Genomic DNA, 56,849 nt, shown 5'->3' with positions numbered 1-56,849 from the left:
TTGAAATAGAAGATTTATTAGAAATGAGTACGATACAAAAGGCTGATATGATGCATGATAGTGCAACAATTAGCGAGCGAATAGAAGATAGTCTGCTTTATATGTATCTGACAAAAAACAGTTTTATTCATGGGCAAAGCAGCATGGACTTTCATAAAACGTTGTTCCCATATTTTAAAAAAGAACAATTAGAGAATAGAGTTACATTGTTACGCGATATTGAGGACACTTTGTTACGTCATATTCATATTATTCCTTTATACCGAAACAAACAACAAGTAACTTCTCACGAAAAAGTACAAAATATAATGATTAATTCACAAGGGTGGATTGATTTTTATGAAATATGGTTTACATGTTGATAAATAAGGGTTTTTACGCATTTTACATGATGTGTAAGAGCCTTTTTTTCGTGTGTGAAACAGGTTTGTTTTACACATTTTTACGCTACTTATGATAAAAGTCTATTTACAGCGTAACAGTGTTATGTTACATTATTGTCAGGAAGGAGTGTTATACAGTTGAGTACAGATTTAATTTCAAAAAAAGATTTATTAGAACTAACTGGTATTTCATACGGACAGTTATATAGGTGGAAAAGAAAAAATTTAATACCGGAAGATTGGTTTGTACGAAAGTCAACATTCACGGGTCAAGAGACATTTTTTCCGAAAGAAAAGATATTAGAGCGTATTGATAAAATCCAAACGATGAAAGAAGATTTATCACTTGATGAACTAGCAAATATGTTTTCACCGAGTGTTAGAGAAATTCTTTTAACAAAAGAAGACGTCTTACGTAAAGGAATTGCATCAGAGCCAGTTTTACAATTCTTCATAGAACAAACGAATAAAACAACAGAGTTTCAATTTGTAGATATTCTTTATGTGTATATGTTAGAAGAGTTACTACAATCGGGAGAGATTAGTTTAGAAGAAGGAAAAATGGTCTTGCAAGTTTTACGTGAAAATTATGAAGCGATTAAGCATAAAACTTGTGACTTAATCATCGTCCGAAAGTTAGGGATTTCTACATGTTTCTTAGTTTCAAATGTGGACGATTTAATTTTTGAAAAAGGTACTAAAATTGTTTTACGCGAAGCGATTATGAAATATACCGAAGCATTAAAAACGAAACTGTTGTAGTGGAGGAGAAAGTATGCGTACAGATAATTTGATTATAAATGGTTACGGTTCATCGAATGGCGGCGAGTTTCATAAAGTGCAATTAAATGGAAAAGGGACTGTTAATGGAAATATTGAATGTGACCAATTTGAATGTAACGGATATGGTGCTGTTACTGGAAATTTGAAAAGTAGTAGTGCAAGAATTAGTGGATCAGGTAAAGTTGATGGTACAGTTATTGCGGAAACGATGCGAATTGATGGGAAAGCAACAATTACGCAAGATGTGAAGGCAAACAGTTTAAAAATTGCAGGAAAAGGTACAGTAGGCGGAAATGTAACTGGAGAAGAGTTTAAAATCAACGGTCAAGCAACGATTGATGGGAATTGTGAAGTGGATACTTTTTCTTCAGAAGGACAATTTACAATTGGTGGATTATTAAGCGCCGATGAAATAAATATTAATATTCACGGTACATGTCGAGCAAAAGAAATTGGTGGTCAAACGATTAAAGTAAAACATAGACTAAGTACTTTTAGTAAACTGTTTAAATCAGTATTTGGTATGCAGTTAGAGGCTGAACTATTAGAAGGTGACAATATTGATATTGATTATGCTCACATAAAAACGGTAAGAGGAAACAATGTGACAGTAGGAGCGAACTGTGAGATTGAACTCATTGAATATACGGGTGTTCTTACTGTCGATAAAAGCGCAAATGTAAAAGAAATTAAGCAGGTTTAATGGGAGGGAGAAAGTAATATGGAACATCAACATAGTCTTACTGTCAATGGCTCTGGTAGTTCAGCAGGTGGGGATTATAACAAAGTGAAGATTCGCGGTGAAGGAACGATTTCTAATGATATGAGCTGTAATGAATTTAAAACGTACGGCACGAGTGAAGTGCGCGGTAATATGAAGGTGAAAAATTATGTCGTGTATGGAGATAGTGAAGTACAAGGAAATGTAGATGCGGAATATGTAAAAGTATACGGAAATACACAAATGAATAGTGATGCCCATATTGAAAAAACGAAAGTAAGAGGTATGATAGAAGTTAAAGGGAAGTTTACTGGTGATTTCGTAGATGTGAAAGGCGCTTTAAATGTGAAAGGAGATATTGAAGTTGAAGAACTATCACTAACTGGTGGCCTTGAAAGTGATGGATTACTTAATGCTGAAAATATTGAAATTTCACTTCGTTATGAAGGCAGCAAAGTGAGAGAAATCGGCGGTAAAAAGATTACCGTTCGTAAAAAAGCGAGATTTATTCCATTTACAAGTCATGCTGGAAGCCTCCAAACGTCTATCATTGAAGGAGATGAAATTTATTTAGAGCATACGATTGCTGAAGTAGTACGAGGAAATAACGTTACCATTGGTCCAGGATGTGAAATTAGTGTTGTAGAATATCATACTAGTTTTAATCAAAAAGGTAATGCAGTTGTAAAAGAACATAAACAAATATAAGTAGTACGAGGGAGAGCAAGGTTATGGTTGAGAAGAATAATAAGCTCGGCTTTGTTGTGGCGGGCTTATTGCTAGGTATTTTAATGGCATCAATGGACAATACCATTGTCGTAACAGCGATGGGAACGATTGTTGGTGACTTAGGAGGCCTTGAAAACTTTGTATGGGTCGTTTCTGCCTATATGGTCGCAGAAATGGCAGGTATGCCGATATTCGGAAAACTATCAGATATGTATGGTAGAAAGAGATTCTTTATTTTCGGTTTAATCGTCTTTATGATTGGTTCGGCACTTTGTGGTACTGCTGAAAATATTACACAGTTAGGTATTTATCGTGCCATTCAAGGTATTGGTGGCGGGGCATTAGTGCCGATCGCGTTTACTATCGTTTTTGATATTTTCCCTCCTGAAAAGCGCGGGAAAATGGGTGGATTATTCGGAGCAGTATTTGGTTTATCAAGTATTTTTGGCCCGCTGCTTGGTGCGTATATTACAGATTACATAAGCTGGCACTGGGTATTTTACATTAACTTACCGCTTGGCGTTTTAGCACTTATTTTTATTACATTCTTTTATAAAGAATCACGAGTTCATAGAAAGCAAAAAATTGATTGGTTTGGCGCAATTACTTTAGTTGGTGCAGTAGTTTCGCTAATGTTTGCTTTAGAACTAGGTGGACAAAAGTATGATTGGGATTCTAACTTTATTTTAAGTTTATTTGGCGGATTCGCTATTTTAATTATTGCATTTATTTTTATTGAACGTAAAGTAGAAGAACCGATCATTTCATTTGAAATGTTTAAACAACGTTTATTCGGAATGAGTACCATTATTGCATTATGTTACGGTGCTGCGTTCATGTCAGCAACTGTATACATACCGTTATTCATTCAAGGTGTATACGGTGGTAGCGCAACAAACTCAGGATTATTACTTTTACCGATGATGTTAGGATCAGTCGTAACAGCGCAGTTAGGTGGATTTTTAACGACGAAGCTTAGCTACCGAAACATTATGATTATTTCTGCTGTTATTATGCTAATTGGACTATTCTTATTAAGCACATTAACGCCAGAAACAAGTCGTATATTATTAACGGTTTATATGATTATTATTGGATTTGGAGTAGGTTTCTCATTCTCTGTACTAAGTATGGCAGCTATTCACAACTTCGGTATGGAACAGCGCGGATCTGCAACTTCAACGAGTAATTTCATTCGTTCATTAGGAATGACACTTGGTATTACAATCTTCGGAATGATTCAAAGAACAGGTTTTCAAGATCAATTAGAAGAAGCTTTTAAAGGTATGAGCGGAGGAATGAATACAAACGCTTTAGGAGATTCAAGAGCTATTCTATCAGAATCGGCAAGATCTCAAATCCCGCCGCACATATTAGATAAAATTATTGACGCTCTTTCTAGCTCCATTGTTCAAACATTTATGTGGGCATTAGTACCAGCAGGTCTAGCATTCATATTTATTTTCTTTATGGGAAATGAGCGTATGGTAATTAAGAAACAGCAAACGAATAAAAAGAGTGAAACATCAAAAGCGTAATGAAAAAGCTCCTTTCCAATTGGAAAGGAGCTTTTTCGTATGTACGGATTTAGATTAGCCTTCGATAATTTCGTATTCTTCGTCTGCTAATAATAAAATTTGTGTTTTCTTACCTTTGTTTTGAACTTCGATTACATCGTATGCACCTAAGTCTCTTAGTTTGTTTTGAGAAGCGTTAACCATAACTTCCATAGAATCAATTAAGATATCTTCTTCAATGTATGATTCAGGCAATGCCATATCTTCTGTTTCTAATACACATGCATATAGATTTTGTAAGTTTTCAGTAGTTGGGTTTTGTTCCTCAACATCAATGATGTTCTTTACTGTATCCATATTTTCTTCTTTTGCTTGGTACACTTTAATTTTAGCCATTGTTTTATTCTCCTTTATAACGTAATCGTAGAGGCTACACCTTATTATAACGTTTTTTTCATGAAAGATGAAATTGTTATATGTATTTATAGGGAAATTTATGTGCTATTACTCATTATTGGCGTAATTTCATTATTAATGTGATAAGTAAGTACCTATATTCCTGAGTTAAAGTTATATTGTCCAAGCTTTTTTATACTCCGTTCATAGTATATGTATTAGATAAAACATATAGGGAAGGGATGGAGTGTAAGTGGGTTGTGAGCCGAAACGAAATTATCAATGCTGCCAAAATAGTATTTGTGAATTTTTGCGAAGTCTAGAGCCTTTTACAAAAGTTGAGAGTATTGTAATCGCCGGAAACGAAATTGTTGTATCTTATTTTCTTTCATTTAATAAGAGGAATGGTATCGTATCCTTCGTACAAGAGGACAATGAGGTTATTTTTGTAGATTGCTCTAGGATTGATGCAATTCGAATAGGAAAAGTTTGTAGTTGTAAAACGAAAGTTAAATTTATTGAAGAGGATTTTAGTTTACTTGGGAATGTTTGTCCGCAATGTTTAACAGAGGGTAGTACACTCTTTTTTGACTTTCATAATCCAGAATTGAATTTATCACTACAAGCAAAAACAATTGATGCACCTAGTTGTACTGAATTTATAGATGAACTGGGGAATGTCGTAAAGCAAATTACTATAATAGGTGAAGCGATAGTTTCTAAAGATTTTGTTCAAGTGCCGGAACTATTAAACTTTCGACTAGTTTTATCTGATACGGCTGCGAATCCTTTAAAGTTTGGAATACTGTTCATAAATTTCCCTGATTTTACGTTTATTATTCTTTTCGCATCGAGTGGATACCTCAACATTTCGAACTGTTTGAAAATCGAGAGTGGAACTGGTAATGCTGAGATAGAAGAGATGAAAAAGATGATAATGAATGACAATAATACGTACAAGTCAGTTGTTAAATTGACTAAAGTATATAAAAATGGAGAAACAGAATCATATATTTATAAGAATGAGTTATAACAAATGTATTTAAATGAACCCTCAAACCATTGTTGAGGGTTGTTACATAATAAAAGATTATAGATTGTAAATTACTATTAAGTATATTTACTGTTAACCTTTATACTGGGCAGTCATTTACTATTCATTAGATGTTATAATAATTTTATATTTATGAATAATTTATAATTATATGGAGTTTAGTAGCCGTTTGCTTATATGTAGAATAAAAGGACTTATGAAAGAAGTAGAAGTACATTGAGTCTAACGAAAGAAGGAATTTGAATGATATATGAAGCGAGTATACATACGAGAGAAAAATTAGTTACTATGTTCGAGGATTTCAATAACGTTGTTTTACTTTCTTATTTACAAGGACATATGGGTACTGCTTGGGTAAATGATCTTGAAAACCCAACAGTAGCGCAAGTTACGGTAGGGATTTTCACATTTTATGCTGGGGATCCAAATAGGAAAGAAACAGAAGAATTACTACGTAACATTCCTGATAGAATGTTAGTAATCGTAAATAGTGAAGAGTGGAAAAAGCGTTTAGAAACATTTTACGAAAGAAAAATAGATAAGTTTTTACGCTATAAATTCAAACGTAATGCGGAAGTTTTTAATCGTTCAAAATTACAATCTTTTATATCAGCGCTTCCAAAAGGATACGAGTTACGAAGAATAGATGAACATATCGTAAATATCCCTACACTACATAAGGTCTCTGAAGATTTTACAAGTCAATTTCAATCAGTAGAAGATTATTTAAAACGAGGTATAGGGTATAGTATTTTGTACCAAGGTGAAGTTGTATGCGGTGCATCATCGTATAGCATTTATGATAATGGGATTGAAATTGAAGTGGCGACTGATCACAATCATAGAAGAAAACGGTTGGCGACTATAGTTAGTGCAGCGCTAATCTTGGCCTGCTTAGAAAAAGAGATATATCCAAACTGGGATGCTGCGAATACTACGTCTGCTAAACTGGCAGAAAAACTAGGATATGTTTTTGATAAGGCATATGATACGTATTTTGTGGATAATAGATGAAATCATTTTTAAATAAAAGAGCAGCTAGCAAAAGCTAACTGCTCCTCTCCAAAGCAGAATGGAGAAATACAATCATGTTACTTACATTATTGACAGAACAGTAATTTTTAATCCAATAACTATAAAAGTTTAGATAAAATATCTTTGATTAAACCTGAGGCACCGATAAAGAGTACTGATAAAAAAACGATTGAGAATATACTTTTTTTAGGTTTTTTAAATTCTAGGTAAATGTTAAAAATAGCACCAATTGCAACTACAATAAAGATAACGAGTCTTATTACATCTATCATGAATAACGCTCCTTTTAATTACTTAATTGTATTATATAGGAATTCACCTTCAGATTAGTTTATTGGAATACGAATTAAGGTAATTTTAAACAAAATAATCTTTTATACAAAAGTAAGGTTAGTGGAAAAAGGAAACGTATGTAGTAATTGTATAACTTGTAGAAGCTGATGGTGACCAAATAAAGTACGGTTATTATTTGAGTGGTCTAGTAATTTATATTTTTGTATACGCTCTCTTTAGGCATACTTACAACTTAAATAATAAAACATGCTTATCATAATGATCTAAACACCAATTATATTTTTTTAGAATAATTGGATGAACTACTTCTTTCGTAGTATCAACCTCAGTATAGCCATATTTCTTATAAAAGTTTTGTAATTCCTCAAAAGGAAGACAGTATACATGTTGTACTTGTAATTTCTTCGCAGTTTCTACTAAAAATGAAACAAGTTCCCCAGCTAATTGTAGGCCTCTAAATTTAGTGAGAATAAAAATCCCGCCCATTTCCATCGTATCTTCATCTATTTGGACTAATCGGCCAACACCTGCATACTCGTTGTTGTAAGTAATAATTGCAACTTTATCCCTTTTTAAATCACTTCTTACAAAACCTATTGAGTCATATTGATTATTAATCCATTCTAAATCATTAGATGTGGCTAGTTGAATACTCATATACGCCCTCCTTCAGAATACTAGCTCTATCTTCAGTATATAGAACGTAAGATGCTATATCAAAAAAAACTAGCTATAGCACATTTGTTTAAGTTATTAGTTGAAGGTGTGGGTTTGTTGGTATTGAAATGATAGCTTCATCAAACAGAGGATAATAACCTTGTGAATTTAGTGTTACATAGTCAAAATGAAAATTAGTTCATGCGTTCGGTAACGCATTATTGTTTAAGCGTATAGAGTTTATAGGGTTAGTAGCTACTGTATTAATTGAAACTATTAAGGAAAAGTGGTAATCATCAGTCTGAGTGATAAAAATCCTCCAGAAAAAGAAAAGGGATATAAATATAAGAGCACTTCGAAAAGTGCCCTTCAGTAACGACTACTCATTCTAAAAAGAAAGGATGCAATATATCATATGAAGTTAAGTGTATTTAATTATGGGCCTTTATATAAAAGTTTTATTTTGTTTTAAATAAATAGGCGGTTGTTTCCTCAACTACCTTTCAGTAAAACAAAGCACTTTTTCTGAAATAAATTATGGATGGTTCCTCAAAAAGGCTATAGGATATACTCATATTTTTATAACTAAAGTGACGAGCTTAGGTTATAAGAAAGGAAAAATTATATTGTATGAAATCTATTCTAGAATAGTCACAAACAAAGCTGTCTTCCTATTAGAAGGCAGCTTTTTGTTATTAGAAAAAAGAATTAGAAATAAAATAAAAATTCAAGTTACTTGTCCAAACAATATTTTTTAAAATACATAAAATGCTAGTAGTTAGCCAATATTGTCATATTGCTAATTTTTTAGACTACAAGGGGTGATTTTATGTGTGATTGTGAAGTTTGTAGAAGAAAGAAAAACCGAGATCCATTAAATCGGGAGTTTGAGCCGAAAAAACGAGTTTCTGAGCCAATAAAACAGGATTCCGAAACATTAAATTCTTATTCATTTAGTAAAAATTCGAATTTTTTAGAAGAAGCTATACAAGCAGATGAAATCGATCAAGTTTCTGAGGAATATATTGAAATAGTTGATTCAGCAGATGTACAAGTTACTACTACAGATACAAAAGCTGCGCTATCTATTCAAGCGGCATTACAAGCAGCTATTGTGGTTGTAGTAAGTATTTCTATAGCAGATAGTGAAAAGGCAGATAAAATAACACAAGAATTATTTCAAAAATCATCTATTAAACAAATTAATAGACAAAAAACATTTATTAAAAATTCCAGAAACGTAACTGTAACAACTACTGATACAGATATTGCAGTGAATGTTCAAATTCTCCTTCAAATTTTATTAGCTTTATTAGTTAAACTAAATATTTTATAATGTTTCTAATCTGTTTATATTTAGCTATAGGGGTTCACTCTAAGCAAATATTTTTTGTTGTAATATGTGGTACAAGCTTGGAATTCTTATTATGACTGAATTAATATTCAAGATTAATGGGAAAGTAAGTGTGGAAAACTGCAAAATAGTAAAATTTAAATACATTATTTAACAATAAATGAAACTTATGTTTATGTGAAGGAAAGCTGTCTTCTTATTAGAAGACAGCTTTTTGATTTTATTAGTAAAAATAAGTAGAAATAGAAGATTGAGTTAATTGTCCAAGCAATTTTTATTAAATTACATATAATGCTGGTAGTTATTTGAAATTTTTATAGAAAATTGATTGGAGTGAATATTGTAAATGGATGATTTAAACAAATTTTCTTCCTTTAAGTTTGATAAGGATCAAAAGAATATAATCATAGACCTTTTACTCTCAGATATTTTTAATAGGCATGGGATAAATGAAGAAAGGTTAAAAAATTTATCGCCAGAAAAAAAACAGCAAATTAAAAGTATTGTTTCTGAAATACAATCACAGGTTAATAATTATTTAGATTGAAAGGGGGTGAACTTATGGACAAAGCATGCCATACAGATGAAAATAAAAAGTGGAGTGCATTAGATTCTTCAAATCCTCATCCATCTTTTAAAAATGCCAATGTTTCAGAAGCAGCTGCACAAGAAAGCAAAACTTACCAAATTTCTGAAGAATCTATTACAATTGTTGATTCAGCAGATGTAGAAGTTACTACTACAGATACAAAAGCTGCGTTATCTATTCAAGCAGCATTACAAGCGGCTATCGTGGTTATAATAAGTATTTCTATAGCAGATAGTGAAAAAGCTGACCGTGTAGCACAAGAATTGTTTCAAAAATCATCTATTAAACAAGTTAATAAACAAGAAACTGTCATTAGAAATTCTAGAAATGTTACAGTTACGACTACGGATACAGACATAGCAGTAAATGTTCAAATTCTTCTCCAAATTTTATTAGCTTTACTAGTAAAATTAAATATTCTATAAAATATTTGACCTGTTTTTTAAATATGGTGCTTCTTAGGGATAAGTATTCACTTTTTTAATTATAGTACAGGCTAAAATATTAATCATAATTGGACTAATATTTAACATTGCATGAATAATAAGGTTAACAAACAATGTGATGGAAAATAAAGTTTGGTTATTTTTTTAAAAATTAAAAAGCCGTTTCCTTTATTGGATTTGGCTTTTTAATTTTAAACAGTATAAATTTGAAAAGACCACATTAAATTAAAAAATTTAAATATAATAATGAAAAATCCCTAAAATTATTCGTGGTATAGAAAAAATAACAATAAACAATTGGTTAAATTGGAATGATTTTTATTAACAGTTCAACATTTGAAGAATAGTGCATACAATATAAAGTCTTTTCCTTTCTTCATTTAAGTTTTACGTATATAATTTAAAAGTACTATTTTTATTTTATATTTTTTATATTTATAACAGAATAGAGGTTTAAAAATGGGTGTTAAAATCATTACGGATAGTGCGGCGGATTTACCGGTAGAATTGCTGCAAGCATATGATATTGATTTAATTCCACTCCGTGTTTATGATGAAGCAGAAACAGAGTATTTAGATGGAGTTACATTAGAGTCAGTTACATTATTGCAAAACATGAGAGAAGGCGCTGTTTATAGAACGTCATTGCCTTCACTTGAAACTTTCCAAGAAAAATTTGTTTCTTATGCAAAAGAAGGTAATCCTTGTATATATTTAGCTTTTTCATCTGAACTGTCTGGTACATATCAATCGTCAGTTGTTATTAAAGAAGAAGTGAAAGAAACATATGCTGATTTAGATTTAGAAATTATTGATACGAAATGTGCTTCGCTTGGTCAAGGGCTTGTCGTATTAGAAGCTGCTAAAATGGCGAAAGACGGCGCATCAAAAGAAGATATTTTAAAACGTGTTGATTTTCTAATGAACCATATAGAACATATCTTCACAGTAGCTGACTTGCAGTACTTAGTGAGAGGTGGGCGTTTAAGTAAAGTAGCTGGTTTTATCGGTGGTTTACTAAACATTAAACCGATCTTAAACGTGCAAGAAGGAAAACTTGTACCACTTGAAAAGGTAAGAGGGAAAAAGAAAGTACTAAGCCGAATTGTAGATATTATGGAAGAGCGTGGAAAAGACCTTAAAGGTCAAACAATCGCTATGACTCACGGTGATGATTTAGAAACTGCCGAAGCATTAAAGGCATTAATTACTGAAAGATTCGGCTGTGAAGTATTTATCGTAAATACAATTGGAGCTGCAATCGGAGCGCATACAGGACCTGGTGCGTTAACATTGTTCTTCTTAAATGAAGTAGAGTAAAGGATTGATCTTTTGATCAATCCTTTTTTTCTTATTAATCAGTAATAATCGGTCGATAAGGTATCGGTGAAGATAAAATCATCGAAGTTTTTACTGTACCAAATGGTATAACGATATCAATTAATTCCTCTAATTCTTTCATTGAGTGAACCGCTACTCTTAAGTAATAGCTACTTTCACCTGTCACCCGGTGACATTCAAGTATTCTATATTCTGTGTATATTTTCTCCTCAAATTTTTTGCATGGAATCTTTAAATTTTCGATTCTTAAAAATGCTTGAATTGATTTTCCAACTGCATCTAATGATATCCGTGCGGTATATTTTTCAATTATTCAAGTAACTATATTGTTTATCTGTTTATGTTATGTACGTTTCAGTAGCAGAAGAAAAGTGTATAAATAAAACTGCGTCTATAGAAATCTAAATATTAAAAGATATTAAAATTTTCTCGTTTCATATATAATTGTGTAGGGAGAAATATCTGTAACTATTTGTAAAAATAGGAGGCGGCTATAAAAATGCATGAAATTGCTAGGTGGGATTTAGATCGATTGTATCCAATTGAGGATATTGTAACTCCAATATTGAGGTTGAAAGAACAATATTATGCGACAAAAGATGTAGAGATTCTTTCAAAACTTATACAATCTATTGAAAAAGCAGAATACTATTTGTATTGCCGATCTGCTGAAGAAAGTATTTCATCTGACCTTACTATATCGACTATGACAGTAAAAGATTTGAAAAAAGAAGTACAGCAAGTAATACAGAAAAGTGAAATGGAAACTTCCAATAATATTAATACTAATTTAATAAAAGATGAACTTGGTGCATGGGAAAATATGTACATACAATTAAGAAATAAGATAGAAATAGAGCACAATAATAAGCAAATATCATTTGGACAAGCAAATAATATTGCAATGAATAGTGATAATGAAAAGGAAAGAGTAGAAGTATTCGAGTTATTAACAAATGCCTTACATAAGGAAAAAGAAATTTTTGCTACTGTATTAAATCAAATAGGGAGATTACGTAATACAAAGAGTAATGAATTAGAAGATAGAGAGATTTTAACGCAATCTCTACATGCTAATGGTATTACTGAAACTGTATTATTACAAATGTGGAATGCGACAGAAGAAAATCTTGATAAATTAGTAAGTGTTTTAAACGTGTATAAGAAGGGGGAAGCTTCGATTACATGGCATGAACTTATGACCGTAAAGGAAAATAATGAGATTCATATCCCTTTTTCAGTAGCAGTTCAAAACATATACGATGCGTTTGAAAATATAGATAAAGAATTAGCAGAATTTGCATGGAATACAATAGAGAGTGGATGGGTGGATGCGGAACCGAGAGATAATAAACCACCTGGTGGATTTTGTGCTCCTTTTTTCAGTGAAAAAGAATCACGAATCTCTATGCGTTATGACGGAAGTATCGATAGTGTAAGAGTACTTGCGCACGAACTAGGACATGCTTGGCATTTTTATAATATGAGTTTTGAGCAATCTACTTCTTTTTTAGATGATTATTTGCCAATGAGTACGGCTGAATCGGCGTCTATTTGCTTTGAAACGGTACTCTTAAACTATCTAATTCAAACAACAGATAGTATAGATATGAAAAAGTCATTGCTTAGTTGGAAAATAAGAAACTGTTTTAATTATGTAATGGCAATTCGAGCATCATTTGAATTTGAGAAGAATTTTTATGAAAAGTGTAAAGAAGGTCCATTAAGTGCTGATGAAATCGAGAAATTATCTATTGTATCGCAAGAACAAGCATACGGGAATGCATTATTAGAATATCAGCCATTTGTTTGGATGAAATATGTTCAGTTTTATATAGCAGATGTTCCTTTTTATAATTATCCATACACATTTGGGTATTTAGCTAGTTTTAGTTTATTAGAAATAGCTAATGAAAGTAAAAGTACTTTTCATTTGAAATATAAAAAGTTTTTACGAGAAACAGGAAAAGCTCCGGTGGAAGAACTGATGAAAAAACATTTTGAAATCGATATAACAAGTTATGCATTCTGGGATAAAGCTTTTAGACAAATTTCGAAAGATGTTGATGACTATTTGAGGCTTAATTAGAGTGAAAAAGGGGACGACATACATGAACAGAATTGGGATTATCGGAGCAATGCAAATCGAAATAGACTTACTTTTAGAAAAACTAGCTATACAAGAAGAACAGACGATTGCGGGAATGCCTTTTTACATTGGCGAATTCATGGGAACAAAAGTAATTATTACACGTTCTGGTGTAGGGAAAGTAAATGCAGCCGCATGTACGCAAACATTAATTCATAAATTTCATGTAGATGCTATCATCAATACAGGTGTTGCTGGAGGGTTACACCGAGATGTAAAAGTTGGTGATATCGTTATTTCAACGAATGTTACCCACCATGATGTAAGTAAAACTCAAATGAAAAACTTATTCCCGTTCCAAGAAGAATTTGTCGCAAGTATGGAATTAGTTGAGTTAGCACGTACAGCATGCAATAGTAGTAGTTTACATATGGAGGTTCATGAAGGAAGAATCGTCAGTGGTGAATGTTTTGTTGAAGATTCAAAACTAAAAGCGAGATTAATAGACGAATATGCGCCGCAGTGTACTGAAATGGAAGGTGCAGCAATTGGCCATGTTGCTTACATAAATGAAGTACCATTTCTCGTTATAAGATGTATTTCTGACAGCGCAGATGATGAAGCACAAATTTCTTATGACGACTTCGCGAAAACTGCCGCAAATTATTGTTCAGAAATTATCGTTGAGATGCTGAAAAATATATCGAGTAAAACTTATAGTTCAAAAGGGGAGAATGACATGTTACAAGCATTAATTTTTGATATGGACGGAACGTTATTTCAAACTGATAAAATTTTAGAATTATCGTTAGATGATACTTTTGATTACCTAAGATCACTACAATTATGGGATACGGTAACACCTATTGAAAAATACCGTAAAATTATGGGTGTGCCTTTGCCGAAAGTCTGGGAAGCTTTATTACCGAATCATTCTATTGAAGTAAGAGAACAAACAGATGCATATTTTTTAGAAAGATTAATTGAAAACATTAAGAGCGGAAAAGGTGCTTTATATCCGAACGTAAAAGAAGTTTTTACATACATAAAAGAAAATGATTGTTCAATATATATTGCTAGTAATGGTTTAACTGAATATTTACGAGCAATCGTATCTTATTATGATTTAGACCAATGGGTTACTGAAACATTTAGTATTGAACAAATAAACTCACTTAATAAAAGCGACTTAGTAAAAAATATTTTAAACAAATATGATATAAAAGAAGCAGCTGTAGTTGGGGACCGGTTATCTGATATAAACGCAGCTAAAGATAATGGCTTGATTGCGATTGGATGCAATTTTGATTTTGCACAAGAAGATGAACTTGCTCAGGCGGATATAGTAATAGATGATTTATTGGAGTTGAAGGGGATATTGCATGAAGTAAAGAATACGCACACTACGAATTAAATAAAATAACAACCATAAAAATGCTCAGAATAAATAATTCTTGAGCATTTTTACGTATTTTTATATTAAGGGGGAATTTACTTGAAAGATATACATATTCAACAAATTGAAGATTTAATGAAATACGAGCACGATTATCTTGTTCAAGAAAGCAAAGAAGAAGGATTTAATTTCTTAATAAAACTAATAAGTGAATATGAAAATACAATAAACATATTTAATAAAACTGGAGAATGTTTATATGGTATTTTTCAAGGGGAAAAGTTAATTGGAATAGGAGGGTTAAATGAGGACCCATATACAGAAAACAATAGGATTGGTAGGATAAGGAGATTTTATATTGCAAAAGAATACCGAAGGAAAGGATTAGGGAGGTTACTGTTAGTGCGAATTTTAGGCGAAGCGAAAAAATATTTTAATATTGTTGTCTTACATACAGATACAGAACAGGGTGACAAATTTTATACTTCGAGTGGATTTGTGAAAGGGATAAAATATGTGGGAGCAAGCCATTATTTGAACTTACATAAAAGGATGTAGTGAATTAATATTTATCTCTCTAACAGAACTTTTGTTCGTTTTTGTATAGATTGATGGTATAATTTATTCGAATCTATTATTAGAATGGGGAATTACATAATGGGAGAGAATAAAATTATTAATGATTTTAATGAATATTCAATTTGGTTAAATACATTGAAAGGTATGAAAGAGGAATTGTGGGTGGCTCCAATATCAGAAGGGAAATGGACTATTAGCGAGATCATATCACATATTATGAACTGGGATGACTATCTTTTATGTGAGACATTATCATCAGTGAGAAATGGACAGGGAATGGAGTTCCCTGATTTTGATACATATAATAAACTAGCATCTAATTATGCTAAATCAGGTATATCTAAGGTGAAACTTCTTGAAGAAGCAAAAGCTAAAAGAGAATTACTCGTAAAAGAACTTAGATTACTACCAGATGAAAATCTAAAGACACCTTTAACAGCCAATGGGGTATCACACTGTCCTCATACTGGAACGCCGTATTCTCTTATATATATTATTAAAGAATTTATAGATCATGATAATCATCATAAAAGACAGGTTATTCATTTTTTAAATGAAAATGTAGTTGCTAACTGATAAATAAAAGATCCCGCAAATGATATTTGTGGGATCTTTCTTACATTATAATTTAACATTCATTTGTTTCAATAATCCCTTCGGATTACCTTTCACATAATAAAAATGCGGATTGTTTTCATCATCGTAAAGCATAATATAAGGTTTTTGATTAAGCGGGAGGAGAATAAGTACTTCATCAATTGTTGTATGTAACCATTGATTTGTAATAGAAATTGGTTTAGATAATGGGATTTTTATCATGTGACCATCTTTTGGAACGACGTTTAAGTTTTTGAACGGGCCAGTAATGGATTTAGCGTATTGAACAGCTTCTTTTTGAATAGCTGGATCTAAAGATTGTTTTTGAACGACCATTTCTTTTTGACAATCAAACACTTCAATTTGTTGATTTGTATTTGCGAACACATTTGTTGATAATAAGAAACAAAGAAGAGTAATGACCCCGATTTTTTTAATCATAATACAACACCTCGTTTTTACTATACCCTTAAAACGTTCAAATATTTTTCTGTCACATTGATGTAACAAAGAAGTTGTATAATACAATTGGTTTTTGTTTAATAGCAATGGAGGATAATGTATGAGAGTATTAATAGCAGATGATGAACAAGATATGTTAAGGATTTTAAAGGCTTATTTCGAGAAAGAAGGCTTCGAAGTTTTATTAGCAAAAGATGGAGAAGAAGCACTTCAAATATTTTATGATGGAAAAGTTGATTTAGCTGTTTTAGATTGGATGATGCCGAAACATAGTGGTATTACTGTCTGTCAGGAAATAAAAAAGAATTCAAGCGTAAAAGTGTTAATGCTTACAGCGAAAAGTGAAAGTGAAGATGAATTAGCAGCACTTCAAAGTGGCGCAGATGAATATGTAAAAAAACCATTTCATCCAGGCGTATTAATAACTAGAGCGAAAAAACTTATACAGCATGATGATGTCATTCAAGTTCAAGATTTGAAAATAGATTTCACTAAAAATAAAGTTTATAAAAATGACAAAGAGTTAGATATTACAAAAACAGAGTTAGAATTGATAAAGTGTTTTTTAAATCATAAAGGTATGATTTTAACTCGAAAAAAATTGTTAGATATCGTATGGGGATTTGACTATTTCGGAGAAGAGCGAACTGTTGATACACATGTAAGAAGATTACGTAAAAAAGTAGGAGAAAATATTATAAAGACGCATCGTGGTTTAGGATATAGTTTGGAGGAGCAGAGTGAATAAACTTGGAAAAAAGCTATTTCTCAGCATTTCTTTAACTGTTATTCTTATTTTTACAATCTCTTTATTATTAATTAACTATCTTTTACCGAAATATAATATTTACAAAACGCGAGAAAGTTTAGAAGGTATTACAGCACAAATACAGTCCATACCGAGCAAACAACTGGATGAAGCAATTACTAGCATTGAAAATAAAGGAAATGTTACGATTGCGTATACATCAATTAACAATTCGGAAGATCGAATTAATGATGAGTTACGTATGCAACTTACAAGGAAAAGGGTTGCCCTTAATAAACTTTGGATTACAAAAGAAGAAGTAATGAAAGTAAAGAACTTCGGGCAAGCGAATAAAATATATGATCAAGAAAAGATTAAATCTAGTTTTTTTGTGAAATACATTGCGAAAGACGATATGTTAATTTTAGTAGGAGTTTCGATCGCACATTCTAATGAAATAATAAAAGCGTTAAATTCATTTTATTTTTACATTTTTGGCATTACGATTTTTCTTATTATCGTACTTGTATGGATACTTTCAACGACAATCACCAGACCATTGAAAGAATTAAGTAATGTTGCAGAAGATATTTCAAATTTGAAATTTGAACGAGCGAAAGTGAAAACAAATGATGAAATAGGGGACTTAGCTAATAGTATTAATATCATGAGTGAAAAACTAAATGAAGCGCATGAAGATTTAACAGATCGAAATGAACATTTAAAACGATTTATGGGTGATGTGACGCATGAATTAAAGACTCCAATCGCATTAGTGAAAGCATATTCTATGGGAATAAAAGATGGTTTAGATGATGGTACATACATAGATACAATCATTAAACAAACTGATCACATTTCAAACCTAATTGAAGAGTTATTACGATTTTCTAAACTAGAAAGAGATGTTTTACAAAAAGAAGAATTCGATATTAAATCACTAGTCCAAAGTATATTAGATAAGCATAAGATTGAACTGGAATCGAAAGAAATCAATTTGCAAGTGAACTATAATGTTAGCGATGCAGTTGTTAATGCTGATGTAAATAAAATGAAAATGGTCTTTCAAAATTTAATATCTAATGCGATAAAATATACAGCAAATCAAAATATAAAAATTACTTTAGAAGATAGAAATGAAAATATATATTTTCAAATTCAAAATGGTATGAATGCTGAACAAATGAAAGATATCGATAAAATTTGGGAACCTTTTTACGTCTTAGAATCTTCTCGTAGTAAAGACCATTCTGGTACAGGACTAGGTTTAGCGATAGTGAAAAGTATTTTAGAAAGACATGGTTTTGATTATGGAGTCTCTACAATAGAGGGAGATATAAGATTTTATATTAATATGAAGAATGACTAATTCGAAACTATAAAAAGCATCGTCTATTATTAGGCGATGTTTTTTTTGATTATATGAGAGTAGTAAATCAGAATGTATAACCTCGAAAGCTCGTTTGAAGAGTGTTCTACAAATTTTTCAAGTTGTTGCATGAAATATAAACTGAATTTTCTGTTATTTTGTTGTATAGTAAAAGGAGACATATATGGGGAGGAAAAAGTATGGGGAAAAAGAAAATAGCAATTACATTATCAACAATCTTATCTTTATCAGTCACATCAGGAGTTTCTAGTATGACTGCGTATGCAGACAAGAAAGAAACAAACTACATAAATGAGAATGGCGTGAAGTTAAATGGGAAAGGTGCAGAAGGACTACAATCAAATACGAAGATTGAATTAGAAAATGGGATGACAAAGCCGATCTACTCGCTTGATGAAGCAATTATCGAAAATTTATTTGTAGAGACGGAAGTTGATAGTGATCGAGATGGAAAAAAGGATCGTGTATCAGTAAAAGTTATGCGTCCAAAAACTGATTCGAATGTGAAAGTTCCCGTTATATATGAAATGAGTCCATATCGATCTGGCTTAAAAGATGTTCCTGTATATAATGTAGATGAAGAATTGTATGCGTATGAAGGGAAACCGTATGGAGCTGTTAATCTTGGTTCATATGGAAATTATTATGTGCCAAGAGGCTATGCAGTCATTTTAGGTGAAAGTATAGGAACTGGAAAGTCAGACGGATGTCCAACTACTGGGGATGAGCAAGAAATATTAGGGACGAAATCTGTCATTGATTGGGTAAATGGGCGTGCGAAAGCATATACAGAAAATGGTGATGAAGTTAAGGCTGATTGGTCAACAGGAAATGTAGGTATGACAGGCGTTTCTTATAATGGTACGTTACCAAATGCAGTTGCGACGACTGGCGTGGAAGGGTTAAAAACAATTATTCCAATCGCAGCGATTAGTAGTTGGTATGATTATTATCGTGCAAACGGTGCAGTCATTGCGCCTGGTGGATACCAAGGAGAAGATACAGATAATATGGCAGAAGCAGTACTAACAAGAGAAAATCCTGAAGTTTGCGGACAAGTAATAAAAGAGCTAACAACTGGACAGGACCGGAAAACTGGTAATTATAATGATTTTTGGGATAAACGTAATTATGTAAAAGATGCTAAAAACGTAAAAGCGAGTGTATTTGTTGTTCATGGTTTAAATGATTGGAATGTAAAGACGAAGCAGTTTGCGCAGTGGTGGGAAGCACTTGGAGAAAATGATGTCCCTCGTAAAATGTGGTTACATCAAGGTGGACACGGTGGAACATCAACAAATGATTGGCAAAGAACACAAAATAAATGGTTCGATTACTGGTTGTATGGAATTGAAAATGGGATTATGAATGAACCGATGGTGGATGTACAACGTGAAAATAAAACTTGGGATAAAATAAAAAATTGGCCGGATCCAGCAGCTGTAACGTCAAAAGTTCGTATGTATTTAAGTAACAAAGCAGTTAATTTGCCATTAAGTATGGGCTCTGCAAATAAAGTTTTCTCATTCGTGGATGATGCAAAAATGAAATCAAATCAATTAATAGAAAACCCAGAATTAGAAGTAGCCAATCGATTAGTGTATACAATGCCTGTACTTCAAAAAGATACGCGTATAAGCGGTACACCAAAGATTTCAATTACAGGAAATATTGATCGATCTGTATCAAATTTAACTGCTTTACTTGTTGACTATGGTGGAGAAAAGCCGGAAATTGTAACGAGAGGCTGGATGGATCCACAAAACTTAAAGAGGATAGAAAATTCAACAGCGATTCAACCGGGCAAAGATTATACATTCACATGGGATATGCAGCCTGATGATCATGTATTTAAAGCGGGGCATCAAATAGGGGTCATTTTAATCGCTAGTGACTATGATTATACGATTAGACCGAAAGCGGGCACGAAGCTTACAGTAAAATTAAGTGAAGTAACATTGCCGATTGTGAAATAAATAGTTATGAATAAAGAGCTTACTGCATAGTAAGCTCTTTAAACTTTGAAATGGGGAGTTTAATGTGAATGTTTATTAGTAGATACAAAAATACTTACAACAAATAAAAAAATAGCATTCATGATCAATAGACCACTAAAGGTAAGCCCAGCAAAACCTCCAGCGAATCCATCTCCTACTTTTTCACCAATTACGTGCAAGGTGGCGAAGAAAACAACGGGAGAAGAAAGTATGAAAATACCACTGGCTATTTTCCATATTCGTTGATATTTCTTTGCTATAAAGAAAATGAGTGTATTAAAAGTGATAAGAAGAAAAATAAATCCAATTAATGAATTCATCATATCCTCCTTTCAATATAATTCTGAATTTTCATATGTTCATTTTGAATGGAATATTATACAATATAATTATATTGTATGGAAAGCGAGTGATATATTATGACAGTCAGCTCTTTCGAATTTTTATTAAAAATAAAGGTACAGGAAGATTAATTGAATGAAAATCTTCCGTACGTATAAAACGGAGGAGAAAATAAATGTTTAGTTTTTATAGTACACTTTGCACGGAACTTTATGATTTCACTAAGCCTGTCGGTTATTCTTTAAATGGTGATATTGAGTATTACGAAGAACGTTTAAAAAATGGTAGAGGAAGAATTCTTGAAGCGGCAGTAGGATCAGGGCGTGTTATCATCCCACTTCTTGAAGCTGGTTTTAAAGTGGATGGGATTGACTATTCACCTGAAATGCTAGAATCGTGCCGCGTGCGATGTAAAGAGAGAAACTTACATCCTAATTTATATCAAGGAAGCTTACAACAATTTTCACTGCCACATAAATACGAGGCAATAATCATTCCAACTGGATCTTTTTGTTTAATTGAAAATCGTACAGATTCTATAAACGCATTGAAATGTTTTTATGAACATCTTAATCCAGGCGGGCGATTAATCGTAGATATTATGCTTCCGCATGACTGGAAAACAGGAGAGATTCATACATCGACTTTTTCTTTGCCGAGTGGAGACGGAATTACATTAGAAAATAAATCAATTGAAATAGATTGGCTGAACCAAGTTACTCTATCATATTTAAAATATGAAAAATGGAGTAAAGGGCAGTTAGTACAAACAGAACTACAACGCTTTGCGATACGCTGGTATGGAATAGAAGAGTTTAAACTTCTGCTAGAAAGTATAGGTTTCTCTAACATTACTTACTCCGCTGACTATGTTTATGAAAAAGAACCGTCAAATGCAAGTCAAATGTTTACTTTTGAAGCTGTGCGAAACGAAAAATAAAGAACTATGTATGAAAATAAGGCAATCGATATAATATCGGCTGCCTTATTTCAATTGTATATTACTTACACGGTATTACGTTCCGGTTGTCCAAGCATTCTTCTACTAACTACATATACTACTTATATTAAAGGCAGTTACTATTTCAAATAGAAATGTTATTTTTCTATAAATGATATTTTAGAGAAGTAGGGGATAAATTTGGAAAACGTAGAACAAGACAGAATTGAAAATCAAGTGTATTCCAATCGTGTAGTAAGATCAGAATTTGATGCGAATTGGGAAACATGTATATCAAAAAGTGGCTATGTAATTTATGTAGCAACAAGTAATAATGCTGAAGTAATAGTACTTCTTGCAGATGGTTCAAGTAAACTATTAATTTTTGAAAAAGGCGGTAAAGTAGTAGTAGGCGGTGGTGGTACAAGTCATTACAGTAAGCCGCATATTGCAAGAAATATTTAAGGTAGTACATGTATTTGAGTAGAAGCTGGAAAACGGTTATTCATTTATGTTTAGAGTATGATAGACTAACCGTTTTTATTTGTTTATATTATTTTAGAAGAACTCGATTGATTACAAATACATCGGTATGACCAGCAAAAATTAGGAGGAAATTGTACGGATAAGAATTCGAAATATAATGTAAGTTTGGAAGAAACATATAAGCGATTTTAAAAAGTATTTCCTATTTCGGGAAATGCTTTTTCTATGTTATAGTATAATAGTGTTTCGAAACGATGTTATTTTAATATACTTCAAATCTTGTTGTGTATTATTTTTATATTAAATTAGTTGTGCAAGTATTTTTTTATATAAGGAGTAACAATTAGAGAAATGAAAAATATAGACTTTATACTAGAAAGTGATGAGGCATTAAAACCGTCGGAACGATTAGTACTATTATTATTAGAGAAGCATAGAATGTTATATACGAACGATCTATTAGCATTATCTAATTTATCATATAAAACATTAACAGATTCATTAACAGCGCTTGTTTTAAAATCATATGTGTTAAAGGAAACAGGTAAGGGAAGAAGACAGAATTGTTATAGATTGGTATGATAAGGTTGCTGATTTTAGAGAGTTCACATTAATGTTTTTCAAATGTAAGGAGAAATTTTATTTTTGTTTTCAAATGAAAAAACGAATCACAATGCATACTTAAATATTTGGATTTCATTTTTGTTAATGCTGATTTTATAATTATTGAAAATAGAAAAATAAAAAAACTACTTAAAAAAGAAATAAAAAAACAATCCGTTTTAAAAATGGATTGTTTTTTTATTGGAATAATATTATTTGATATGTTGAAAGTATGAATGATTATTCTACTTCACTTGTGTACTTTTCAGGTAATAATTCCATTACGTTACATTTTACAAGTTCACCATTATATGAAAGTATAACGTTCGTATTTATTCCGTAATCACTTATTAATTCTCGACACATACCACATGGAGCAACAACCCAACATTTTTCTATATCTTCATGAGGGTGTGGGTGAGCAACTGCGACAATGGTATCAAATTCATGATCACCTTCTGAAATAGATTTTCCGATCGCCATAGCTTCACCGCATACTGTTATTCTTCCAACATTCGCTTCAACATGCACTGCTGCATAAATATTACCTGTTTTAGTTCTTACAGCTGATCCGATATGATGACGACCATATTTATAGTTTTTTTCGATTACTTTTTCAGCAGCTGTAATTAAATCATAGTCTTCACTATTTAAAGGCATTACTTTTAACATAATTTCTCCTCCGTATTAAACATGATTAGTGTTATTTTAACGAAAAAATTCAATATTTAAAATAACAGATAATTATTGGAGAGATAATATTATTATGTAAACTGTAGTTTTAACAGGAAAATATCATAATCAATAGAACATATAGAAGAAGGGGAAACTTAAATATTTTGAAAGATGGGAGAACAGCATATTATATTGCATTAGAAAAAGAACATGATCACCTTTTACATTATTTAAAACAGGAAGTGAACGTATGATAAATAAATGGAGTGTGGGCATATTTTTATTTAACGAGGTAGAAGTGTTAGACTTTGCTGGGCCATTTGAAGTTTTTTCTGTAACCGAAGAGGATGAAGAAAAACCATTTACTGTGTATACAGTTAGCCAAAATGGAGAAATGATTACAGCAAGAAACGGATTAAAGGTAAAGCCAGATTATAGTATTGAAGATTTACCGCCAGTTGATATTTTAATCATTCCAGGTGGTAAAGGTGTTCGGGAAAATGAAGTGCAAAATGATATTATAATAAATTGGGTTCGTCAGCAAATGAAAGAAGTAAAGCTAATGACTTCAGTTTGTACGGGTGCGCTATTACTTGCGAAAGCCGGTTTACTGGAAGGCTTAAAAGCAACAACGCATTGGGCTAGTATTCAAACCTTCAAAAAAGATTTTCCGAATGTAGAAGTAATGGAGAATGTGAAATTTGTAGATGAAGGACACATTATTACATCTGCAGGTATTTCAGCTGGTTTTAACATGTCATTTCATATTGTAAAAAATTTGTTAGGTGTGGAGATTGCTGAGGAAACAGCTAAAAGTATGGAATATGATATTGATTTACAAAATTAAAAAGCCCAGGCCGGGCTTTTTTATATTGATTGAATATAGCTAATCTCCTCATCACTCAAAATAGGGCGAACAGACGCATTTGCATTTTCTTGTGCTTGTTTTTCTGTTTTTGCACCTGGGATTACAACACTCACTGCTGGATGAGTGAGTATATAGCGAAGTGCAAGTTGCCCTAAGGTCTGATTTTTATTTGAGAGCAACCGAAGTTTCTCTACCTTTTGTAAGTCTTCTTGAAACCAATTTTCATTTGGCCAATCTTTGCGTAAATCTCCATTTGGAAAAGTTGTTTTATTTGTGAATTTTCCAGTTAAAATACCCATTTTTAACGGCCCACGAATAACAGCTCCTAGATTTTTTTCTTGTAAGAATGGCAAAATATCATTTTCTGGTTTTCGATTCAATATATTGTAATCAAGTTGTACGATGTCAATTTCATTGTTTTTATTGAAATGTCGAATGTATTGTAAATCATGTGTCGAAACACCGACTGCTCTTACTTTTCCATCACGTTTTAATACTTCAAATGCACGTAAAAATGCTTCTGTTTCTCTACGGTTATGCCACCAAATATGACAAAAATAAAGATCAATGTAATCTGTTTGAAGACGTTGTAAACTTGTTTCAAATACGGCGATGATTTTTTCGGGAGTATCATATACAGGTTCTCCATTCGGATCGTAGTGATGTCCGATTAAACCGCCTTTCGTTGATAGGATAATATCATTACGATATCCTTTAATTGCGGTAGACACTAACTTTTCACTATGTCCTAAACCATACACATCTGCAGTATCAATAAAATTCACACCACACTCAATTGCTTTTTTTATAGCGGTTATAGATTGTTTATCGTTAACAGGTCCCCATTCATCACCACCGATTGCCCATGCCCCAAAACCTATTTCAGAGACAGTTATTCCAGTTTTACCTAATGTACGGTAATGCATATTTTTCCTCCTTGTAAGCATGTTATAACATCGATATGTAGGGAAGGTATTTTGTGTGTAAAAAAACTCTTCTACAATAATAGAAAAAGAATAACAGAAACTACTATTTTATGGCAGCATACATAAAAAATTTCAAAGTAAATATGGAAATGTCGTCGAATGCTATCTTTAATTGGTTGATTTGTAAGATATTTTTGTGAAGGAGCTTATTTTATAAGAATAGAATTATAGTTAGTAAGGGATTATGCCGAGGGTAGTGAAAATATATGTGTTAGGGGGATTTCATAATGAGGAAACTCAAGCGAATAAATGTTCCTAATATAGAAGAGCAACTATCACAGCCTAATGAGAAGCGAGCAATTAATAAGAAAAAACTAAGACGATTTATATTCATGTTTATATTTATTGCGGCGGCTACTTTGTACCTTCAATTTATTTTAACGAAACAACAAGAAATAATCGTAGAAAAAAAAGATACAATAACGAATCAAAAAAAACAATTGGTCTCTTTAAAGAAAGACCAGGATTCTTTAAAGACTAACATAGAAAATTTAACAGACGATGAGGAAGAAATTTTGAAGTTTGCGAGAAAAGAATATCAATTTTCAAAGTCAAATGAAACTATATTTGTGTTGCCGAAGTAGTGTAATAGAACAGTTAGCGATTGCTAGCTGTTTTTTTATGTATGAATGGCATGGTACAAGTAACAATCACATATTGTAAAAATGAAGAGTTTGAGCTGTTTTTATACTTATGGAATATACACTGAAATAAATGTTGTTAAAATTCTGTCAATTGTATTATAATAAAAGGTAAGCGGATACATTTCTTAATCAACGTTGAGTTTATCACTCATACGACTATTAAGAAAACCGTTATCCCGTATTAGAAAGGAAGATAGCTGTGTACGCTTCAAATACAATTTATATCGTAGGGGATGCGAAAGCACCTCAAAATAATCCTATTACCGAAAAGTTCAAAAGTTATTTTGTAGCGTTTGTACTTGTTAAGGAGACAGGGGAAATTGTAGATGCAGATTGCTCAGCGACAATTGCATTAACATCTCAATTCGTTAAATATTTGTTTCTACATAAAAATATTAATGATCCACTATTGGTAACAGAAATAAAAAATAGATACTTCGGTTCGTCTCAAAAGGCACTACTTGTAGCGTTAAAAGATGCGCAGAAAAAATATAATCAAATTGCTGCTTTGTCTACCTATTCCTAGACAAAATCCAGCCATAAGAATCTTCTTATGGCTGGATTTTTTTTATTTCACATTAATCTCCTATATGAAAAGTAAGCGAAAGAGGAGATTAATTGTTCGTAAAAAACTAATTTATTTTGTGGATTAAGGTTCCACTTTGTCAGACAATGAAAGGATGAACAATATGAAAATTACGGATGTAAAAGTAAAGCGTAGACGTGTAAATCTTCATACACCGTTTAAAACGGCGCTTCGTACCGTAACTGAAATAGAAAGTATAGATGTATATATTCATACAGACGAAGGAGTTATTGGCAAGGGGGCTGCAGCCGCAACACCAGTTATTACAGGTGATTTCGCTAACGGGATTGAAGAAGCAATTTTAGGACCGATGCGTTCCTGTTTAATTGGTCAAGATATCATTCAATTTCAGCAGTTACTGCAGCACATTCAAATGAGTTGTATTGGAAACCCAAGTGCGAAAGCCGCGGTAGATATTGCTTTATATGATGTGTATTGTCAACACCAAAACGTTCCACTTTACGCATTATTAGGCGGAAAGAAAGAAATTCATACAGATATTACGGTGAGTGTAGATGAGCCTTTTATTATGGCGAAAGAGGCAAAGCAACATGTAGAAAAAGGATTTCAAACTTTAAAAATTAAAGTGGGAAAATCTGCTCATTTAGATTTAGAACGTATTGAAGCAATTCGAAATAGTGTACCAAAAAATACGACGTTACGATTAGATGCAAATCAAGGGTGGAATCCAAAAGAAGCGGTTACGATCATTAAAGAGATGGAAAATCGTAATTTAAATATCGAGTTTATTGAACAACCTGTTCATGCGAAAGATTGGGATGGGTTAAAGTATGTCAAAGATCATGTACAAACGCCCATTATGGCAGATGAAAGCATATTTTCAGCGAGTGATGCATTGAAAATTGTTCAAGGAGGATATGCAGACTTAATTAATATTAAATTAATGAAATGTGGCGGCATACGTGAAGCGTGGCGTATTGCCGATATTGCCGAAACAGCTGGTGTAAAATGTATGGTCGGAAGTATGATGGAATCTTCACTTTCTGTTAGCGCTGTAGCCCATTTAGCTGCTGCACATCCTAATATTCATTACTTCGATTTGGATGCACCGCTTTGGTTAATGGAAGAACCGGAAGGAATGACTTATTCTGGATCAAAGGTAAACCTTCAAACGACAGTGAATAGTAAATCTTAGGAGAAGAGACTAGTAAACTATCTTTTAAGGGGGATATGTATGAAAAAAGTAGGAACTGCATTTTTAACAACTTTATTTATATTTTCATCGTTTACATCAGCAAATGCTGAAGAGAAGAAAGATAGTAAAGCGTTTATCGATGTATCTGCTGCAACACTTTGGACTGCGCCTGATTCATTACGGCCAATTGATGCACCGAGCGCTACAAACCCAGTTGATTTGTGGAAGTGGACGAAATCAATGACGCTTGACGAGAAACTTTGGTTAACAAATGCAAATAAATTAGAAACGCAAGCGTTATTAGGTCAAGAAGTAACGGTTGTTGATAAAAAAGGGGACTGGGTTAAAGTGTTAGTCCATGGTCAGCCAACACCTCGAAATGAAGAGGGCTACCCAGGGTGGATGCCCGAAAAACAGTTAACATATAATCAAGAATTTGCTGATAAAACAAATGAACCTTTCGTATTAGTAACGAAACCGACAGCCATTTTATATATAAATCCTTCTGAACAACATAAATCACTTGAAGTGAGCTATAATACGCGACTGCCACTACTTAGTGAAGATACGATTTCATACCGCGTGTTGTTACCAAACGGACAGAAAGCTTGGCTACGAAAAAATGATGGGACAGTTTACCGTTCGCAAAATGATATTCCAACTCCGACAGCTGATGATTTAATAAACACTGGAAAAATGTTTTTAGGATTACCGTATATATGGGCTGGAACAAGTGGTTTCGGATTTGATTGCTCTGGATTTACACATACGATTTATAAATCACACGGTATTACAATTCCGCGGGATTCAGGTCCGCAATCGAGAAATGGAGTTGCAGTTGATAAAGAAAATTTACAAAAAGGAGATTTAATCTTCTTTGCACATGATCAAGGAAAAGGTAGTGTTCACCATGTTGCTATGTATATTGGTGACGGAAATATGATTCACTCACCGAGAGCTGAAAGATCAGTAGAGATTATATCGCTAAATACACCAGGATATATAGAAGAATACGCTGGTGCTCGTCGTTACTTACCTTAAAAAATAGAGGGGGTTTTCAAATGAAAAAAGTTGTTCGTTACTCATTAGTTAGTACTCTATTAGTTTCTTCATTTTTAGTAGGATGCGCAAAAGAAAAAACAACGACAAAGCCGAAAGATGAGAAGAAAGTATTACAGTTACTAGAAACGGGTGAAATTCCGTCATTAAATTCAGGGAAAGTAACAGATGCGGTATCGTTTAACGTTTTAAATAACGTAATGGAAGGATTATTCCGTTTATCGAAAAATGATGAAGTGATTGAGGCTGGAGCACAAAAATATGAAGTAAGTAAAGATGGAAAAACATATACATTCCACTTGCGTGAAGCGAAATGGTCTAACGGAGATCCAGTAACAGCACAAGATTACGTATACGCTTGGAAGCAGCTGATTAATCCGGATACTGCTTCTCAATATGCATACATTGCTTACGATGTGAAAAATGCGGAGAAAATAAATAAGAAACAATTAGGTTTAGATGAATTAGGAGTAAAAGCGACGGATGATAAAACATTCGTTGTAGAACTAGAACATCCTGTACCGTATTTTACGAAACTACTAATTTTACCGTCCTTCTATCCAATTAATGAAAAATATGCGAAAGAGCAGGGCGATAAGTACGGATTAGAAGCAAATAAAGCGGTGTATAACGGGCCATTTACATTATCAGAGTGGAAGCATGAAGCTAGTTTTACACTGAAAAAAAACGATAAGTATTGGGATAAGAAAGAAGTGAAGCTAGATGAAGTAAACTATCAAATTGTTAAAGAAATTTCAACTGCGGTAAATTTATATGAAACAGATAAAGTTGATAGAGCTGTCATTTCTACAGAATTCGTCGATAAATATAAAAGTAATAAAGAGCTAAAACAATATACAGATCCGGTTATGTACTTCTTCCGATTCAATGAAAATGTACCGATTCTTAAAAATAAAAACGCAAGGCTTGCGCTAAGTACAGTGTTTGATAAGAAAGGACTTGCGACTTCATTTTTAAATGATGGTTCGGTTGCGGCGAACTATTACGTACCAAAAGGATTTTTAAAAGGTCCAGATAAAAAAGATTTTCGAAGTACAGCAGGTGAGTTTAATAAAACTGATGTAAAACAGGCGAAAGAATATTGGGAAAAGGCGAAGCAAGAGATCGGTACAAATGAAGTGACGCTTGAATTATTAAACTATGACTTAGAAAACTTCAAAAAAGTAGGAGAATACATTAAAGAAGAGCTAGAGAAAAACTTACCAGGCTTAAAGGTAAATGTAAAATTACAACCACACACGCAAAAACTAGCGTTAGAGAAGAAGAAAGAATATGAAATGTCACTATCACGCTGGTTACCGGATTATCCAGATCCAATGACTTACTTAGAAGTATTCCTTTCTGGAAGTAGTGTGAACAATACAGAATATGCAAACCCAGAATATGATGCGTTAATTAAGAAGATTAAAACAGAATTAGGTAATGATGAAAAAGCTCGTTGGAAAGCAATGCAAGATGCTGAGAAAATGTTACTGGATGATGCAGTAATTGCACCGGTATTCCAGCGCGGATTATCATACTTACAAAAGCCGCATGTGAAAGATTTATATGTACATCAATTCGGTCCAGCTACAAGTTTAAAATGGGCAGATGTGCAGAAATAAAATTATGGAGAAACAGACTTCACGTATGTGATAGTCTGTTTTTTTGTACAGTTTCAAATGTATAGACATTTTATATATTTTTTCATGTCTTAAAAATAAAATTATTAGTAAAATTCCAGTGTGAAATTTATGTAGAATCTTGTATAATTAACGTGTTTCTATGGAAACATTTTCTTGCGATATTTGTATAGAACTTAATAGAACAAGGAAAGAAATACATACATGTATATAATAGATAAATAGAATGGGACATGTATAGAGAAAAAGGAGAGAAATGATGGCGTGTCAAAAACAAGGGTTACAATTTAATAGCGATAGAAAGAGGAAGAGACGATGAAAATGAAGCATGCTTTTGGTCCCATAATTTTAGCGTGTGTGCTTTTTTTCATTATCATATTAATCCCATCGAAAAGTTTAGTATCACTTATTAGTGATAAGAAGGTAGAAGATGCGGCAACTTCCTTACAAAAAGAAAAACTACAAAGTGTTTTCTTACAGCAAAAAATGTTAGAGAATTCGCAGTATTTACCGATGTATGGTTCATCTGAATTTTTACGAATGGATGCATATCACCCATCTAATTACTTTAAAGTAAATCCTGCAGGTTTTACACCATATTTAATGGGGATTGGCGGTACACAAAGTTTAGCTCATATATTAAATATGACGTCTACAATGGATGAGTTAGAAGGTAAAAAAGTAGTCTTTGTTCTATCACCACAATGGTTTACTAAAACGGGTGTATCACAAGGGGATTTTACTAACAATTTCTCCAAACAACAAGCATATCATTTTATTTTTAACGATACAATAAATGTTGAAATGAAGAAGCAAATTGCGAAACGATTATTAGACTATAAAGTTGTTCAAAAAGATGATATATTAAAAAATTCATTAGAAGGTATTGTATATAATGATACGAAACATAACATAAAAGCAGGTTTAGTTAAACCACTTGCTTATATGCATCGAAATATTTTAGATCATAGAGATGTATTTAACTCCTTATTTAAGATTGAACCGATGAAAGAAAAAACAAATATGGGACTACGTTCAATTTCTTGGGTAGATGCACGTAAACATGCGGAGGAAGAAGGAAAAACGGAATCTACTACAAACACATTCGGAATTGAAAATCCGTATTACTATAAACATAATTTAAAGAAAAAATTAAAAGGTTTAAAAAACTTTAGAGCAAATGAATCATATGAAGAATCACCAGAATATGATGACTTACAAATTGTTTTAAATATATTTAAAGAGAAAAATGTTAAGCCACTATTCATTTCTGTACCTGTAAACGGACCGTGGTATGATTACGCTGGTTTCCCTAAAGAACGCCGTGAAGTGTATTATAAAAAAGTTCGGGAACAAGTTGAGAAAGCAGGATACCCAGTAGTTGATTTTTCTGGCCATGAATATGATAAGTATTTCTTAAAAGATACAATTCATTTAGGTTGGAAAGGTTGGATTTACTTTGATGAAGCAGTACAAAAATTTTATACTGAAAAATAAGAGTGGAGAAGAAGGAACGGCTATAAGCTGTTCCTTTTTTAGTATAGAGTATTTTGATGTGGGCAATTCGGAAAGGCATGTATATCTTGAATTTGTCTAAAATCATAATGCTTCATTGCGAACTGCGCTTGATAAAGGTATTCATACACATATAATTGACCATCATGTGCTGAACATAATACACCAGAAGTTCCCTGCCCATTTATGAAGGAAATACCGATAGGGCGTCCGATTAAGTATTGTATTTTTTGTTGCCAATGCATAGGGAAATCACTCCTTTTTGATATAATATACGAAAGGAATGAATGAATTGTTGCTTATCCATGTAAATGTTAAACTGAAGGATTTGCTTGTGATTTTGAAAGATTAGTCAATTTTAATATAAAAAACCGCTATAGTTCGTAATGAATGTATAGCGGTTTTTATATTATCTTAAGCAAGATTTTTACGTTTTTTTGTCCATTTTTTAAGGATGAAGTATAGTAGGATAAGTATGACGCCGCCAATTGCGAAAGACTTCACATACGGTCCCGCAATATCGTTTATATTCTCCCAATTTTGACCTAGTTTTTCACCTAAATAAATAAAAATGATAGACCAAGGAATGATTGCAAGTGCTGTTAATGTAGTGAAACGTAATAATGGCATTTTTGTAATACCAGCAGGAATTGAAATCGCATGACGTACTACTGGAATAAAGCGTGCAGTGAAAATTACACCAGTCCCGTAACGGTTAAACCAATCTTCAGCTGCATCTATATGTTTTTTATGAATGAAAATATATTTTCCGTATCGTTCTAATATAGGTCGTCCACCGTATCGTCCAAGCCAATAAATAAAGATTTGAGCAATAACGCCGCCAATTGTACCGAATACAACGGCGCCTACAAATGAGATACTACCATTGAATACTAAGAATCCCGCATAAGCAAGGACGATTTCACTTGGAATAATCTCAATCATTAGACCAAGCATAATGCCCCAATAACCTAATCCTTCAAAAAACGTTAATACTGAATGAATAAAACTACTTACCATTGTTGCACCTTCTAATTTATGTATTTTTGAATAGGTGAACCTAATACTTAATAACATAAAAGATTCACCATGTGTAGATTATACCTTATTTGTATAGAGGATTGCTATTTCAATTCTTTTATGTCTCTCATAAGTAGTATAGTACAGGATATGAGCTTAGTTTTCATGAAGAGATAATGAAAAGATTATTAAAAATTTCTTATATATAAATGATAATGTTATAGGCTTTTAATTTCCAAAGTGAGAAGAGTAATGTATGCATAATAAGAATTAAAATTATGGACTATTTTCTATTTGGGATAGAGATATGATTCGGCTGATAAAAACAAAAGTATTTCAAAGGGTGGCTTATAGGTTTGAAAATTAAAAAATAATTCAAGGAGAATAAAAATATAAATATTCTCTTATCACCTAGACAGGTACTTCACTTTCTAATAACGAATTATAATGTTAATAAAATTTTATAGAAAATTAACGTGATGAAGGTGAAAATATGAAAAAAGCATTATTAGAAAAGGCCTTATATCTACATAAAGCAGAAATCGAACAATTACATAAAGCTATATTAGTTTCTGAGAAAGCACATGAAGGACAATTTCGCGTTTCCGGTGAGCCGTATATTACTCATCCATTTGCAGTTACAGAAATTTTGTTAGATTGTAAGGCAGATATAATAACTTTAGTTGCAGCATTACTACATGATGTGGTGGAGGATACAGATTATACAATTGAGTATATACGTGATATATTCGGTAAAAAAGTGGCTGATATTGTAGAAGGGTTAACTAAAATTGATAAAAAACAAATCTCTAATAAAGAAGAGTATGAAGCAATAAATTTAAAGAAATTATTGTTAGCTACGCAAGGAGATATAAGAGTAGCTATTATAAAAGTGATAGATCGTCTACATAATATGAGAACTTTACAGGTGAAAGCTGTAAAGAAACAAGTTCCTTATGCAAATGAAACACTCAAAATTTTTGCTCCGATTTGTAAAAGATTAGGGCTATTACATGTTCAACACGAGTTAGAAGATTTAGGTTTTTATTATCTTAACCATTCTAAATATAAGGGAATGAGTATTCTTTTACAAAATTATGTTAAGTTATTAGAGGATTTGTCTCAAAATATTATGTTAGATATAAATAATTTTCTGAATACATCTTTAATATTTGAAGTCGACTATGAAGTAAGCCCTATTTATACAGCTTATTCTCGTCTCCAAGATATTCAAGACATTACAGCAGTGTCAAAAATAATTATCACGGCCTCAAATAATTTAGAGTGTTATAAAATATTAGGAATTATACATCAGCTATACAAACCAATTCCATATCAATTTGAAGATAATATAGCAATTGAAAGTGATGTATTAAACAGATACTTAAAGACCAAAGTGGTGATCAATAACCATGAAATAGTGATATGTATTGAAACAAAAATAAATCAAGAGATACGAGATAAAGGAGTATTTCATGTACTTACAAAAAGTATAACTGATAAGGAGATGCAAAATATAATTCATAAATTAATGGATCATTTTATTAAGACAAATGATCTAGTAACTCAAGATGCGGTTGAATTTTATGATTTAGTATCATATGAACTATTCCAAGATAATATTGTTGTATTTACTCCTAAGTTAGATTCCGTGAACTTACCGCAAGGTGCTACTGTAATTGATTTTGCTTTCGCATTAAACCCTAAGATCGCTAAGTATATGTCAGGTGCTAAAGTTAATGGTATAAACAAAACGATAACAACGAATGTTTCACATTTAGATATTGTTGAACTTGTGGTAACTGAAAATATTAGTAATGTAAGACAGGATTGGCTAAATTTTGCTAATAGCTCAAAAGCTCAAATTGAAATTTATAAAGAGCTACAATGATGAAGGAATGAAATTTATCGAGAAAGCCTGTTTGAAATTTAATAGAATGAGATGAGCATTTTTGAATTAATAATAGGCGATTATGGTTTTTTATAATTAATACCTAGAGAAAAAAGCATCAACCTGTTCTAAGTATGTAACAGATTGATGCTTGTTTTCGTTATAAAAAAATAGAAGCATTTCTGCTCCTATTTTTTACGGTTTCACTTCTAAATTTTGTAAAAATAAAGTTGCTGTTACGTAACGTTTCGCTAACATTTGTACATAAGCGGTATGTACAGAAAGGGTCGCAATAATAATAGCGTTACGAATTGCTTCACGTTGTTCGTTGTTAACCTGATCGAACTTGCTTGCAATTTTATCAGCTCTTTCTTTTACGATGTTTTCAATTGTATGGATTGTATCTGTTGCATTTAGTTGTAAGCAATTCCCTTGATTGAGTTCTTCAAATAGAGAAGAGTATGCTCCATATAAATGAACAGGATTGATTAAGTCATCACTTCGATCGGCTGGGTCATTTACGATAAGGCGTAATAGCTTACGAATGGATTCAAAATCAAGTGCTGTTTTTAAATCTTCAACAATGAATAGTAAGGCTGCTTGTTCAATTGAATATTTTTTTCCTTTTTGAGGAGAGCCAATCATTTCTTTTATATCTCGTTTCACCCAGTTTTGCATGGCCGTTACTGAGAAACTTGTATTTTCAATTTGATTTCCAAGCGCAACTATTTCATTTAATGAAAAACCAACGTCTGTATCTTCAATTTTAATTAGTTTTTCAAAAATAGGTGAAAGTGCGGTAGTAATAAAAGCAGTTACGCTTTGTCCGCTTTCAATATCTTTTTTATGTGACTTTGCCCACGCTTCTTGTAAAATACCGAGAGGCTTTTTCGTATTCCATCCTCTTAATGATAGAAGAAGGGTAGCCATTTCGTTTCGTGTGAGATGAAATGTTTCCATCTTTTCACCTCCAAAAATAATAAAAAGTTCTTATGAACCTATAATATGTTTTGTTTCATTTAAAGTCAATTCTGTTTTGCTTAATTTTTCCTTTGTCACCAAACTGTCGGAAGTAAATAATACTTGCATATTTCGACAAAAGTTCATATAATAAGTTCATAAGAACCTTTAAAATGTTTTTAAAAATAAATCTATCATTCTGAATTTACTAGAAAGGTAGATTTCACATATATCTATATAAAAGGAGAATGGATATAATATGTTGAAAAAACTTGTAGCAGTCATGACAGCATTCATGGTTATCTTTGGAGCTAGTAGCTTCATGTTTGTAGATCACGCAGCAGCGAAGAGTTACAAATCTGGTAAAAAATCATACACACCAAGTTCTGGTCAAAAGTCAAAAGTTGATTTAAACAAAAAAGATAGTAACGTGAATTCACAAAAAACAACAACAGATTCAAAAACAAAAGCAACAAACACAGCACCAAAAAGTAATAAAGGAAGCTTTATGAAAGGTTTATTACTAGGTGGTCTTGGTGGTTTACTAATGGGTAGCTTATTTGCAAATATGGGAGCTCTTGGTTCTGTATTAGCGTTTATGGTAAACATGTTAGTAATGGCTGGTATCGTAATGTTAGCAGTTCGTGCATTTAAATACTTCAAAGATCAACGTAAGAAAAAGGAAGATGAAGTAGCATGGAAACAATAAAAATTTCTGAACAAGAACTTATCAATGCACTTTGCGTATATATCGCTGAAAAAAGACAAGTCGGTCCAGAAGAAGTTTTAGTTGAACTCATGTATGACGATGACTATGGTTTCTCTGCTGAAGTAGAGGTAAATGGTCGCAAACAAATTTTAATTCAAGCGAACTTAATTGAAGCATTGCGCTTATTACTTGACAGAGAATATAATGTCAATTCATTTGCAGCAAGATTACAACTTGAATTAGACGATGAAGAAGGCATTTACGCATTAGCGAAATTTAATAACTCGGAAGAGTAGAAAAAAGAGCTGTTGAGAGTAATCTCAGCAGCTCTTTTTAGTATGTGCATATGCCAGGGAATAATCACGCCAAATTTCATTCATTTTCCGTCTACCAACATCAATCATCGGGTTAAATTGAATGGCAGCTTGTTGACGTACGGCGTGTACATGTTGGATCGCTTGTTGTATGTGTTGTTCAATAGTATGAGCTTTTTTATTTGCTTGTTTTACGATAGAATACCCAGCAACATTCCCTTGTGCCATTGCGATTTTCCCGCTTTCAATGCCAGTTATATTGCCGGCGACAAATAAACCGGGAAGAGGGGTTTCCATTGTTTCGGAATGCAGTGGAACATGTCCGCCTAATTCCGGAATGTAACGGAAAGGACAGCCAGCTACAGCAGCAAGCTCAGCAAGAGGGTATAAGCCACCGGCAATACAAACGAAGTCTGCCTCATATATTTGTTCCGATCCAGTTATGATGTTTCCTTTCGTATCAATATTGACAACGCGTACACCTTCAACTTGATCTGTTCCGATAATTTCAAGAGCTGCTTTTCGAAGGTGAAGAGGTGTGCCGTTTATTTTCATACCTTTATTTGGATAGAAGTTTAATCCAACTTGTTTCGCCCAATTATATTTCATCAATCGACTACCTATACGTAATAAAGGTGATGGGGCAAGGTGGGCAGCATGTAAGAGAGAATTTAATACTTCTTCTGGTTCACTAGCCTTTTGACTTAATTCACTTTTTTCAGGAAGTACGATATGTTCCACTTTAATTCCTGCTAATTGTAATTCATTTAAAATGGCGAATGACAAAATGTTAGCACCAATAATGATTCCTTTTTTCCCAACTTGAACGCGATGTACATTTGTCATTACTTGGGCGGCCCCGATTGACATAACTCCTGGAATTGTCCAACCAGGAAGGGGAATGGAGTACTCAGCAGCTCCAGTAGCAAGTAAAACGAAAGGTGCTTCTAACGTACCGATATTCGTATGTACGAGCCAAGAACTTCCATCTTTATCTAAATTATAGACGGAAATGCCACATCGAATATGAACTGAAAGAGATTGTGCTTCTTCGTAAAGGCGTTTTGATTCTTCTATCCCGTTCCACCATTCTCCAGTAGGTTCTTGATGTAATTGACCGAGCAATCTTCCGCCAGGCTTCATAAATTCATCAATAACAAGTACATTCAGTCCAAATCGAGCGCAAGAGATGGAGGCTGATAAACCTGCGGGTCCAGCTCCAATAATAATGACATCGTTCATCGCTTTTTCACCATCTCTCTCACGATATTTGGATGCTGTTTTCCGCTGTCAACAATCATATCTTTTTCTACAACAGTTAAGCATGCTCGTACGTTCGTTTGATTATTTACTGTGACGCGGCACTCAGAGCAATGTCCAATATTACAGTAAATACCTCGCGGCGTCCCACTATCCTCATGCACTCTTAAAGTTCTTATTCCGTTTGCGAGTAAAGCGGCCGCAATCGTTTCATATTCATAGGCTTCATATTGTTGCCCGTTAAATTGGAAAGTGATGCGTTTACTATTATTTAAACTCCCTAAAATAGGGTGATGGGTAATTCTATTCATTGATTTTCACCTACCGCTCCAAAGGTAACTGCGCGCACAGGTGGTTGATATTTTAATGGGATTTCATTAGTAGTTACGTCAGGATTTGCACTTTCAATCATTCGATCTATCATCATTCTGCATGTGCGGCCACCGCAAAATCCCATGCCAGCACGTGTTCTTAGTTTTAATTCTCTTGCCGAGCATTTATATTCAGCAATTGTCGATTGAAGTTGACCGTATGTAACTTCTTCACATCGACAAACAATTAAGTGATCTTTATTCGTCATATGTATTCCTCCTCTAGTTCGGTTTGCACAAATTATATAATGCAAAAACTATGCCAATATAGAGGAGGAAGATTTATTGTAACCCAAGTTTTTTTAATCGGTTATATAAGGTAGCCCTCGTAACACCAAGTTGTTTCGCGCACTCTAATTTATTCCCATTTAAAATGCGTAAAGCCCTCTCAATGACTTTCTTCTCATGTTCATCCATTTCTTCTTGCAAAGAGAGGATTGTATTATTGTTGCTGAGTAATAGAGAATGAGCCGTAGTATTTTCTACCGTTTCAGTTGTATGGAATGGTAAATATTCTTGTTTTATAATACCGTCAGTCGCAAATACGACAAGTCTTTCAACAACGTTACGAAGCTCGCGAATATTACCTGGCCAATTGTAATGAAGTAGCTCATGCATAATGCTGGAAGGTAAGTCACGAATTGGTCTGTTGTAATTGATTGAAAAATCGTTTAAGAAAGAATAGGTTAATTCAATAATATCCTCGCGTCTTTCTCGTAGCGGTGGAATATGCAAGCTAACTACATTTAGGCGATAGTATAAATCTTCTCTGAACGTGCCTTTTCTCATTTCCTCTTGTAAATCACGATTTGTAGCGGCGATAATGCGGAAATTAATATGAATTTCTTTTTCTCCACCAACACGGTAATATTTTCGTTCTTGTAGTACACGCAAAAGCTTTACTTGCATGTCGAGTGGCATTTCTCCTATTTCATCAAGGAATAGTGTGCCGCCTTGCGCAAGCTCTATTTTACCTTTCTTACCTTTACTATTTGCACCAGAAAACGCCCCGCGTTCATACCCGAATAATTCACTTTCAAATAACGCTTCTGGAATGGCGCCGCAGTTAATTGAAATGAAAGGTGCTTTAGCCGCCTCGCTTGCTTCATGAATCGCTTTCGCAAACACTTCTTTTCCAACACCACTTTCGCCGAGAATTAAAACAGTTGATTTCACCGAACAAACCTTTCTAGCTAATTGAATCGTTCTTTGTATAACAGGGCTCTTTCCATTCATCGCAAGGAACGGGTCTGATTCATCTTTATATTTTGCGACCTCTTGTTCTAATCGGTGCATTTCATGTGACATATTAAATAGCTTTTCATTTAAAGCGACTTGATTTGTAACATCAGTTTCTGAAACGACAGCTCCGATAATTTCATCGTTACAATATACTGGATTTGAATTAATTAATACGAACAAATCGGGACGAGGCTGATGGAACTGAGCGATTATGCTTTTTCCGTCATGTAATGATTGTAGGATCTCCAAATCTTTATAGTCAAAAAAGCGAGTGATAGGTTGTCCAATAATTTCATTATGATTGACTGAAAAAATCTTTTCGGCGCCATCTGTCCAAGTTCGAACGCATTCTTTATCATCGATGACTGTAACGGAAGAATCAGTTGTTTGTATTACGGTATTATAGAAAGATTGTAGTTCATTGTAAGACTTAACAAGAAACGGAATGATTTGCTGAGCCGTTATACAGCATATAGGCTCTTTATTTTCGTTTATTACGATAACGGTCATTTCATGAGAAAACGCGTCAATTAAAGTGTTGAATGAATCATCTTCATCTATAACTGCACAGTTGTATTTTTCTGTAGTAGAAGGGCTGTAATAAAACTTTTCGTTAACTTGCTCAATATGTCGCAAATTGTTTGTGTGATTAATTAATAAAGTTTTTAGAAATTCTTGTATTGTGGGAAATGAGAATGCCATATTGTCCTCCTATTATGTATAAAAATTTTGACAGTGATAAAAAAATAATACACCTATTTGTGATAAATTCAAAATATTTTTACAAATAAAAATATTATTTGTAAAAAGTATATATATGTAGAGTTGGCACATCAATTGCATAAAAGAAAGTGAGGGATTAAAAAGAAGGGAGGAATGCTACGTGAGGCACTGTGACGTTTTAATAATAGGTGGTGGAATTATAGGATGTTCAATCGCTTATTACACTTCAAAATACGGAAGAGACGTAACAATCATTGAAAAAGGAGAATTTGTCAGTGGGACTTCTTCACGGTGTGACGGAAATATTTTGGCTATTGATAAAGACCCAGGGTTTGATAGTCAAATGTCATTAGTAAGTCAAAAATTAGTAACTGATTTAAGTGAAGAGTTAGAGCACTCATTTGAATATAGGGCGCCAGGAAGTATTCTCGTATGTGAGTCGGACGAAGAAATGGAAGCAGCACAGCAATGGGTGAACAGTCAAAAGGAAGCTGGTTTACCATTTCGAATGCTTGATAGACAAGATATAAGAGAAGAATCGCCATTTTTCGCAGATGATTTATTAGGCGGATTGGAATGCGCAACAGATTCGACTGTAAATCCATATCTTCTTGCTTTTTCACTTCTTGCAGAATCGAAGAAGTTTGGTACGAAAGTTTTTAATCATACGGAAGTAAAAGAAATGAGAAGAGATATAGACGGTTCCTTTATTGTAGAAACGACAAATGGGACATTTACTGCGAAGCAAGTAGTGAACGCAGCTGGTGTGTGGGCTCCGAAAATCGGAGAAATGTTGGATGTAAATATTCCAATTGAACCGAGAAAAGGACATATTATTGTAGCATCAAGGCAACAACACGTTGGTTGCCGTAAAGTAATGGAATTTGGTTATTTAATTTCTAAATTTGGTGGGAAACGAAAAGTGGATGCTTTAACTGAAAAATATGGGGTAGCTCTTGTATTTGAGCCGACAGAAAGCCAAAATTTTTTAATTGGTAGTAGTAGAGAGTTTGTAGGATTTCATACGAGGATAAATAACGAGGTTATTAAATGTATTGCGAACAGAGCAATTCGTTTTTATCCGAAAATGGCGGATATGATGGTGGTTCGTTCATACGCTGGATTACGTCCGTGGACAGAAGACCATTTGCCAATCATTTCACGTGTGGAACATATCCCGAACTACTTTATAGCAGCAGGGCATGAAGGGGACGGCATTAGTCTTGCTGCAGTTACTGGGAAAGTGATTGAAGAGTTATTAAATGAAAAAGAAACAATCATTCCAATTGAACCACTTCGTTTGAGTCGTTTTACAGAAAGGGTGTTAAACGGATGAGGTCACAAAGAGTCTTTACGACAATTGATACACATACGGGCGGGAATCCAACGAGAACATTGATTAGCGGACTGCCAAAGTTAATTGGAGAGACGATGGCAGAGAAGATGTTACATATGAAAAAGGAGTATGACTGGATTCGCAAATTGTTAATGAATGAACCGCGTGGTCACGATGTAATGTCAGGAGCATTATTAACAGATCCATGTCATCCTGAAGCAGATATTGGTGTTATTTACATAGAAACAGGTGGATATTTACCGATGTGTGGTCACGATACAATTGGTGTTTGTACAGCTTTAATTGAATCAGGTTTAATACCGGTAGTTGAACCAATTACTTCGTTAAAGTTAGACACGCCAGCCGGCTTAGTTGAAGTGGATGTCTTTGTTCAAGATGGAAAAGCGAAAGAAGTTTCTTTCTGTAACATACCAGCTTTTTTACTGAAACATATTACCATACAAGTCGAAGGAATTGGAACTGTTAAAGCAGATATTGCGTATGGAGGAAATTTCTATGCCATTATTGATGCGAAGTCAGTAGGTTTAGAGTTAGTACCGGAAAATGCATCTACAATTATCGATAAGGCAATTCATATTAGAAATATCATAAATGAGAAATTTGAAATCATACATCCGCAGCATTCGTTTATTAGAGGATTAACTCATGTTGAATTTTATACAGATCCTACTCATGAAAGCGATCATGTAAAAAATACAGTTGTCGTTCCGCCAGGAGGAATTGATCGTTCTCCATGTGGTACAGGAACATCAGCAAAGTTAGCTGTATTATTCGCAAATCAAAAAATTGAGATGAATGAAGAGTTTATTCATGAGAGTATCGTGGGCTCTCTATTTAAAGGCTGTGTCATAAATACGACATTTGTAAAAAATATTGAAGCTGTCGTAACGAAAATTACCGGTTCAGCTTGGCTTATGGGGATGCACAGATTTTTTTACAATGAAAAGGACCCACTTAAAGAAGGCTTTTTGCTAATTCCGCCGATGGAACATGAAACGGAGGATGTAAAATGAACATTCAAAAAATGTATACGGCAGTAGACGTACATGTAAATGGTGAAGCATTTCGTGTAATGAAAGATGTACCATGCAAATACTACTCCAGTTTGGAACAATTAAACGAGCAATTTTCAGGTGAATTAGCAGAAGAAATGAAGCTCTTATTAAATGAACCACGTGGTTTTATCGGTTTAAATGGATGTATTGTCGTTCCTTCTATTCATACGGAAGTCGATGCAGCTGTATTATTTTTTAATCATGAAGGATCCATTCCCCTTCATTATGGAGGCATTGTCGCAGTAATAACGATGTTACTAGAAAGCGGGTATTTAAAAAAGAGAGAGACGAATCAATACAAAATAGAAACGTTATCTGGCATATTTGTAGTCCATGCGTATGTAGAGAATGATGAAGTTGTATCTGTTTCTTTTGAAAGTAAACTATGTTATGTGATTGAGCAAAATTTACAAACTGATAATATAAGTTACTCTCTCATTCAGGCAGATAAAGTATATGCAGTTGTAGAAAAGGATACGTATTCGCCAGAAATTCGTATTGAAAACATTTCTGAATTGAAAAAATGGGGAGAAGCTACACTTCAAACTATACAAAAACAATCACTTATAAAAAGGCTTATTTTAGTAGATTCTTCGCAGAAAGAAAAGAACCATATAAAGTCGATTACATTTCATGAAGATAACTTCATCGTACGTTCGCCAGGGTTTGTCTCTACTATTGTGTCTTTTGTTCATACATTATTTAAAAATGATTATATAGCGGATAAACCTTTTAAAAATGAAAGTATATTTAATAGCTTTATAACAGTGGAACAAGTGAAGAAAGAAGAACAAGGATACATTTTTCGCTTTGAAAGTAGAGGGTTTATTACAGGAATGCAGACGTTTCTATTAGACCCTACAGATCCGTTTCCGACAGGATTTTTATTAAAATAAAATAGTAAAGGGAGAGATAAATATGAAAAAAATTAAAGGGGCATTTCCAGTATTGATCACACCGATGGATGAGTTTCAAGAAATTAATTGGAACGGTGTAAAACAAAACGTAAACTATTTTATCGATCAAAAGGTAGCTGGCATTATTATTAATGGAAGTACAGGTGAGTTTGTTAGTTTATCAAAAGAAGAACGATTAAAAATGGTAGAAACAGTATTAAAAGAAGTTGATGGCCGTATTCCAGTCATTGTTGGAACTGCAGCAGAAACGACGAAAGAGACGATTGAATATACGAAACATGCAGAAGCACACGGAGCGGACTGCGCATTAATTATTAACTCATACTATTGTAAGCCGAAAGAAGAGGAAATTTATTTTCATTTTAAAGAAATCTCAAACGCTGTAAATATACCAATTATGTTATACAATAATCCGTTTACATCTGGTGTTGATATGAGTACAGAGCTCATGCTACGTATTGGAAAAGAATGTGAAAATGTTACACATATTAAAGAATCTAGCGGAGATATTCGTAAAGCAAGAGATTTAGTACGACAAGGCGAAGGTGCTTTTCAAGTCTTCTGTGGATCTGAAGATTTAGTTATGGAATCTTATTTAGTAGGTGCAACGGGATGGGTTTCAGTAGCAGGAAATATCTTGCCGGGACTTGTTACGAAAATGTATGAGCATTTCCAAAATGGTAAATTAGAAAAAGCTTGGGAAATAAACGATGCTATTTTACCTCTTTGCGAGTTTCTTGAAGGATCAGGAAAATATGTACAAATCGTTAAACGCTCAATGGAATTACACGGGCAGGCAGGGGGACCTTCTCGTTATCCGAGACTCGGATTAACTGAAGAAGAAGATCAAAAACTTCAAACGATTATTTCAAAAATTGCAGCTCATGCAGCTGTTTAAATAAGGAGGAGAGCATATATGTTAACGACAAACATTGAGCTGAGACCAAAAGTGAAAGCGTTTTTAAATGAAGAAATTAAAATGTTTATTAATGGTGAATTTGTACCTTCCATTAGCGGGAAGACATTTGAGACATACAATCCAGCAACAGAAGATGTTTTAGCTGTTGTATGCGAAGCGCGAGAAGAGGATATTGATGTAGCGGTAAAAGCTGCAAGATCTGCATTTGAATCAGGACCTTGGGTAGAAATGACTACCGCTGAAAGAGCGCACCTTATTTATAAATTAGCAGACTTAATTGAAGAGCATGGAGAAGAATTAGCACAGTTAGAAGCTTTAGATAATGGAAAACCATATCAAGTAGCACTGGATGATGATATTGCAGCGACTGTAGAAAATTATCGTTATTATGCGGGATGGGCTACGAAAATTATCGGGCAAACAATTCCGATTTCAAAAGATTACTTAAATTACACACGCCATGAACCTGTTGGCGTTGTAGGTCAAATTATTCCTTGGAATTTTCCACTCGTTATGTCTTCTTGGAAAATGGGAGCTGCACTAGCAACAGGTTGTACAATCGTATTAAAACCAGCAGAGCAAACGCCTTTATCGTTATTATATACAGCGAAGCTCTTTAAAGAAGCAGGTTTTCCAAATGGTGTTGTAAACTTTGTTCCAGGTTTTGGCCCTGAAGCAGGAGCTGCAATCGTAAACCATCATGATATTGATAAAGTAGCCTTCACGGGTTCAACAGTTACAGGGAAATATATTATGCGTCAATCTGCAGAAACAATTAAACATGTAACGTTAGAACTTGGTGGTAAATCACCAAATATCATTTTAGAAGATGCTGATTTAGAAGAAGCGATTAACGGTGCATTCCAAGGCATTATGTATAATCACGGCCAAAATTGTAGTGCTGGATCTCGCGTGTTCGTTCACCGAAAACATTACGAAACAGTCGTAAATGAACTAGTGAAAATGGCGAATAACGTGAAACTTGGAGCAGGTATGGAGAAGGAAACGGAAATGGGTCCACTTGTATCTAAAAAGCAACAAGAGCGTGTGCTACATTACATTGAACAAGGAAAAGCAGAAGGTGCTACTGTTGCTGCTGGTGGTGAACGGGCATTTGAAAAAGGATATTTTGTACAGCCAACAGTTTTCACAAATGTTACTGATGATATGACAATTGTGAAAGAAGAAATTTTTGGACCAGTTGTCGTTGTACTTCCATTTGATTCAACAGAAGAGGTTATCGAAAGAGCAAATCGCTCTTCATACGGACTCGCTGCGGGCGTATGGACACAAAATATTAAAACAGGACATCAAGTTGCCAATAAATTAAAGGCAGGAACAGTATGGATTAATGATTATAACTTAGAAAATGCAGCTGCACCATTTGGTGGGTTTAAACAATCTGGTATCGGTCGTGAGTTAGGTTCATACGCGCTTGATAATTACACAGAAGTGAAAAGTGTTTGGGTAAATATAAAGTAATAGAGAATCTAACTGTTAATAAATAGAGGGATGGAATAATAAGAGATGCGGACAACTGTAAGGTTTAATAATAGTTGTCCGTTTTCTTATATATAAAATAGTTTTCAAAAGAATGTTAAGGGGGATTTGGATGGAGCAATTAGTAGAGTGGTTAGTAGGGCAAGTATGGAGTATTGGGTTAGTTGTTTTTGCATTAGGGGCAGGTGTGTATTTTACAATTGCCACTCGTTTTCTGCAAATTCGTTATTTTAAAGAGATGATTAAACTATTATTTGAAGGGAAGAGCTCGGAGACGGGAATTTCATCCTTTCAAGCATTTTGTTTAGCCTTATCAGGTAGGGTTGGAATAGGTAATATCGCAGGGGTCGCGACAGCTATCGCTTTTGGCGGACCAGGAGCTGTGTTTTGGATGTGGGTAATGGCTCTTTTAGGAGCAGCGAGTGCATTTGTTGAATCAACATTATCTCAAGTGTATAAAAGTAAAGTTGGGAATGAATACCGAGGTGGTACACCATATTTCATTGAAAAAGGCTTGAAAATGAAATGGTTTGCAGTCATTGTAGCGGTTGTTGTAACACTTTCATATGGCGTTTTATTACCAGGTATTCAGTCTAGTAGTATCGCAGTTGGATTTGAAAACTCTAATGGCATTAGCAAATATATAACTGGAATATTATTAGTTATATTATTAGCATCAATCATTTTTGGTGGCGTAAAGAGAATTGCGGGCGTTTCGCAAATGCTTGTTCCATTTATGGCAATAGGTTATGTAATTGTTACATGTATCGTATTAATTGCGAATGTAACAGAAATTCCAAGTATGTTCGCTTTAATTTTCTCTAGTGCTTTTGGTGTAAATGAAATGTTTGGCGGAATCGTCGGTGCAGCAATCGCATGGGGCGTAAAGCGTGCTGTATTTTCAAATGTTGCTGGTGTTGGAGAAGCGACGTATAGCTCCGCTGCTGCTGAAGTATCCCATCCTGCAAAACAAGGGTTAGTTCAAGCGTTTTCTGTATATATCGATACAATTGTTGTATGTACAGCGACAGCTCTTATGATTTTAATAACAGGTATGTATAATGTTATACCTGAAGGGAAAAGCGCTATAGTAAAGAATATAGGGAATGTTGATGCAGGTCCAATCTATACACAACAAGCAGTTGAAACTGTTATGACAGGGTTTGGTCCATTATTTATTTCAATCGCAATATTTTTCTTCGCATTTACAACTTTACTCGCATACTACTATATCGCTGAAACGACACTTACTTATTTAGATCGTGAGCTTAAACATAGCTGGTTAAAACCAGTTTTAAAAATTGTATTTTTAATTATGGTTTACATCGGTAGCGTAGAATCAGCGTCGCTTTTATGGAATCTTGGAGATTTAGGAATCGGTAGTATGGCATGGTTAAACTTAATTGCGATTCTACTATTAAGTAAAATTGCAATAAAAGTGTTAAAAGATTATGAAGCACAGAAAAAAGAAGGGAAAGATCCAGTATTTGATCCTAAAAATGTGGGAATTGAAGGTTTAACGTTTTGGGAAGAAAGAAGTAAAGAAATTGAAAGGGAAAATTATAAAGAACAAACAGTAGAGGATGATAGTCTGAAATTATAGTTAAAATAAACTGAATATTCATTCTTTTATAGCGTTGTATATTGCCTTCTTTTCATCACATACTACAATAGGTACACATAATTGGAATGGAGGTAATAATAAAATGGAACACGAACAACATAGTTCAGTAAATGACGTTCTACATCATTATAAAGAAGGAATCGGTAGTTTTACAAACCAAATTCCTGAAATTGCGGAAACATATAATGCATTCACGCAAGCTTGTTTTCAAGAGGGTTCTTTAACGAAAAGAGAAAAACAACTTATTGCATTAGGAATTAGTCTAGCAACGCAAGATGAATATTGTACCGTTTATCATACAAAAGGTTGTCTTGATCAAGGGTGTTCAGATAAAGAGATTCTGGAAGCATGTGGTGTATCAGCAGCATTTGCTGGCGGAGCTGCAATGAGTCAAGCGGTAACATTAGTACAAGAGTGTTTAAGTGAACTGAAAAATCAGAAGCATTGAATGTAAAAGAACGTTTTAAACTTTATGTTTAAAACGTTCTTTTACTTGAGATTAAATTTGAGTATAAAAATTATCTAGTATGTGATGTATTAAAGTAAGAATTTTAAATGTAGTCGGAATGAGAAATCACAACTATTTATTTAGTTTTAAGATTTTCTAAAAAGTTTCAATTGTTTCATATAATCAATAGCTTTTGTTTTGTTCTTTTGTTTACATACATATTCAAATTCGTTCTTATCTCGATAATAACAATTCATTATTTCTTCTGTAAGAAATCCATCGGAAATAGCTTTTTTAATTGCGCAATGTGGTTCATTTGTATGAGTGCAGTTAGAGAATTTACAGCTCATAGATATCTCTTCGATATCTTCATAGCCAAGATTAAAGTTGTCCTCATGTTTTATTAAGTCAAAACCTGTTTTACTAATGGTTAATCCCTCCACCTTTAATACATTTTACAATGTATGTTTTCGATTTCCAGTCAAGTAATGCTTTTGCGTATGTTCTATCTAAATATATATTTCCTTTTTGTATTTAGTTATTCCTTCCTTAAAACTTGGTACAATGAAACAAAAGGGGGATTAGTAATGCAAAATGTAGTAATTGAAGAAATTAAGCAAATAAAAGATGATATGGAAGAGCTTTCTAAACTTTTGAAAACGGTTGTAGATGATGGGGCGTCAATTGGTTTTTTACCTCCACTGGAACAAATAGAATCAAAAAAGTATTGGGAAACTGTTTTAGCACCAGAAGTGATCTTGTATGTTGCTAAAATAAATAATGAAGTGGCAGGGAGTATTCAATTACATTTAGTTACAAAGCCTAATGGGATTCATAGAGCTGAAATTTGCAAGTTAATGACTCACCCGAACTTTAGACGTAACGGTATTGGACGTTCGCTTATGCAAAAAGCAGAGGAAAGAGCAAAGCAAGAAAATAGGTCTCTTATAGTGCTAGATACGAGAGAAGGAGACCCTTCTAATAGATTGTATAAATCATTAGACTATAAAGAAGTTGGAAAAATACCAGAATACGCAATATCTCCAAATGGTAATTTAGATGCAACGGTTATTTATTATAAAATGATTTAGTATTTTTATTTGAAAAGAGGGATATTTTTAAACGAAAAATCTGTTATTAGGTCTGAGTATTGATTTGTAAAAAGATTGATAACCCCCTGTATAATAGGGGTTTTCTTTTCATTCATTAACTTCATATTGAATGTTCAATTTGAGGGCCAATTTGTATAAGGTTTTAACAGTTGTATAAGAGGTATTACTTAAATAGGAATTTTGAAGTCTTTTGGTGAATATTAAATGTTAATCTAAAAGATGGAGGTTGCTGTGATGTTGAAACTGTTTCAATATAACTGGCAAGTTCGTGATGATTGGTTTACATGGTGCGAAGACATATCGGCCGAAGAACTGGTAAAGAAACGGGTCGGTGGATTCGGCAGTATACTACATACCCTATTTCATATTGTAGATGTGGAATATATGTGGATCTTAGGTTTGCGTGGTGAATCAGTGCCTGAGGAGCCATTGTTTGAAGAGTATGCCAGCTTACAAAAAGTGAAAAATCTTTCAGCTCAATACCACGGGAAAGTGAAGCCATTTGTGACCTCTTGGACAAATGAAATGGATTCTCGGAAACTTTCAAAAGCTGACTTCAATGAAGAGCCGATTAGCTCAAGAGACGCACCAATTAGGCGTCGAGTCATTGAATGTACACACGGAGAGTTAATACGTCATGTCATTGTCCACGAAATCCATCATATCGGCCAGTTATCTATATGGGCACGTGAAATCGGAAAGGAGCCAGTTTCCGCAAATCTGAGAGGGAGAGGGCTATTTGATAACTAGACTAACTTTGCCAATTTCGTAATTTATTTATAAACGAATAGTTTAATTGAGTATATTTAACACCGTCTATATTTCTCTAGCGGTGTTATTTGAATGTATCAATAAAATTTATATAATGTACTAAATGAATTTGAGAAAGTTTTTAGAGGGTTCTTTTCGTTATACTCCTTGACTTATAATGGATGTAGAGAAGATGACTAGCCGACTATAGTTATTTTCGCTTTATTATGGGAAAGGGGATGACGGGATGAGAACGAAAGGTTTACAGAAGGTGAAGAAAGTTATATTAAGTGGTGGTATATTACTTACGGGATTGTTAACTTTCGGTTTTTCAGAAAAAGCTTCAGCTCATGGATATGTTGAATCACCAGCAAGCCGTTCTTATTTATGTAAGCAAGGGGTAAATGTAAATTGCGGACCGATTCAATACGAGCCGCAAAGTGTAGAAGGAATAGGTGGATTCCCGCAATTAGGACCTTCTGATGGACAAATCGCAGGAGCAGGCCATTTTCCTGCTTTAGACGTTCAATCAGTTGATAGGTGGAAGAAAGTTACGTTAAACGGTGGGACGAATACATTCAAGTGGAAACTAACCGCACCTCATAGTACGAAAGAATGGAAATACTATATTACGAAAAAAGATTGGAATCCAAATAAGCCGTTAACAAGGTCTGATTTAGATTTAGTGCCATTCTATGTGAAAAATGATGGGGGAACAAGACCAGGAACTTCAGTAACTCATGAAGCGAATGTACCTACTGATCGAAATGGATATCACCTTATTTTAGCTGTTTGGGAAATTGCGGATACTGGGAATGCATTTTATCAAGTTATAGATGTTAACCTTGTAAATAACGGTTTAGCATCAAATTTTCCGCTAAATCATGTAGTGCAAGCTCCTAGCTTATTTTAAATAAAATATACATTTTGATCATCTAATTCATTTTAGATGATCTTTTTTTACGAAAAACGATGAAAAATATAGAAGAAAGTGCAATTATTTATAAAAAATTATGCTTTAAATATTGTCATATTTGCTTCTTTAAGATATCCTTTTCATGAAGAGGTGGAAAACATGGAAAAAGTACTAGTTTTCGGGCATAAAAACCCAGATACAGATGCAATTTGTTCTGCAATTGCTTATGCAGAATTGAAAAAAGAATTAGGAATGAATGCTGAGCCTGTACGTTTAGGCGAAATCAGCGGTGAAACTCAATTTGCGTTAGACCATTTTAAAGTAGAAGGACCGCGTTTTGTTGAGACAGTTGCAAGCGAAGTGGACAACGTGATTTTAGTTGATCATAACGAGCGTCAACAAAGTGCTAACGATATCGAGTCTGTTCGTGTGTTAGAAGTTATTGACCATCACCGTATTGCTAACTTTGAAACAAGCGATCCTATTTACTATCGTTGTGAGCCAGTTGGTTGTACAGCTACAATCTTAAACAAAATGTACAAAGAAAATGGCGTTACAATTCGTAAAGAAGTTGCAGGTTTAATGTTATCTGCAATCATTTCAGATTCTTTACTATTCAAATCTCCAACTTGCACAGAGCAAGACGTAGCAGCAGCTCGTGAATTAGCGGAAATTGCTGGTGTAGATGCTGATAACTACGGCTTAGAAATGTTAAAAGCTGGTGCTGACTTAAGCGGAAAAACAATGGAGCAATTAATCTCTCTTGACGCTAAAGAATTCCAAATGGGTAATGCGAAAGTTGAAATCGCACAAGTAAACGCTGTTGATACAAACGACGTTCTTGTACACCAAGCGGAACTTGAAAAAGTTATCTCTGCAGTAGTAGAAGAAAAAGGTTTAGACCTATTCTTATTCGTTGTAACTGATATCTTAACTAACGATTCTGTCGGTCTTGCGATCGGTAAAGCAGCAAACGTTGTTGAGAAAGCATACAACGTATCTCTAGAAAACAACACTGCTACTTTAAAAGGTGTTGTATCTCGTAAAAAACAAATCGTACCAGTATTAACAGAAGCATTCCAAGCTTAATTTTATTGAGTACAGATACACAGCAAGGACAAGTAGTCGGATTGGCTACTTGTCCTTTTCTATCTCTAAAAAACAGAAAATTAAAATTTTAAAACAGGAGGATTGTGTATGCTTAATGATTTGGAGAGTAAATTACAGTCACTTTTAGAGCGAAATATTACTTCTGTTTCAGAATTAGAGAGTTGGCTTTTGGATGAACTGAGTGTAACCGCTGAAATAGAAGAGGAGATAATAAGTAGTTTAATTGCCACGTATAGAGATACAAATGACAGAAATAAACGTAATTTACATATGTATAATCAAAATACAATTCAACCACTTTTAAAAAGATACAATGCGAAATTTGACCAGAAATTTAGAAAGTCTCCGTTTTCCGACTTATTAAATGAGCAGAAATACGGTTTTATGAAAAAAGCAAGATTGGTAAAAAGTAAAATGTTTAATGACAAGAACATTGCTCTTTCCATTAAAGAGCAAAAGCTTATTACGAAATATAGAGAAATAATGTCTAACATATCTATTAATTGGGAAGGAGAGCAAAAGACGTATGCATACGTAAAAGCAAAACTAGATAACCCCAATAGAGCTATTCGTGAAAAAGCTTGGTACGCTTTATGTGAAGCAAGAAGTATAGTGAAAATAGAAATAGATTGTATTATGAATGAACTCATACAATTGCGGAATGAGATCGCTTTACATGCAGGATTTAATAATTATAGTGAGTATGCTTTTAAACAAAAAAATAGAGATTATAGTATTAAAGAGTGTTATAAGCTTCATGAATCTATAGAAAAGTATGTTGTACCAATATGGGAACAGTTGGGGATTCTTTCTAAAAACAATCTCGGTGTAAAAAAATATCGCCCTTGGGACCTTACTCCATGTAAATTACCAAAAGCTCCATTCCAAAATGCTATTGATTTATTGAATGGGGTGGAAGAAATATTTCGGAAGACAGATTTATATTTTTATGAGAAATTTATTCATATACGAAAAACGGGATTAATTGACGTAGAAGAGCGTGAAAATAAAGCACCGGGAGCTGCTTGTTTTACCTTTCCTCATAGTAAAGAGGTTTTTGTGTATTCTAATTTTAGTCCATCATTTTATACAATTAACGCGCTAATACATGAAATGGGGCATGCATTTCATTTTTATAAACAATTTAACAATGATAGTAGCATGCAAGAAAGATATCTTCGTGAAGAGGTAGCTGAGCTTTATTCCCTAGGTCTTGAGTTGCTAGTAATGGATAAGCTCAATATCTTTTATAAGCAAGAGGATGAATATAAAGAAGTGCAGCGCGTACAATTATATCGTGCTTTGTCTTTATTAATGTCGTCAATCGCAGGAGATGTATTCCAGCACTGGATCTATACAAATCCAAACCATACATCAGAAGAACGTGATAAGAAATACGCTGAAGTATGTAAAAGGTATCAATATTCACCAGTCAATATTGTAGGATTAGAAGATGAAATCGGTGCAAGCTGGTTAGAGTCATTTCATTATGTTCAGTTTCCTTTCTATAAAATTGAATACGCAATTGCGCAAATAGGAGCAATGCAATTGTTTCAAATTTATCGAGAGGATCCAAAAAAAGCGATTGCTTTCTTGAAAGAGGGAGCGAATGCAGATTGGAATTTACCTATACAAGAAATATATGAAAAAACAGGTGTTACGTTTGACTTTTCGGAAGAAAGGATAGAAAGTACTGCAAGTGTAATTTTTGATCTAATAAATGAATTAAAATAAGGATAGCATTTGCTATCCTTATAACTGTTTGTTCGTAGATTTTTTCTTGTTTATATAAAATGTAATAATTGCAGTAATGAGGAAAATAGGTATAGCATATGCTTGCCCAACAAACAATTTCCAGCCAACATGATTATAGCCTTCAGATGCTGGAGCAATCATAGCGATTACGCAAACGATAATATAGAGTACTAGCGCAGGGATTATATTTTTCATTTGTTCACCTCCTTTTCATAAAATCATCACATGTATATTTGTATAATACATTATGGTTTGAGAAAAGATATATGTTTTTCTAACATTTATGTAAATAAAAGGGTTGTTATTAAGTGGAATAGAATAGGTGTATGTAGAATGATATAGGGGTGTTACATATAATGAACAATATATTAAATCGAATAAAGAAAGATGTAAGTATAGAATTATTGAATACGCTTTGGCCTGGTTTTAATAGGGCTGCATTTGCATTATATAATGATGAGCATGTGTATGTATTTCATCATCCATTATTTTTGAAAGGTGATGGTGAGTATGCCGTTTTAAAGCGAGATGACCAATTTAAGGCTGATACATGTATCTTATTAAAAGATTATCCAACTGCCATCGTGAATATGAATAGGCATAAAGATTATGAAAGTTTACTTGCGATTGTGGTGCATGAACTTTTTCATTGCTATCAATATTTGAATAAAGAAAGTAGATTTCCAAATGAATCTCTAGGATTTCTATATCCTATATTAGAAGAAAATATACAATTGCGAAATAATGAACGAATGTGTTTATATGATGCTGTGCATTGTAAGTCACAAGCTGAGAAATATAATTATATTAAGCAATTTATTGAACTAAGAGAGCAAAGAACTAGTTTTATGAAAGAAGAGTTTATAACATATGAGTGTATGGTTGAAAGTATAGAGGGGCCTGCTTGGTATGTAGAAATGAACGCTTACAATGCAATATGTGAAAAGGATGAAAGCGAAACATTACGAAAATATAGCGGATTTATTTTAGATGCATATGAAGCTAATTATAACATTAGGAAGAGCTGCTATAGCTCAGGAATGCTTTTATGTTTATTATTAGATGAAATCCTTCCTAACTGGAAAGCGAGCTTTTTTAATAGTGATAAATCGTTATATGCCTTTTTAAAACAAAATATAAATGTGGATTTGAGTTTTAATAATGAAATTGCAATAAGTAAAGAAACGAAGCAAATCCTTCATTTTGTTCAAAACGAAAGAGACAAGGATTTTAAACAATTCTATAAAGAAAAAGGGTATCATCTGTATATTGTAGGTAATATGAAATTAAACATGTTTAATCCAATGAATGTAAATTTAAACGGAAATAAAGCATTACATAAAACCTTTTTAAGTGTGAGTATACATAATAAAACATATATGATAGATCAACCTGTTTTAGCATCTTTTGAAGAAGATTTTAAAAATATGAAACAAGTTCATATTATAATGAATGAAAAACCGATAGAAACAAATAATGGATGGAACGTAGTGGGGATTGGAGATATAGAAGGTGAGTATGAAGAAGTAGAGAATTCTATATTTTTATATTTAAAAAGTTAGAAGAGAGGTAAGAAATTTAAATGAAAAGGTTATGCATAATTCCATGCGGGAAAAAGAAGATTTGGGATAAGTATCCAGATTACGGATCGATGGAGGCAAAAGATGTATATATTAGTCCATTCGGAAAAGCATGTCAGGCATATGCAACTATGTTTTTCGAGAATTGGGTTATCTTATCGGCGAAGCATGGATTTTTAAGACCAAATGATATTGTTCTAGAAAACTATGACCTTGCCTTTGATTCAAAGAGCGATGAGATTATTAGCGTGGAACAATTAAAACAACAGATGATTGAAAAAGACTTGCTTCAGTTTGATGAAATCGTTTTACTTGCAGGCAAGAAGCATAAGAAAGTAGTGACACAATTATATGCAGAAGAAATTATTACGTATCCGTTAGCAGGATGTAAAGGGATTGGGTATATGTTGCAGAGGTTGAAAGGGGCTGTTGGGGAAGGGAAGGAACTATAGTAGAAAAGTAATTGGTGTTTCAATGGTAAATAATAAAATCGACTCAAAAAAGAGTCGATTTTATTATTTAAAACTTAATTTTATAGTTAAATGGTTCAAGAGTTATATCATAATTTTCACTCGAACCTTCTAGTATTAATTGCAATTCACCTTGCTCAATTGGGAGTTTAGGGAATGTTAAAACAGCATCACTAGTTACGCCAGGCATCATGCCTTGTGGGATTTTAGGATATTTTGCTTCATAGTTGTCTTGGTATTCTAGTTGTTGACCATTTACGATTAATTTGGAGTTAAAATCGTAGAAATTAAACGCTGCAGTTGCATCATTTTTAGCCGTGAAATATACTAGTGTTTCTTTATCAGCAATTTCAATTTTTTTAACAATCATTTTATAACCATTATGGTCTTGCTCTTGATTTACTTCAATAAGAGGGGGATTTTGGTATAACAATGAAAGTAGATAATAATCTTGTAGTGTTCAGGTTGTGTGATCACCGTCATAGCTTATGGAAAATGAAGCGGAAAATGAGGTGAATGGATATGCTAAAGCAGAATAAGGCGTATAAATTTCGTCTGTACCCAACAGAAGAACAAGCACATCTCATACGAAAAACATTCGGGTGTGTACGTTTTGTGTATAACAAAATGCTGGCTGAACGAATAGAAGTATATGAAAAATATAAAGAGAATAAGGAAGAACTGAAGAAACAAAAATTCCCTACTCCTGCGAAATACAAGGCGCAGTATGAATGGTTGAAAAAAGTCGATTCCTTAGCTTTGGCCAACGCGCAATTAAACTTGCAA

Annotated in this window: 63 protein-coding genes and 2 pseudogenes (1 of these 65 running past the window's edge); 47 read left to right on the top strand and 18 right to left on the bottom strand. The window is 33.3% G+C overall.

Going from position 1 to position 56,849, the window contains the following annotated elements; all coding sequences use genetic code 11:
- The 5 genes from GFJ36_RS15070 to GFJ36_RS15050 form a co-directional block, all read left to right on the top strand.
- On the top strand, positions 1-362 hold the 3' end of the coding sequence (locus GFJ36_RS15070) for an ABC transporter substrate-binding protein (protein WP_097891911.1). The gene continues 1,375 nt to the left of window position 1, outside the view; 362 of the gene's 1,737 nt are visible here — the last part of the coding sequence; its start codon lies off the left edge, out of view; the stop codon is at positions 360-362.
- Between the two features lie 159 nt (positions 363-521).
- Positions 522-1,145 carry a YhbD family protein gene (locus GFJ36_RS15065; RefSeq protein ID WP_087980731.1) on the top strand — a complete coding sequence of 208 codons (624 nt, stop codon included), beginning with the start codon at positions 522-524 and terminating at the stop codon, positions 1,143-1,145.
- A gap of 13 nt (positions 1,146-1,158) precedes the next feature.
- Positions 1,159-1,869, top strand: coding sequence for a bactofilin family protein (locus GFJ36_RS15060; RefSeq protein ID WP_097891914.1), 711 nt, complete (start codon positions 1,159-1,161; stop codon positions 1,867-1,869).
- 18 nt (positions 1,870-1,887) lie between these two features.
- Positions 1,888-2,595, top strand: coding sequence for a cytoplasmic protein (locus tag GFJ36_RS15055; protein ID WP_087983805.1), 708 nt, complete (start codon positions 1,888-1,890; stop codon positions 2,593-2,595).
- 23 nt (positions 2,596-2,618) lie between these two features.
- On the top strand, positions 2,619-4,154 hold the full coding sequence (locus tag GFJ36_RS15050) for an MDR family MFS transporter (protein WP_087983806.1): 1,536 nt from the start codon (positions 2,619-2,621) through the stop codon (positions 4,152-4,154).
- 54 nt (positions 4,155-4,208) lie between these two features.
- On the opposite strand, the gene GFJ36_RS15045 is transcribed toward GFJ36_RS15050, so the two are convergent.
- Positions 4,209-4,529, bottom strand: coding sequence for a hypothetical protein (locus tag GFJ36_RS15045; RefSeq protein WP_087983807.1), 321 nt, complete (start codon positions 4,527-4,529; stop codon positions 4,209-4,211).
- Between the two features lie 253 nt (positions 4,530-4,782).
- Between GFJ36_RS15045 and GFJ36_RS15040 the strand changes: the two genes are divergently transcribed.
- Positions 4,783-5,562 carry a BC_2878 family exosporium-associated protein gene (locus GFJ36_RS15040; protein ID WP_087983808.1) on the top strand — a complete coding sequence of 260 codons (780 nt, stop codon included), beginning with the start codon at positions 4,783-4,785 and terminating at the stop codon, positions 5,560-5,562.
- Positions 5,563-5,826: 264 nt separating this feature from the next.
- Positions 5,827-6,597: a GNAT family N-acetyltransferase gene (locus GFJ36_RS15035; protein WP_098230681.1), complete on the top strand. Its 771-nt coding sequence runs from the start codon at positions 5,827-5,829 to the stop codon at positions 6,595-6,597.
- 119 nt (positions 6,598-6,716) lie between these two features.
- On the opposite strand, the gene GFJ36_RS29170 is transcribed toward GFJ36_RS15035, so the two are convergent.
- Together GFJ36_RS29170 and GFJ36_RS15030 are read right to left on the bottom strand one after the other, a co-directional pair.
- Positions 6,717-6,890: a hypothetical protein gene (locus GFJ36_RS29170; RefSeq protein WP_088122379.1), complete on the bottom strand. Its 174-nt coding sequence runs from the start codon at positions 6,888-6,890 to the stop codon at positions 6,717-6,719.
- 247 nt (positions 6,891-7,137) lie between these two features.
- On the bottom strand, positions 7,138-7,569 hold the full coding sequence (locus tag GFJ36_RS15030; protein WP_097891918.1) for a GNAT family N-acetyltransferase: 432 nt from the start codon (positions 7,567-7,569) through the stop codon (positions 7,138-7,140).
- An 829-nt stretch (positions 7,570-8,398) separates the two neighbouring features.
- Between GFJ36_RS15030 and GFJ36_RS15025 the strand changes: the two genes are divergently transcribed.
- From GFJ36_RS15025 to GFJ36_RS15010, 4 genes are all read left to right on the top strand, one after another.
- On the top strand, positions 8,399-8,905 hold the full coding sequence (locus GFJ36_RS15025; RefSeq protein WP_157349672.1) for a spore coat protein: 507 nt from the start codon (positions 8,399-8,401) through the stop codon (positions 8,903-8,905).
- A 364-nt stretch (positions 8,906-9,269) separates the two neighbouring features.
- Entirely contained in the window at positions 9,270-9,470 is a 201-nt protein-coding gene (locus GFJ36_RS15020; protein ID WP_060487103.1) for a hypothetical protein, read from the top strand.
- A gap of 14 nt (positions 9,471-9,484) precedes the next feature.
- Positions 9,485-9,937 carry a spore coat protein gene (locus GFJ36_RS15015; protein ID WP_097891924.1) on the top strand — a complete coding sequence of 151 codons (453 nt, stop codon included), beginning with the start codon at positions 9,485-9,487 and terminating at the stop codon, positions 9,935-9,937.
- 480 nt (positions 9,938-10,417) lie between these two features.
- Positions 10,418-11,278 (top strand): DegV family protein, encoded by an 861-nt coding sequence (locus GFJ36_RS15010; RefSeq protein ID WP_087980723.1) that lies wholly within the window; start codon positions 10,418-10,420, stop codon positions 11,276-11,278.
- Positions 11,279-11,312: 34 nt separating this feature from the next.
- Here GFJ36_RS15010 and GFJ36_RS15005 read toward each other — a convergent pair.
- Positions 11,313-11,612, bottom strand: a pseudogene (locus tag GFJ36_RS15005) (Lrp/AsnC family transcriptional regulator); the annotation flags it as partial.
- 186 nt (positions 11,613-11,798) lie between these two features.
- On the opposite strand from GFJ36_RS15005, the gene GFJ36_RS15000 reads away from it, so the two are divergent.
- From GFJ36_RS15000 to GFJ36_RS14985, 4 genes are all read left to right on the top strand, one after another.
- Positions 11,799-13,388: a M3 family metallopeptidase gene (locus GFJ36_RS15000; protein ID WP_097891927.1), complete on the top strand. Its 1,590-nt coding sequence runs from the start codon at positions 11,799-11,801 to the stop codon at positions 13,386-13,388.
- Positions 13,389-13,410: 22 nt separating this feature from the next.
- Positions 13,411-14,802, top strand: coding sequence for a 5'-methylthioadenosine/adenosylhomocysteine nucleosidase (locus GFJ36_RS14995; protein ID WP_097891930.1), 1,392 nt, complete (start codon positions 13,411-13,413; stop codon positions 14,800-14,802).
- 81 nt (positions 14,803-14,883) lie between these two features.
- The gene (locus tag GFJ36_RS14990) at positions 14,884-15,342 is read left to right on the top strand and encodes a GNAT family N-acetyltransferase (protein WP_097891933.1); all 459 of its coding nucleotides are present in this window, start codon (positions 14,884-14,886) and stop codon (positions 15,340-15,342) included.
- 99 nt (positions 15,343-15,441) lie between these two features.
- Positions 15,442-15,939: a DinB family protein gene (locus tag GFJ36_RS14985; protein WP_073515359.1), complete on the top strand. Its 498-nt coding sequence runs from the start codon at positions 15,442-15,444 to the stop codon at positions 15,937-15,939.
- Positions 15,940-15,984: 45 nt separating this feature from the next.
- Here the strand turns inward: GFJ36_RS14985 and GFJ36_RS14980 are convergent, their stop codons facing one another.
- Complete coding sequence (locus GFJ36_RS14980) at positions 15,985-16,401, bottom strand: hypothetical protein (RefSeq protein ID WP_087983819.1); 417 nt, start codon at positions 16,399-16,401, stop codon at positions 15,985-15,987.
- 121 nt (positions 16,402-16,522) lie between these two features.
- Between GFJ36_RS14980 and GFJ36_RS14975 the strand changes: the two genes are divergently transcribed.
- From GFJ36_RS14975 to GFJ36_RS14965, 3 genes are all read left to right on the top strand, one after another.
- Positions 16,523-17,170 carry a response regulator transcription factor gene (locus GFJ36_RS14975; protein ID WP_087983820.1) on the top strand — a complete coding sequence of 216 codons (648 nt, stop codon included), beginning with the start codon at positions 16,523-16,525 and terminating at the stop codon, positions 17,168-17,170.
- Positions 17,163-18,539 (top strand): sensor histidine kinase, encoded by a 1,377-nt coding sequence (locus tag GFJ36_RS14970; protein WP_087983821.1) that lies wholly within the window; start codon positions 17,163-17,165, stop codon positions 18,537-18,539. The genes GFJ36_RS14975 and GFJ36_RS14970 overlap by 8 nt, the downstream gene beginning before the upstream one ends.
- Positions 18,540-18,739: 200 nt before the next feature.
- Entirely contained in the window at positions 18,740-20,536 is a 1,797-nt protein-coding gene (locus tag GFJ36_RS14965; RefSeq protein WP_097891936.1) for a Xaa-Pro dipeptidyl-peptidase, read from the top strand.
- 59 nt (positions 20,537-20,595) lie between these two features.
- Here the strand turns inward: GFJ36_RS14965 and GFJ36_RS14960 are convergent, their stop codons facing one another.
- Entirely contained in the window at positions 20,596-20,877 is a 282-nt protein-coding gene (locus tag GFJ36_RS14960; protein ID WP_097891938.1) for a hypothetical protein, read from the bottom strand.
- A 197-nt stretch (positions 20,878-21,074) separates the two neighbouring features.
- Between GFJ36_RS14960 and GFJ36_RS14955 the strand changes: the two genes are divergently transcribed.
- From GFJ36_RS14955 to GFJ36_RS14945, 3 genes are all read left to right on the top strand, one after another.
- Positions 21,075-21,839: a class I SAM-dependent methyltransferase gene (locus GFJ36_RS14955; RefSeq protein ID WP_087983824.1), complete on the top strand. Its 765-nt coding sequence runs from the start codon at positions 21,075-21,077 to the stop codon at positions 21,837-21,839.
- Between the two features lie 201 nt (positions 21,840-22,040).
- Positions 22,041-22,304 carry a hypothetical protein gene (locus GFJ36_RS14950; protein ID WP_000432423.1) on the top strand — a complete coding sequence of 88 codons (264 nt, stop codon included), beginning with the start codon at positions 22,041-22,043 and terminating at the stop codon, positions 22,302-22,304.
- Between the two features lie 372 nt (positions 22,305-22,676).
- Complete coding sequence (locus GFJ36_RS14945; RefSeq protein ID WP_000789031.1) at positions 22,677-22,907, top strand: hypothetical protein; 231 nt, start codon at positions 22,677-22,679, stop codon at positions 22,905-22,907.
- Between the two features lie 261 nt (positions 22,908-23,168).
- Here the strand turns inward: GFJ36_RS14945 and GFJ36_RS14940 are convergent, their stop codons facing one another.
- On the bottom strand, positions 23,169-23,600 hold the full coding sequence (locus tag GFJ36_RS14940; RefSeq protein ID WP_087983825.1) for a cytidine deaminase: 432 nt from the start codon (positions 23,598-23,600) through the stop codon (positions 23,169-23,171).
- A 173-nt stretch (positions 23,601-23,773) separates the two neighbouring features.
- Here GFJ36_RS14940 and GFJ36_RS14935 point away from each other — a divergent pair.
- Both GFJ36_RS14935 and GFJ36_RS14930 read left to right on the top strand, forming a co-directional pair.
- A pseudogene (locus GFJ36_RS14935) lies at positions 23,774-23,857 on the top strand (ankyrin repeat domain-containing protein); the annotation flags it as partial.
- Entirely contained in the window at positions 23,854-24,450 is a 597-nt protein-coding gene (locus tag GFJ36_RS14930) for a DJ-1/PfpI family protein (protein WP_157349671.1), read from the top strand. The pseudogene GFJ36_RS14935 and the gene GFJ36_RS14930, both read left to right, overlap by 4 nt.
- Positions 24,451-24,470: 20 nt before the next feature.
- On the opposite strand, the gene GFJ36_RS14925 is transcribed toward GFJ36_RS14930, so the two are convergent.
- A complete protein-coding gene (locus GFJ36_RS14925) occupies positions 24,471-25,397 on the bottom strand; it encodes an aldo/keto reductase (RefSeq protein WP_048547451.1) in 927 nt (308 codons plus the stop codon).
- Between the two features lie 287 nt (positions 25,398-25,684).
- On the opposite strand from GFJ36_RS14925, the gene GFJ36_RS14920 reads away from it, so the two are divergent.
- The 6 genes from GFJ36_RS14920 to dltD all read left to right on the top strand — a co-directional run bounded on the left by GFJ36_RS14920 (position 25,685) and on the right by dltD (position 32,042).
- Positions 25,685-26,041 (top strand): FtsB family cell division protein, encoded by a 357-nt coding sequence (locus GFJ36_RS14920; RefSeq protein WP_001228712.1) that lies wholly within the window; start codon positions 25,685-25,687, stop codon positions 26,039-26,041.
- A 259-nt stretch (positions 26,042-26,300) separates the two neighbouring features.
- Positions 26,301-26,627 carry a DUF3870 domain-containing protein gene (locus tag GFJ36_RS14915; protein ID WP_048547447.1) on the top strand — a complete coding sequence of 109 codons (327 nt, stop codon included), beginning with the start codon at positions 26,301-26,303 and terminating at the stop codon, positions 26,625-26,627.
- A gap of 154 nt (positions 26,628-26,781) precedes the next feature.
- Positions 26,782-27,843, top strand: coding sequence for a dipeptide epimerase (locus GFJ36_RS14910; RefSeq protein ID WP_141555007.1), 1,062 nt, complete (start codon positions 26,782-26,784; stop codon positions 27,841-27,843).
- A gap of 39 nt (positions 27,844-27,882) precedes the next feature.
- A complete protein-coding gene (locus tag GFJ36_RS14905) occupies positions 27,883-28,884 on the top strand; it encodes a C40 family peptidase (RefSeq protein ID WP_097891944.1) in 1,002 nt (333 codons plus the stop codon).
- A 20-nt stretch (positions 28,885-28,904) separates the two neighbouring features.
- Positions 28,905-30,527 carry a peptide ABC transporter substrate-binding protein gene (locus GFJ36_RS14900; RefSeq protein WP_097891947.1) on the top strand — a complete coding sequence of 541 codons (1,623 nt, stop codon included), beginning with the start codon at positions 28,905-28,907 and terminating at the stop codon, positions 30,525-30,527.
- Between the two features lie 333 nt (positions 30,528-30,860).
- Positions 30,861-32,042, top strand: a complete 1,182-nt coding sequence (gene dltD, locus GFJ36_RS14895) for a D-alanyl-lipoteichoic acid biosynthesis protein DltD (RefSeq protein WP_087983830.1) — start codon at positions 30,861-30,863, stop codon at positions 32,040-32,042.
- 38 nt (positions 32,043-32,080) lie between these two features.
- Here dltD and GFJ36_RS14890 read toward each other — a convergent pair whose 3' ends face one another.
- Both GFJ36_RS14890 and uptA read right to left on the bottom strand, forming a co-directional pair.
- Complete coding sequence (locus GFJ36_RS14890; protein WP_000558704.1) at positions 32,081-32,305, bottom strand: hypothetical protein; 225 nt, start codon at positions 32,303-32,305, stop codon at positions 32,081-32,083.
- Between the two features lie 169 nt (positions 32,306-32,474).
- Positions 32,475-33,080 (bottom strand): undecaprenyl phosphate transporter UptA, encoded by a 606-nt coding sequence (gene uptA / locus GFJ36_RS14885; protein ID WP_061664652.1) that lies wholly within the window; start codon positions 33,078-33,080, stop codon positions 32,475-32,477.
- Between the two features lie 493 nt (positions 33,081-33,573).
- Between uptA and GFJ36_RS14880 the strand changes: the two genes are divergently transcribed.
- Complete coding sequence (locus GFJ36_RS14880; protein ID WP_098230679.1) at positions 33,574-34,971, top strand: HD domain-containing protein; 1,398 nt, start codon at positions 33,574-33,576, stop codon at positions 34,969-34,971.
- Positions 34,972-35,166: 195 nt separating this feature from the next.
- On the opposite strand, the gene GFJ36_RS14875 is transcribed toward GFJ36_RS14880, so the two are convergent.
- Positions 35,167-35,931 carry a DUF1836 domain-containing protein gene (locus GFJ36_RS14875; RefSeq protein ID WP_087980697.1) on the bottom strand — a complete coding sequence of 255 codons (765 nt, stop codon included), beginning with the start codon at positions 35,929-35,931 and terminating at the stop codon, positions 35,167-35,169.
- A 259-nt stretch (positions 35,932-36,190) separates the two neighbouring features.
- On the opposite strand from GFJ36_RS14875, the gene GFJ36_RS14870 reads away from it, so the two are divergent.
- Together GFJ36_RS14870 and GFJ36_RS14865 are read left to right on the top strand one after the other, a co-directional pair.
- Entirely contained in the window at positions 36,191-36,640 is a 450-nt protein-coding gene (locus GFJ36_RS14870) for a hypothetical protein (RefSeq protein ID WP_000914486.1), read from the top strand.
- Positions 36,628-36,936 carry a YxcD family protein gene (locus GFJ36_RS14865; protein WP_061679711.1) on the top strand — a complete coding sequence of 103 codons (309 nt, stop codon included), beginning with the start codon at positions 36,628-36,630 and terminating at the stop codon, positions 36,934-36,936. The genes GFJ36_RS14870 and GFJ36_RS14865 overlap by 13 nt, the downstream gene beginning before the upstream one ends.
- A gap of 24 nt (positions 36,937-36,960) precedes the next feature.
- Here the strand turns inward: GFJ36_RS14865 and GFJ36_RS14860 are convergent, their stop codons facing one another.
- From GFJ36_RS14860 to GFJ36_RS14845, 4 genes are all read right to left on the bottom strand, one after another.
- Positions 36,961-38,196: an NAD(P)/FAD-dependent oxidoreductase gene (locus tag GFJ36_RS14860; protein WP_087983833.1), complete on the bottom strand. Its 1,236-nt coding sequence runs from the start codon at positions 38,194-38,196 to the stop codon at positions 36,961-36,963.
- The gene (locus GFJ36_RS14855; RefSeq protein ID WP_087983834.1) at positions 38,193-38,525 is read right to left on the bottom strand and encodes a (2Fe-2S)-binding protein; all 333 of its coding nucleotides are present in this window, start codon (positions 38,523-38,525) and stop codon (positions 38,193-38,195) included. Before GFJ36_RS14855 ends, GFJ36_RS14860 begins: the two co-directional genes overlap by 4 nt.
- Complete coding sequence (locus GFJ36_RS14850) at positions 38,522-38,794, bottom strand: (2Fe-2S)-binding protein (protein ID WP_048525929.1); 273 nt, start codon at positions 38,792-38,794, stop codon at positions 38,522-38,524. Before GFJ36_RS14850 ends, GFJ36_RS14855 begins: the two co-directional genes overlap by 4 nt.
- Positions 38,795-38,867: 73 nt before the next feature.
- Positions 38,868-40,529: a sigma-54 interaction domain-containing protein gene (locus GFJ36_RS14845; RefSeq protein WP_087983835.1), complete on the bottom strand. Its 1,662-nt coding sequence runs from the start codon at positions 40,527-40,529 to the stop codon at positions 38,868-38,870.
- A gap of 181 nt (positions 40,530-40,710) precedes the next feature.
- On the opposite strand from GFJ36_RS14845, the gene GFJ36_RS14840 reads away from it, so the two are divergent.
- The 7 genes from GFJ36_RS14840 (at position 40,711) to GFJ36_RS14810 (ending at position 48,370) form a co-directional block, all read left to right on the top strand.
- The gene (locus tag GFJ36_RS14840) at positions 40,711-41,886 is read left to right on the top strand and encodes an NAD(P)/FAD-dependent oxidoreductase (protein WP_097891952.1); all 1,176 of its coding nucleotides are present in this window, start codon (positions 40,711-40,713) and stop codon (positions 41,884-41,886) included.
- On the top strand, positions 41,883-42,920 hold the full coding sequence (locus GFJ36_RS14835; protein WP_087983837.1) for a proline racemase family protein: 1,038 nt from the start codon (positions 41,883-41,885) through the stop codon (positions 42,918-42,920). Before GFJ36_RS14840 ends, GFJ36_RS14835 begins: the two co-directional genes overlap by 4 nt.
- The gene (locus GFJ36_RS14830) at positions 42,917-43,858 is read left to right on the top strand and encodes a proline racemase family protein (protein WP_097891958.1); all 942 of its coding nucleotides are present in this window, start codon (positions 42,917-42,919) and stop codon (positions 43,856-43,858) included. Before GFJ36_RS14835 ends, GFJ36_RS14830 begins: the two co-directional genes overlap by 4 nt.
- Before the next feature lie 22 nt (positions 43,859-43,880).
- Positions 43,881-44,777 carry a 4-hydroxy-tetrahydrodipicolinate synthase gene (dapA, locus tag GFJ36_RS14825; RefSeq protein ID WP_097891961.1) on the top strand — a complete coding sequence of 299 codons (897 nt, stop codon included), beginning with the start codon at positions 43,881-43,883 and terminating at the stop codon, positions 44,775-44,777.
- A gap of 18 nt (positions 44,778-44,795) precedes the next feature.
- Positions 44,796-46,280 carry an aldehyde dehydrogenase family protein gene (locus GFJ36_RS14820; protein ID WP_048547420.1) on the top strand — a complete coding sequence of 495 codons (1,485 nt, stop codon included), beginning with the start codon at positions 44,796-44,798 and terminating at the stop codon, positions 46,278-46,280.
- A 130-nt stretch (positions 46,281-46,410) separates the two neighbouring features.
- A complete protein-coding gene (locus GFJ36_RS14815; RefSeq protein ID WP_087983840.1) occupies positions 46,411-47,901 on the top strand; it encodes an alanine/glycine:cation symporter family protein in 1,491 nt (496 codons plus the stop codon).
- A gap of 103 nt (positions 47,902-48,004) precedes the next feature.
- Entirely contained in the window at positions 48,005-48,370 is a 366-nt protein-coding gene (locus GFJ36_RS14810) for a carboxymuconolactone decarboxylase family protein (protein WP_000399731.1), read from the top strand.
- Positions 48,371-48,516: 146 nt separating this feature from the next.
- Here GFJ36_RS14810 and GFJ36_RS29640 read toward each other — a convergent pair whose 3' ends face one another.
- Entirely contained in the window at positions 48,517-48,813 is a 297-nt protein-coding gene (locus GFJ36_RS29640) for a hypothetical protein (protein WP_088063706.1), read from the bottom strand.
- A 144-nt stretch (positions 48,814-48,957) separates the two neighbouring features.
- Here GFJ36_RS29640 and GFJ36_RS14805 point away from each other — a divergent pair, with 144 nt between their 5' ends.
- The 5 genes from GFJ36_RS14805 to GFJ36_RS14785 all read left to right on the top strand — a co-directional run bounded on the left by GFJ36_RS14805 (position 48,958) and on the right by GFJ36_RS14785 (position 53,992).
- Entirely contained in the window at positions 48,958-49,461 is a 504-nt protein-coding gene (locus tag GFJ36_RS14805) for a GNAT family N-acetyltransferase (protein ID WP_097891964.1), read from the top strand.
- Positions 49,462-49,716: 255 nt separating this feature from the next.
- Complete coding sequence (locus GFJ36_RS14800) at positions 49,717-50,232, top strand: DinB family protein (protein WP_088063704.1); 516 nt, start codon at positions 49,717-49,719, stop codon at positions 50,230-50,232.
- A 247-nt stretch (positions 50,233-50,479) separates the two neighbouring features.
- Positions 50,480-51,145 carry a lytic polysaccharide monooxygenase gene (locus GFJ36_RS14795; RefSeq protein ID WP_048547409.1) on the top strand — a complete coding sequence of 222 codons (666 nt, stop codon included), beginning with the start codon at positions 50,480-50,482 and terminating at the stop codon, positions 51,143-51,145.
- Positions 51,146-51,307: 162 nt separating this feature from the next.
- On the top strand, positions 51,308-52,237 hold the full coding sequence (ppaC, locus tag GFJ36_RS14790) for a manganese-dependent inorganic pyrophosphatase (RefSeq protein ID WP_000416840.1): 930 nt from the start codon (positions 51,308-51,310) through the stop codon (positions 52,235-52,237).
- 108 nt (positions 52,238-52,345) lie between these two features.
- The gene (locus GFJ36_RS14785) at positions 52,346-53,992 is read left to right on the top strand and encodes a M3 family oligoendopeptidase (RefSeq protein ID WP_087983845.1); all 1,647 of its coding nucleotides are present in this window, start codon (positions 52,346-52,348) and stop codon (positions 53,990-53,992) included.
- Positions 53,993-54,010: 18 nt separating this feature from the next.
- Here the strand turns inward: GFJ36_RS14785 and GFJ36_RS14780 are convergent, their stop codons facing one another.
- Positions 54,011-54,208 carry a DUF4017 family protein gene (locus tag GFJ36_RS14780; protein WP_087983846.1) on the bottom strand — a complete coding sequence of 66 codons (198 nt, stop codon included), beginning with the start codon at positions 54,206-54,208 and terminating at the stop codon, positions 54,011-54,013.
- Between the two features lie 161 nt (positions 54,209-54,369).
- Between GFJ36_RS14780 and GFJ36_RS14775 the strand changes: the two genes are divergently transcribed.
- The gene (locus tag GFJ36_RS14775) at positions 54,370-55,575 is read left to right on the top strand and encodes a peptide ABC transporter permease (RefSeq protein WP_142346874.1); all 1,206 of its coding nucleotides are present in this window, start codon (positions 54,370-54,372) and stop codon (positions 55,573-55,575) included.
- 20 nt (positions 55,576-55,595) lie between these two features.
- On the top strand, positions 55,596-56,045 hold the full coding sequence (locus tag GFJ36_RS14770; RefSeq protein ID WP_087983848.1) for a DUF6884 domain-containing protein: 450 nt from the start codon (positions 55,596-55,598) through the stop codon (positions 56,043-56,045).
- A 67-nt stretch (positions 56,046-56,112) separates the two neighbouring features.
- On the opposite strand, the gene GFJ36_RS14765 is transcribed toward GFJ36_RS14770, so the two are convergent.
- Complete coding sequence (locus tag GFJ36_RS14765) at positions 56,113-56,433, bottom strand: hypothetical protein (RefSeq protein ID WP_227557881.1); 321 nt, start codon at positions 56,431-56,433, stop codon at positions 56,113-56,115.
- Positions 56,434-56,585: 152 nt separating this feature from the next.
- Here GFJ36_RS14765 and GFJ36_RS14760 point away from each other — a divergent pair.
- Positions 56,586-56,849: helix-turn-helix domain-containing protein (locus tag GFJ36_RS14760; RefSeq protein ID WP_157349670.1), on the top strand; the 264-nt coding region annotated here is incomplete at its 3' end.

The sequence above is a fragment of the Bacillus sp. EE-W1 genome, from assembly GCF_009760835.1.
Taxonomy (GTDB): Bacteria; Bacillota; Bacilli; order Bacillales; family Bacillaceae_G; genus Bacillus_A; species Bacillus_A wiedmannii.
The sequence above is the reverse complement of the archived record's forward strand: the minus strand, read 5'-3'. Positions and strand labels throughout refer to the sequence as shown.

What these genes read in the sequence shown, in the direction of transcription:
- GFJ36_RS15060 (WP_097891914.1), top strand. Translation starts at nt 1,159, where the DNA reads ATGCGTACAGATAATTTGATTATAAATGGTTACGGTTCATCGAATGGC.
- GFJ36_RS15055 (WP_087983805.1), top strand. Translation starts at nt 1,888, where the DNA reads ATGGAACATCAACATAGTCTTACTGTCAATGGCTCTGGTAGTTCAGCA.
- GFJ36_RS15050 (WP_087983806.1), top strand. Translation starts at nt 2,619, where the DNA reads ATGGTTGAGAAGAATAATAAGCTCGGCTTTGTTGTGGCGGGCTTATTG.
- GFJ36_RS15045 (WP_087983807.1), bottom strand. Translation starts at nt 4,529, where the DNA reads ATGGCTAAAATTAAAGTGTACCAAGCAAAAGAAGAAAATATGGATACA.
- GFJ36_RS15035 (WP_098230681.1), top strand. Translation starts at nt 5,827, where the DNA reads ATGATATATGAAGCGAGTATACATACGAGAGAAAAATTAGTTACTATG.
- GFJ36_RS29170 (WP_088122379.1), bottom strand. Translation starts at nt 6,890, where the DNA reads ATGATAGATGTAATAAGACTCGTTATCTTTATTGTAGTTGCAATTGGT.
- GFJ36_RS15030 (WP_097891918.1), bottom strand. Translation starts at nt 7,569, where the DNA reads ATGAGTATTCAACTAGCCACATCTAATGATTTAGAATGGATTAATAAT.
- GFJ36_RS15025 (WP_157349672.1), top strand. Translation starts at nt 8,399, where the DNA reads ATGTGTGATTGTGAAGTTTGTAGAAGAAAGAAAAACCGAGATCCATTA.
- GFJ36_RS15020 (WP_060487103.1), top strand. Translation starts at nt 9,270, where the DNA reads ATGGATGATTTAAACAAATTTTCTTCCTTTAAGTTTGATAAGGATCAA.
- GFJ36_RS15015 (WP_097891924.1), top strand. Translation starts at nt 9,485, where the DNA reads ATGGACAAAGCATGCCATACAGATGAAAATAAAAAGTGGAGTGCATTA.
- GFJ36_RS15010 (WP_087980723.1), top strand. Translation starts at nt 10,418, where the DNA reads ATGGGTGTTAAAATCATTACGGATAGTGCGGCGGATTTACCGGTAGAA.
- GFJ36_RS15000 (WP_097891927.1), top strand. Translation starts at nt 11,799, where the DNA reads ATGCATGAAATTGCTAGGTGGGATTTAGATCGATTGTATCCAATTGAG.
- GFJ36_RS14995 (WP_097891930.1), top strand. Translation starts at nt 13,411, where the DNA reads ATGAACAGAATTGGGATTATCGGAGCAATGCAAATCGAAATAGACTTA.
- GFJ36_RS14985 (WP_073515359.1), top strand. Translation starts at nt 15,442, where the DNA reads ATGGGAGAGAATAAAATTATTAATGATTTTAATGAATATTCAATTTGG.
- GFJ36_RS14980 (WP_087983819.1), bottom strand. Translation starts at nt 16,401, where the DNA reads ATGATTAAAAAAATCGGGGTCATTACTCTTCTTTGTTTCTTATTATCA.
- GFJ36_RS14975 (WP_087983820.1), top strand. Translation starts at nt 16,523, where the DNA reads ATGAGAGTATTAATAGCAGATGATGAACAAGATATGTTAAGGATTTTA.
- GFJ36_RS14965 (WP_097891936.1), top strand. Translation starts at nt 18,740, where the DNA reads ATGGGGAAAAAGAAAATAGCAATTACATTATCAACAATCTTATCTTTA.
- GFJ36_RS14960 (WP_097891938.1), bottom strand. Translation starts at nt 20,877, where the DNA reads ATGAATTCATTAATTGGATTTATTTTTCTTCTTATCACTTTTAATACA.
- GFJ36_RS14955 (WP_087983824.1), top strand. Translation starts at nt 21,075, where the DNA reads ATGTTTAGTTTTTATAGTACACTTTGCACGGAACTTTATGATTTCACT.
- GFJ36_RS14945 (WP_000789031.1), top strand. Translation starts at nt 22,677, where the DNA reads ATGAAAAATATAGACTTTATACTAGAAAGTGATGAGGCATTAAAACCG.
- GFJ36_RS14940 (WP_087983825.1), bottom strand. Translation starts at nt 23,600, where the DNA reads ATGTTAAAAGTAATGCCTTTAAATAGTGAAGACTATGATTTAATTACA.
- GFJ36_RS14930 (WP_157349671.1), top strand. Translation starts at nt 23,854, where the DNA reads ATGATAAATAAATGGAGTGTGGGCATATTTTTATTTAACGAGGTAGAA.
- GFJ36_RS14925 (WP_048547451.1), bottom strand. Translation starts at nt 25,397, where the DNA reads ATGCATTACCGTACATTAGGTAAAACTGGAATAACTGTCTCTGAAATA.
- GFJ36_RS14920 (WP_001228712.1), top strand. Translation starts at nt 25,685, where the DNA reads ATGAGGAAACTCAAGCGAATAAATGTTCCTAATATAGAAGAGCAACTA.
- GFJ36_RS14910 (WP_141555007.1), top strand. Translation starts at nt 26,782, where the DNA reads ATGAACAATATGAAAATTACGGATGTAAAAGTAAAGCGTAGACGTGTA.
- GFJ36_RS14905 (WP_097891944.1), top strand. Translation starts at nt 27,883, where the DNA reads ATGAAAAAAGTAGGAACTGCATTTTTAACAACTTTATTTATATTTTCA.
- GFJ36_RS14900 (WP_097891947.1), top strand. Translation starts at nt 28,905, where the DNA reads ATGAAAAAAGTTGTTCGTTACTCATTAGTTAGTACTCTATTAGTTTCT.
- dltD (WP_087983830.1), top strand. Translation starts at nt 30,861, where the DNA reads ATGAAAATGAAGCATGCTTTTGGTCCCATAATTTTAGCGTGTGTGCTT.
- GFJ36_RS14890 (WP_000558704.1), bottom strand. Translation starts at nt 32,305, where the DNA reads ATGCATTGGCAACAAAAAATACAATACTTAATCGGACGCCCTATCGGT.
- uptA (WP_061664652.1), bottom strand. Translation starts at nt 33,080, where the DNA reads ATGGTAAGTAGTTTTATTCATTCAGTATTAACGTTTTTTGAAGGATTA.
- GFJ36_RS14880 (WP_098230679.1), top strand. Translation starts at nt 33,574, where the DNA reads ATGAAAAAAGCATTATTAGAAAAGGCCTTATATCTACATAAAGCAGAA.
- GFJ36_RS14875 (WP_087980697.1), bottom strand. Translation starts at nt 35,931, where the DNA reads ATGGAAACATTTCATCTCACACGAAACGAAATGGCTACCCTTCTTCTA.
- GFJ36_RS14870 (WP_000914486.1), top strand. Translation starts at nt 36,191, where the DNA reads ATGTTGAAAAAACTTGTAGCAGTCATGACAGCATTCATGGTTATCTTT.
- GFJ36_RS14865 (WP_061679711.1), top strand. Translation starts at nt 36,628, where the DNA reads ATGGAAACAATAAAAATTTCTGAACAAGAACTTATCAATGCACTTTGC.
- GFJ36_RS14860 (WP_087983833.1), bottom strand. Translation starts at nt 38,196, where the DNA reads ATGAACGATGTCATTATTATTGGAGCTGGACCCGCAGGTTTATCAGCC.
- GFJ36_RS14855 (WP_087983834.1), bottom strand. Translation starts at nt 38,525, where the DNA reads ATGAATAGAATTACCCATCACCCTATTTTAGGGAGTTTAAATAATAGT.
- GFJ36_RS14850 (WP_048525929.1), bottom strand. Translation starts at nt 38,794, where the DNA reads ATGACGAATAAAGATCACTTAATTGTTTGTCGATGTGAAGAAGTTACA.
- GFJ36_RS14845 (WP_087983835.1), bottom strand. Translation starts at nt 40,529, where the DNA reads ATGGCATTCTCATTTCCCACAATACAAGAATTTCTAAAAACTTTATTA.
- GFJ36_RS14835 (WP_087983837.1), top strand. Translation starts at nt 41,883, where the DNA reads ATGAGGTCACAAAGAGTCTTTACGACAATTGATACACATACGGGCGGG.
- GFJ36_RS14830 (WP_097891958.1), top strand. Translation starts at nt 42,917, where the DNA reads ATGAACATTCAAAAAATGTATACGGCAGTAGACGTACATGTAAATGGT.
- dapA (WP_097891961.1), top strand. Translation starts at nt 43,881, where the DNA reads ATGAAAAAAATTAAAGGGGCATTTCCAGTATTGATCACACCGATGGAT.
- GFJ36_RS14820 (WP_048547420.1), top strand. Translation starts at nt 44,796, where the DNA reads ATGTTAACGACAAACATTGAGCTGAGACCAAAAGTGAAAGCGTTTTTA.
- GFJ36_RS14815 (WP_087983840.1), top strand. Translation starts at nt 46,411, where the DNA reads ATGGAGCAATTAGTAGAGTGGTTAGTAGGGCAAGTATGGAGTATTGGG.
- GFJ36_RS14810 (WP_000399731.1), top strand. Translation starts at nt 48,005, where the DNA reads ATGGAACACGAACAACATAGTTCAGTAAATGACGTTCTACATCATTAT.
- GFJ36_RS14805 (WP_097891964.1), top strand. Translation starts at nt 48,958, where the DNA reads ATGCAAAATGTAGTAATTGAAGAAATTAAGCAAATAAAAGATGATATG.
- GFJ36_RS14800 (WP_088063704.1), top strand. Translation starts at nt 49,717, where the DNA reads ATGTTGAAACTGTTTCAATATAACTGGCAAGTTCGTGATGATTGGTTT.
- GFJ36_RS14795 (WP_048547409.1), top strand. Translation starts at nt 50,480, where the DNA reads ATGAGAACGAAAGGTTTACAGAAGGTGAAGAAAGTTATATTAAGTGGT.
- ppaC (WP_000416840.1), top strand. Translation starts at nt 51,308, where the DNA reads ATGGAAAAAGTACTAGTTTTCGGGCATAAAAACCCAGATACAGATGCA.
- GFJ36_RS14785 (WP_087983845.1), top strand. Translation starts at nt 52,346, where the DNA reads ATGCTTAATGATTTGGAGAGTAAATTACAGTCACTTTTAGAGCGAAAT.
- GFJ36_RS14780 (WP_087983846.1), bottom strand. Translation starts at nt 54,208, where the DNA reads ATGAAAAATATAATCCCTGCGCTAGTACTCTATATTATCGTTTGCGTA.
- GFJ36_RS14775 (WP_142346874.1), top strand. Translation starts at nt 54,370, where the DNA reads ATGAACAATATATTAAATCGAATAAAGAAAGATGTAAGTATAGAATTA.
- GFJ36_RS14770 (WP_087983848.1), top strand. Translation starts at nt 55,596, where the DNA reads ATGAAAAGGTTATGCATAATTCCATGCGGGAAAAAGAAGATTTGGGAT.
- GFJ36_RS14765 (WP_227557881.1), bottom strand. Translation starts at nt 56,433, where the DNA reads ATGATTGTTAAAAAAATTGAAATTGCTGATAAAGAAACACTAGTATAT.